43 protein-coding genes (2 of these 43 running past the window's edge) are annotated in these 57671 nt (G+C 71.8%); 22 read left to right on the forward strand and 21 right to left on the reverse strand.

Going from position 1 to position 57671, the window contains the following annotated elements:
* The 3 genes in view from BMY07_RS23470 to BMY07_RS23480 are tightly spaced (at most 56 nt apart) and all read left to right on the forward strand, a layout consistent with a single transcriptional unit that may run on beyond the window.
* On the forward strand, positions 1–5915 hold the 3' end of the coding sequence (locus tag BMY07_RS23470) for a non-ribosomal peptide synthase/polyketide synthase (protein WP_245782597.1). Its footprint begins 13015 nt before the window's first position; only the last 5915 of its 18930 coding nucleotides appear in the window; the start codon falls outside the window, past its left edge; it ends in the stop codon at positions 5913–5915.
* Positions 5916–5971: 56 nt separating this feature from the next.
* Positions 5972–7213: an MFS transporter gene (locus tag BMY07_RS23475; RefSeq protein ID WP_245782598.1), complete on the forward strand. Its 1242-nt coding sequence runs from the start codon at positions 5972–5974 to the stop codon at positions 7211–7213.
* Entirely contained in the window at positions 7210–7407 is a 198-nt protein-coding gene (locus tag BMY07_RS23480; protein WP_092782700.1) for an MbtH family protein, read from the forward strand. The genes BMY07_RS23475 and BMY07_RS23480 overlap by 4 nt, the downstream gene beginning before the upstream one ends.
* Positions 7408–8376: 969 nt before the next feature.
* Here the strand turns inward: BMY07_RS23480 and BMY07_RS23485 are convergent.
* The 4 genes from BMY07_RS23485 to BMY07_RS23500 are packed head-to-tail and all read right to left on the reverse strand — an operon-like array spanning position 8377 to position 12270.
* Entirely contained in the window at positions 8377–9312 is a 936-nt protein-coding gene (locus tag BMY07_RS23485; protein ID WP_245782599.1) for a LacI family DNA-binding transcriptional regulator, read from the reverse strand.
* Entirely contained in the window at positions 9309–10097 is a 789-nt protein-coding gene (locus BMY07_RS35540; protein ID WP_092782705.1) for a carbohydrate ABC transporter permease, read from the reverse strand. The genes BMY07_RS23485 and BMY07_RS35540 overlap by 4 nt, the downstream gene beginning before the upstream one ends.
* Positions 10094–10981 carry a carbohydrate ABC transporter permease gene (locus BMY07_RS23495; RefSeq protein ID WP_245782600.1) on the reverse strand — a complete coding sequence of 296 codons (888 nt, stop codon included), beginning with the start codon at positions 10979–10981 and terminating at the stop codon, positions 10094–10096. Before BMY07_RS23495 ends, BMY07_RS35540 begins: the two co-directional genes overlap by 4 nt.
* Entirely contained in the window at positions 10978–12270 is a 1293-nt protein-coding gene (locus BMY07_RS23500; RefSeq protein ID WP_092782711.1) for an ABC transporter substrate-binding protein, read from the reverse strand. The genes BMY07_RS23495 and BMY07_RS23500 overlap by 4 nt, the downstream gene beginning before the upstream one ends.
* Before the next feature lie 283 nt (positions 12271–12553).
* Here BMY07_RS23500 and BMY07_RS23505 point away from each other — a divergent pair, with 283 nt between their 5' ends.
* From BMY07_RS23505 to BMY07_RS23520, 4 genes are all read left to right on the forward strand, one after another.
* Positions 12554–14041, forward strand: coding sequence for a hypothetical protein (locus tag BMY07_RS23505; RefSeq protein WP_092782714.1), 1488 nt, complete (start codon positions 12554–12556; stop codon positions 14039–14041).
* Positions 14042–14142: 101 nt separating this feature from the next.
* Positions 14143–15234 carry a carboxylate-amine ligase gene (locus BMY07_RS23510; RefSeq protein ID WP_092782717.1) on the forward strand — a complete coding sequence of 364 codons (1092 nt, stop codon included), beginning with the start codon at positions 14143–14145 and terminating at the stop codon, positions 15232–15234.
* Between the two features lie 30 nt (positions 15235–15264).
* A complete protein-coding gene (locus BMY07_RS23515; RefSeq protein WP_092782720.1) occupies positions 15265–16236 on the forward strand; it encodes an iron-containing redox enzyme family protein in 972 nt (323 codons plus the stop codon).
* Positions 16233–16463: a CDGSH iron-sulfur domain-containing protein gene (locus tag BMY07_RS23520; protein WP_092782723.1), complete on the forward strand. Its 231-nt coding sequence runs from the start codon at positions 16233–16235 to the stop codon at positions 16461–16463. The genes BMY07_RS23515 and BMY07_RS23520 overlap by 4 nt, the downstream gene beginning before the upstream one ends.
* A gap of 31 nt (positions 16464–16494) precedes the next feature.
* Here BMY07_RS23520 and BMY07_RS23525 read toward each other — a convergent pair whose 3' ends face one another.
* The gene (locus BMY07_RS23525; RefSeq protein WP_092782726.1) at positions 16495–18021 is read right to left on the reverse strand and encodes an alpha/beta hydrolase; all 1527 of its coding nucleotides are present in this window, start codon (positions 18019–18021) and stop codon (positions 16495–16497) included.
* 112 nt (positions 18022–18133) lie between these two features.
* On the opposite strand from BMY07_RS23525, the gene BMY07_RS34495 reads away from it, so the two are divergent.
* Together BMY07_RS34495 and BMY07_RS23530 are read left to right on the forward strand one after the other, a co-directional pair.
* Positions 18134–18511: a YchJ family protein gene (locus BMY07_RS34495; protein ID WP_177215733.1), complete on the forward strand. Its 378-nt coding sequence runs from the start codon at positions 18134–18136 to the stop codon at positions 18509–18511.
* A 77-nt stretch (positions 18512–18588) separates the two neighbouring features.
* Positions 18589–20631, forward strand: a complete 2043-nt coding sequence (locus tag BMY07_RS23530; protein WP_177215734.1) for a toll/interleukin-1 receptor domain-containing protein — start codon at positions 18589–18591, stop codon at positions 20629–20631.
* A gap of 4 nt (positions 20632–20635) precedes the next feature.
* Here BMY07_RS23530 and BMY07_RS23535 read toward each other — a convergent pair whose 3' ends face one another.
* Positions 20636–21595, reverse strand: a complete 960-nt coding sequence (locus tag BMY07_RS23535; protein WP_092782732.1) for a hypothetical protein — start codon at positions 21593–21595, stop codon at positions 20636–20638.
* Between the two features lie 358 nt (positions 21596–21953).
* Between BMY07_RS23535 and BMY07_RS23540 the strand changes: the two genes are divergently transcribed.
* Complete coding sequence (locus tag BMY07_RS23540) at positions 21954–24143, forward strand: helix-turn-helix domain-containing protein (RefSeq protein ID WP_092782735.1); 2190 nt, start codon at positions 21954–21956, stop codon at positions 24141–24143.
* A 28-nt stretch (positions 24144–24171) separates the two neighbouring features.
* On the opposite strand, the gene BMY07_RS23545 is transcribed toward BMY07_RS23540, so the two are convergent.
* Together BMY07_RS23545 and BMY07_RS23550 are read right to left on the reverse strand one after the other, a co-directional pair.
* Entirely contained in the window at positions 24172–24798 is a 627-nt protein-coding gene (locus BMY07_RS23545; protein WP_092782738.1) for an SEFIR domain-containing protein, read from the reverse strand.
* Positions 24799–24864: 66 nt separating this feature from the next.
* The gene (locus tag BMY07_RS23550) at positions 24865–25746 is read right to left on the reverse strand and encodes a hypothetical protein (RefSeq protein ID WP_092782740.1); all 882 of its coding nucleotides are present in this window, start codon (positions 25744–25746) and stop codon (positions 24865–24867) included.
* Between the two features lie 415 nt (positions 25747–26161).
* On the opposite strand from BMY07_RS23550, the gene BMY07_RS23555 reads away from it, so the two are divergent.
* The gene (locus BMY07_RS23555; protein WP_092782743.1) at positions 26162–27607 is read left to right on the forward strand and encodes a GMC family oxidoreductase; all 1446 of its coding nucleotides are present in this window, start codon (positions 26162–26164) and stop codon (positions 27605–27607) included.
* Between the two features lie 43 nt (positions 27608–27650).
* Positions 27651–29210, forward strand: coding sequence for an ABC-F family ATP-binding cassette domain-containing protein (locus tag BMY07_RS23560; RefSeq protein WP_092782746.1), 1560 nt, complete (start codon positions 27651–27653; stop codon positions 29208–29210).
* 245 nt (positions 29211–29455) lie between these two features.
* Here BMY07_RS23560 and BMY07_RS23565 read toward each other — a convergent pair whose 3' ends face one another.
* Positions 29456–30343 carry a LysR family transcriptional regulator gene (locus BMY07_RS23565; RefSeq protein WP_092782749.1) on the reverse strand — a complete coding sequence of 296 codons (888 nt, stop codon included), beginning with the start codon at positions 30341–30343 and terminating at the stop codon, positions 29456–29458.
* Positions 30344–30468: 125 nt separating this feature from the next.
* Here BMY07_RS23565 and BMY07_RS23570 point away from each other — a divergent pair, with 125 nt between their 5' ends.
* Both BMY07_RS23570 and BMY07_RS23575 read left to right on the forward strand, forming a co-directional pair.
* Entirely contained in the window at positions 30469–32223 is a 1755-nt protein-coding gene (locus BMY07_RS23570) for an FAD-dependent oxidoreductase (RefSeq protein ID WP_092782752.1), read from the forward strand.
* Between the two features lie 18 nt (positions 32224–32241).
* The gene (locus BMY07_RS23575) at positions 32242–34152 is read left to right on the forward strand and encodes a maleylacetate reductase and hydroxyquinol 1,2-dioxygenase domain-containing protein (protein ID WP_092782755.1); all 1911 of its coding nucleotides are present in this window, start codon (positions 32242–32244) and stop codon (positions 34150–34152) included.
* Positions 34153–34159: 7 nt separating this feature from the next.
* Here the strand turns inward: BMY07_RS23575 and BMY07_RS23580 are convergent, their stop codons facing one another.
* Positions 34160–34939: a molybdenum cofactor biosynthesis F family protein gene (locus BMY07_RS23580; RefSeq protein ID WP_092782758.1), complete on the reverse strand. Its 780-nt coding sequence runs from the start codon at positions 34937–34939 to the stop codon at positions 34160–34162.
* A gap of 146 nt (positions 34940–35085) precedes the next feature.
* On the opposite strand from BMY07_RS23580, the gene BMY07_RS23585 reads away from it, so the two are divergent.
* On the forward strand, positions 35086–35784 hold the full coding sequence (locus BMY07_RS23585; RefSeq protein ID WP_092782761.1) for an SDR family NAD(P)-dependent oxidoreductase: 699 nt from the start codon (positions 35086–35088) through the stop codon (positions 35782–35784).
* 442 nt (positions 35785–36226) lie between these two features.
* Here the strand turns inward: BMY07_RS23585 and BMY07_RS23590 are convergent, their stop codons facing one another.
* The 6 genes from BMY07_RS23590 to BMY07_RS23615 all read right to left on the reverse strand — a co-directional run bounded on the left by BMY07_RS23590 (position 36227) and on the right by BMY07_RS23615 (position 42270).
* Positions 36227–36919, reverse strand: a complete 693-nt coding sequence (locus tag BMY07_RS23590) for an ABC transporter ATP-binding protein (protein ID WP_092782764.1) — start codon at positions 36917–36919, stop codon at positions 36227–36229.
* Positions 36916–38637, reverse strand: a complete 1722-nt coding sequence (locus tag BMY07_RS23595; RefSeq protein ID WP_092782767.1) for a branched-chain amino acid ABC transporter ATP-binding protein/permease — start codon at positions 38635–38637, stop codon at positions 36916–36918. The genes BMY07_RS23590 and BMY07_RS23595 overlap by 4 nt, the downstream gene beginning before the upstream one ends.
* Positions 38624–39484, reverse strand: a complete 861-nt coding sequence (locus BMY07_RS23600; protein WP_092782770.1) for a branched-chain amino acid ABC transporter permease — start codon at positions 39482–39484, stop codon at positions 38624–38626. Before BMY07_RS23600 ends, BMY07_RS23595 begins: the two co-directional genes overlap by 14 nt.
* 54 nt (positions 39485–39538) lie before the next feature.
* Entirely contained in the window at positions 39539–40714 is a 1176-nt protein-coding gene (locus BMY07_RS23605) for an ABC transporter substrate-binding protein (protein WP_245782601.1), read from the reverse strand.
* A gap of 369 nt (positions 40715–41083) precedes the next feature.
* On the reverse strand, positions 41084–41461 hold the full coding sequence (locus BMY07_RS23610; protein ID WP_425426346.1) for a nuclear transport factor 2 family protein: 378 nt from the start codon (positions 41459–41461) through the stop codon (positions 41084–41086).
* A gap of 41 nt (positions 41462–41502) precedes the next feature.
* Positions 41503–42270: a MoaF C-terminal domain-containing protein gene (locus BMY07_RS23615; protein ID WP_092782779.1), complete on the reverse strand. Its 768-nt coding sequence runs from the start codon at positions 42268–42270 to the stop codon at positions 41503–41505.
* Between the two features lie 103 nt (positions 42271–42373).
* On the opposite strand from BMY07_RS23615, the gene BMY07_RS23620 reads away from it, so the two are divergent.
* Entirely contained in the window at positions 42374–42703 is a 330-nt protein-coding gene (locus tag BMY07_RS23620; RefSeq protein WP_143073608.1) for a hypothetical protein, read from the forward strand.
* Between the two features lie 139 nt (positions 42704–42842).
* Here the strand turns inward: BMY07_RS23620 and BMY07_RS23625 are convergent, their stop codons facing one another.
* Positions 42843–44927 (reverse strand): M4 family metallopeptidase, encoded by a 2085-nt coding sequence (locus BMY07_RS23625; protein WP_092782785.1) that lies wholly within the window; start codon positions 44925–44927, stop codon positions 42843–42845.
* A 389-nt stretch (positions 44928–45316) separates the two neighbouring features.
* On the opposite strand from BMY07_RS23625, the gene BMY07_RS23630 reads away from it, so the two are divergent.
* Positions 45317–47959 carry a SpoIIE family protein phosphatase gene (locus BMY07_RS23630; protein WP_092782788.1) on the forward strand — a complete coding sequence of 881 codons (2643 nt, stop codon included), beginning with the start codon at positions 45317–45319 and terminating at the stop codon, positions 47957–47959.
* A gap of 763 nt (positions 47960–48722) precedes the next feature.
* On the opposite strand, the gene BMY07_RS23635 is transcribed toward BMY07_RS23630, so the two are convergent.
* Positions 48723–49847, reverse strand: a complete 1125-nt coding sequence (locus BMY07_RS23635; RefSeq protein WP_092782791.1) for an MFS transporter — start codon at positions 49845–49847, stop codon at positions 48723–48725.
* Positions 49848–49919: 72 nt separating this feature from the next.
* Here BMY07_RS23635 and BMY07_RS23640 point away from each other — a divergent pair, with 72 nt between their 5' ends.
* The 3 genes from BMY07_RS23640 to BMY07_RS23650 all read left to right on the forward strand — a co-directional run bounded on the left by BMY07_RS23640 (position 49920) and on the right by BMY07_RS23650 (position 51578).
* The gene (locus BMY07_RS23640) at positions 49920–51017 is read left to right on the forward strand and encodes an ROK family protein (protein WP_143073609.1); all 1098 of its coding nucleotides are present in this window, start codon (positions 49920–49922) and stop codon (positions 51015–51017) included.
* Positions 51018–51108: 91 nt separating this feature from the next.
* Positions 51109–51369, forward strand: coding sequence for a hypothetical protein (locus BMY07_RS23645; RefSeq protein ID WP_092782797.1), 261 nt, complete (start codon positions 51109–51111; stop codon positions 51367–51369).
* The gene (locus BMY07_RS23650; protein WP_143073610.1) at positions 51366–51578 is read left to right on the forward strand and encodes a hypothetical protein; all 213 of its coding nucleotides are present in this window, start codon (positions 51366–51368) and stop codon (positions 51576–51578) included. The genes BMY07_RS23645 and BMY07_RS23650 overlap by 4 nt, the downstream gene beginning before the upstream one ends.
* A 461-nt stretch (positions 51579–52039) precedes the next feature.
* Here BMY07_RS23650 and BMY07_RS23655 read toward each other — a convergent pair whose 3' ends face one another.
* The 3 genes from BMY07_RS23655 to BMY07_RS23665 form a co-directional block, all read right to left on the reverse strand.
* Complete coding sequence (locus tag BMY07_RS23655) at positions 52040–52780, reverse strand: sulfite exporter TauE/SafE family protein (RefSeq protein WP_218150738.1); 741 nt, start codon at positions 52778–52780, stop codon at positions 52040–52042.
* 127 nt (positions 52781–52907) lie between these two features.
* Positions 52908–54257, reverse strand: a complete 1350-nt coding sequence (locus BMY07_RS23660) for an MBL fold metallo-hydrolase (RefSeq protein ID WP_245782602.1) — start codon at positions 54255–54257, stop codon at positions 52908–52910.
* Entirely contained in the window at positions 54254–55402 is a 1149-nt protein-coding gene (locus tag BMY07_RS23665) for an NAD(P)/FAD-dependent oxidoreductase (RefSeq protein ID WP_092782807.1), read from the reverse strand. The genes BMY07_RS23660 and BMY07_RS23665 overlap by 4 nt, the downstream gene beginning before the upstream one ends.
* A gap of 93 nt (positions 55403–55495) precedes the next feature.
* Here BMY07_RS23665 and BMY07_RS23670 point away from each other — a divergent pair, with 93 nt between their 5' ends.
* Together BMY07_RS23670 and BMY07_RS23675 are read left to right on the forward strand one after the other, a co-directional pair.
* Complete coding sequence (locus BMY07_RS23670) at positions 55496–56182, forward strand: GntR family transcriptional regulator (RefSeq protein ID WP_245782603.1); 687 nt, start codon at positions 55496–55498, stop codon at positions 56180–56182.
* Between the two features lie 125 nt (positions 56183–56307).
* Positions 56308–57671: the 5' portion of an aldehyde dehydrogenase family protein gene (locus BMY07_RS23675; protein ID WP_092782813.1), read on the forward strand. It continues 97 nt past the right edge of the window; the window shows 1364 of its 1461 coding nt (coding positions 1–1364); it begins with the start codon at positions 56308–56310; its stop codon lies off the right edge, out of view.

Consider the following 57671-nt stretch of genomic DNA (forward strand, 5'->3'; position numbering starts at 1 on the left):
CGGGGACCATCGCGGTCGAGCAGGGGGACCGGGCGCTCACGTACGCCGAGCTGGACGCCGCCGCGAACCGGGTGGCGAACCTGCTGCGAACCCTCGGTGCCAAGGCCGAGCAGATCGTCGCGCTGCAGATGCCCCGGTCGATCGACCTGGTGGTCGCGCAACTGGCGGTGCTCAAGACCGGGGCCGCCTACCTGCCGATCGACCCGGGCTACCCGGCCGAGCGCATCGCGTACATGCTCGACGACGCGCAGCCGGTGATCACCCTCGACGCGCTGCCGGTCGCCACCGGGTTCCCGGACACCGCGCCGGAGGTGGACATCGCGGTCGACTCGCCCGCGTACGTCATCTACACCTCGGGATCCACCGGGCGGCCCAAGGGCGTCGTGGTGACGCACCGGGGGCTGGCGAACTTCGCCGCCGCCGAGGCCGACCGGTTCGACGTGCGCGCCGGGGACCGGGTGCTGGCGTTCTCGTCGCCGAGCTTCGACGCGTCAGTGCTGGAGCTGTGCATGGCGCTGCCCTCGGGGGCGACGCTCGTCGTACCGCCCGCCGGGCCGCTGGTGGGGGAGCCGCTGGGAATCGCGTTGCGGGACCTGCGGATCACGCACACGCTGATCCCGCCGGTAGCGCTGGCGACCGTGCCGGAGGTGGAGCTTCCGGACCTGCGGACGCTGATCGTCGGCGGAGACGCGTCGTCGGCCGAGCTGGTGCGGCGGTGGGCGCCGCGCACTGGGCTGATCAACGCGTACGGGCCGACCGAGGTGACCGTGGTGGCGACGTGGACGGCGCCGCTGTCCGCTGGTGACGGGGCGCCGCCGATCGGGCGTCCGCTGCCGAACACCCGGGCGTACGTGCTGGATGACGACCTGCGGCCGGTTCCGCCCGGGGTTCCGGGGGAGCTGTACGTGGCCGGGGTCGGGTTGGCTCGGGGGTATCTGGGTCGGCCTGGGTTGACGGCGTCGCGGTTCCTGGCGAATCCGTTTGACGGTGGGCGGATGTACCGCACGGGCGATGTGGTGCGGTGGACTGCGGATGGCTCGCTGGTGTTCGTGGGGCGCGCTGATGACCAGGTGAAGGTGCGCGGGTTCCGGATCGAGCTCGGCGAGATCGAGTCCGTGATCGGCGCCCAGCCCGGAGTGTCCTCTGTGGCCGTTGTGGTGCGGGAGGACGAGCCCGGGGTCAAGCGGCTCGTCGCGTACGTGGTCGGGTTCTCCGTCGGGCTGCGGGAGGCACTGCTGCGGTCGTTGCCTGAGCACATGGTCCCGGCGGCGTTCGTCGAGCTGGAGTCGCTTCCGCTGACCGCCAACGGCAAGCTGGACCGGCGTGCGCTGCCCGTTCCCGAGTGGACGGACAGTGGCGACTTCGTGGCGCCGCGCACCGAGGCCGAGCGAGTCGTCGCCGCTGCTTGGGTCGATGTGCTCGGGGTCGGTCGGGTTGGGGCGCAGGACAACTTCTTCGCGCTGGGTGGTGACTCCATCCTCAGCATCCGCGTTGTCGCCCGGCTGCGGGACGCGCTCGGGACCGATGTCTCGCCTCGGGTGCTGTTCGACAACCCGACCGTCGAGTCGCTGGCTCTCGCGCTTGGTGGTGCGCCCGCTGCCGAGACGATCCCGGTGCTGTCGGACTCCGCCTCGTCGCCGCTGTCGTTCGCGCAGCAGCGGTTGTGGTTCCTCCAGGAGTTCGAGCCGAACAGCACCGAGTACGTGACGCCGCTGGCCGTGCGGTTGCGCGGGCCGCTGGACCTGGGTGCGCTTGAGGCCGCGATGACGGCGCTGTCGGCGCGGCACGAGTCGCTGCGGACCACGTTCCACGGCGAGGACGGGCAGGGCACGCAGGTGGTGCACCCGGCTTCCTCGGTCGCGGTGCCGGTCGTGGACATCACCGAGGCTGGGCTGGCCGCTGCTCTGGACCGGGTAGCCGGGGAGCCGTTCGACCTGGTGACCGGGCCGTTGGTGCGGCCGGTGGTGTTCCGGATCGGCGCGCTCGACCACGTGCTGGCGCTGACCATGCACCACATCGTCACGGACGGCTGGTCCGCTGGTGTGCTGATGGCCGACCTCGCCGAGCTGTACCGGGCCGAGGTGGAGGGTGGCGAGGCTGACCTTCCCGCGCTGCCGGTGCGGTACCGGGACTTCGCGGCCTGGCAACGCGGCCGGACCGACGTGCTCGCGGAGCAGTTGGAGTACTGGAAGTCCGAGCTGGCCGGGGTTCCCGCGCTGGAGCTGCCGACCGACCGGCCGCGACCGGCGGTGCACACGACGTCGGGCGCGCAGGTGCCGTTCACGGTGTCCCGTGAGGTCGCCGACCAGTTGCGGGCGGTGGCGCGGGAGCAGGACGCGACGCTGTTCATGGTGCTGGTGGCGGCGACGCAGACGTTGCTGCACCGGTTCACCGGGCAGGACGACATCGCCGTGGGCACGGTCGCCGCGGGTCGGGACCACCCGGATCTGCACAACCTGATCGGGTTCTTCGTCAACACGCTGGTGCTGCGCTCCACTGTGGACTCCTCGGTGCCGTTCGCGGAGTTCGTCGGCCGGGTCAGGTCGACCGTGCTCGACGCGTTCGGCAACCAGGACGTGCCGTTCGAGCGGGTCGTCGACGCGGTGGCGCCGGAGCGCGACACCAGCCGGACGCCGCTGTTCCAGGCGATGGTCGTGCTGCAGAACGCCGTGGGCCGCGCGTCGGGGCTGGCCGGGCTGGACGCCTCCGATGTCTCGTTCCCGGTGGTGACGGCCGCCTACGATGTGACGGTCGAGTTCCACGAGGTCGAGGACGGCGGGCTGCACGCGACGCTGGACTACAACACCGACCTGTTCGACTCCTCGACCGCGCACCGGCTCGTCGCGGGCCTGGATGTTCTGCTGGGCGCGGCTTCGAGCGCTCCGACGGCACGGCTGGGTTCGCTGCCGGTGCTGACCGCGCAGGACCGGCAGCAGGTGCTGGTCGACTGGAACGACACTGCTGTGGCGACCGAGCCGCGGACCGTGCCGGAGCTGGTGCGGGCACAGGCGTTGGCGCGGCCGGGCGCGCCTGCGATCATCAGCGGCGACACCGTGGTGAGCTGGGGCGAGCTGGACGCGCGGACCGACCGGGTGGCGCGGGCGTTGGTCGCGCACGGCGCCGGGCCGGAGAAGGTCGTGGCTGTCCGGTTGGGACGGTCGGTGTCCTTGATCGTCGCCGAGCTGGCGGTGACCAAGGCCGGGGCGGCGTTCCTGCCGATCGACCCGAACTACCCGGACGACCGCATCGCGTACATGCTCGACGACGCGCGGCCGGTGCTCGTGCTCGACGGTGAGCTGCCGGAAGCCGACTCGGGTGACCTGCCGGTGCCCGCGCTGGCGAACCCGGCGTACGTGATCTACACCTCGGGGTCCACCGGGCAGCCCAAGGGCGTCGTGGTGACCCACGCGGGTCTGGCCAGTTTCGCGGCGGCCGAGGTGGCGCGGTTCGACGTGCGGCCGGATGACCGGGTGCTGGCGTTCTCGTCGCCGAGCTTCGACGCGTCGGTGCTTGAGCTGTGCATGGCGTTGGGTGGGGGAGCCGCTGTCGTGGTGCCGCCACCGGGGCCGCTGCTGGGCGAGCAGCTCGGTGAGGTGTTGGCCTCGCAGCGCATCTCGCACACGCTGATCCCGCCGGTGGCGCTGGCCACTGTGCCGGAGATGGACTTGCCCGCGTTGCGGACCCTGATCGTCGGGGGTGACGCGTGTTCCGCCGAGCTGGTGCGGCGGTGGGCTCCTGGGCGTCGGATGATCAACGCCTACGGGCCGACCGAGTCCACTGTGGTCTCCACGTGGAGTTCGCCGCTGGAGCCGGGTGGGGTGCCACCGATCGGGCGGCCGATCGACAACACGCGGGCCTATGTGCTGGACGCGGACCTGTCGCCGGTGCCGGTTGGGGTTCCGGGGGAGCTGTACGTGGCCGGGGTCGGGTTGGCTCGGGGGTACCTGGGTCGGCCTGGGTTGACGGCGTCGCGGTTCATCGCCAACCCTTTCGATGGTGGGCGGATGTACCGCACGGGCGATGTGGTGCGGTGGACGGTCGACGGTTCGCTGGTGTTCGTCGGCCGGGCTGATGACCAGGTCAAGGTGCGTGGGTTCCGGATCGAGCTCGGTGAGGTCGAGTCGGCGCTGCGCGCGCACCCGGATGTGGTCGACGCGGCTGCCGCCGTGCACACGGACCCCGCCGGGCACAAGCGGCTCGTCGGCTACGTCGCCGGGCCCGCGTTGCCGGATGGTGCCGCCTTGCGCGAGTTCCTGACTGCGACGCAGCCGGACCACCTGGTGCCGACCGCGTTCGTGCCGCTCGCAACGTTGCCGGTGTCGCCGAACGGGAAGGTCGACCGCAAGGCCTTGCCCGCACCTGACCTGACTGTCAGCACCGTTGCGTATGTGCCGCCGTCGACTCCGGTGGAGGAGGCGCTGGCGAAGGTGTGGGCCGACGTCCTCGGTGTCGACCGGGTCGGATTGGCGGACAACTTCTTCGCCCTCGGCGGTGACTCGATCCTGAGCATCCAGGTGGCGGCGCGGGCCAGGCAGGCGGGCCTGAAGGTCGCCACGAAGGACCTCTTCCTGCACCAGACGATCGCCGACCTGGCGCCGGTGGTGACCTTTGTGGACACTGCGGCCGACCGCGCGGTGGTGACGGGGCCGGTCCCGCTGACCCCGATCCAGCGCTGGTTCCTCGACACGCCGCGGGCCGGGTACCACCACTTCAACCAGGCGCACTACGTCGAGCTGGCCGCGGAACCGGACATCGCCGCGCTGCGTGCCGCGCTGTCGGCGCTGACCGCGCACCACGACGCGCTGCGGCTGCGGTTCGCCCGGGATGATGACGGGTGGCGGCAGTGGAACGCGGACGTGGCCGACGAGTCCCTTGTGGACCTGGTGTCGGTGGCGTCCGACGCGGAGGCCGAGCAGGTCGCCGACACGGTGCACGCCGGGTTCGACCTGGAGTCCGGTCCGCTGCTGCGCGCCGTGCTGTTCCGCTTCCCGGACCGCTTCCGGCTGCTGCTGGTCGCCCACCACCTGGTGGTCGACGGCGTGTCGTGGCGCATCCTGCTCGACGACCTGGACACCGCGTACCACCAGGCACGCCGCGGCGAGCCCATCGACCTGGGCGCCAAGACGACGTCGTTCCAGGAGTGGTCGCGCAAGCTGACCGAGTTCGTGTCCACGGGCGGCCTCGACGACGAGCTCCCGTACTGGAACTCGGTGACCGGCGTCGCACCGTTGCCCGTCGACCACCCCGCGGGCGCACCGGCAGTGGACGCGGTGTCGGTGTCGCTGAGCCCCGAGGCCACCGACGCACTGTTGCGCGGCGCCCCGACGGCGTACCGCACCCGGGTCAACGACGTCCTGCTGGCCGCCCTGGCCTGGTCCGTGGGCCGCTGGACCGACGACCCCCGCGTCGCCATCCACCTCGAGGGCCACGGCCGCGAGGACGTCCTGTCCGATGTGGACATCTCGCGCACGGTCGGCTGGTTCACCACCATGTTCCCGGTGGGCCTCGACGTCCCCCAGGGCAACTGGCGCACCATCGTGAAGGACATCCGCAAGCAGTTGCGCAAACTCCCCGGCAACGGCTTCGGCTACAGCGCGCTGCGCCACCTGGGAACTCTCCGGGACGACACCGACCCCCAGATCTCCTTCAACTACCTGGGCCAGTTCGACTCCCGCTCCGCCGAGGAATCCACCTCCCTCTTCGCGGAGACCCTGGGCGCCATCGGCTCCGACCACCACGCTGCCGACCGCACCGGCCACCTCATCGACATCGTCGGCGACGTCACCAACGGCCGCCTGGAGTTCGCCTGGTACTTCGCCGCCGACCGCTTCGACCGCTCTACTGTCGAGGCAGTGGCGGGCGAGTTCGAGGCTGCCCTGTTGGCGATCGCCGAAGACTGCGCGGGTGGCCGATGAGCGATCCACGGGTTGAGGCGGCCCCAGTGGGGGAACCAGGGACTGGGGAGGGTGCGGTGACGGCTGTGGAGCGGGTTGAGGTGCCGTTGTCGCGGAACCGCAACTACACGCTGCTGTGGTTGGGGCAGGCTTGCGCTGAGATCGGGTTCAGCGCGTCGATGATCGCGTTTCCGCTGCTGGTCCTCGCGCTCACCGGGTCGGCGGCGGCTTCGGGGTTGGTGCTCGCGGCGGACGCGGTGGCGCAGTTGGTCGTGGGTTTGCCCGCCGGGGCGTTGGTCGACCGGTGGGATCGCAGGCGGGTGATGCTTGTTTGCGAAGCGGCCAATGTTGTTGCGTTGGGGTCGTTGGTGGCGGTCATCGTTGCTGGTGCGGCGACTGTGCCGCACATGGTCGCGGTGGCTGTGGTGCTCGGTGTGTGCCGCGCGCTGTTCGAGCCGGCGGAGGACGCGAGCCTGCCGTCGTTGGTGCCGGACTCGCAGCTCGCGACCGCCATCTCGCTCAACGCCGCCCGGTCGTCCATCGGGCAGATGGCGGGCAACGCCCTCGGGGGCGCGCTGTTCGCGGTCGGCCGGTGGGTGCCGTTCCTGCTCGACCTCGTCACCCACTTCATCTCGTTCGTCGCCCTGGCGTTCATCCGGATGCCGAAGCGCGCGCCGCGGACCGAGGACAGCCACCTCGGGCGGGAGATCATCGAGGGCATGCGGTGGGTGTTGGCGCACCGGGAGGTCCGGGTCACCGCCGTGTGCGCGCTCGCGTTGAACTTCTTCTTCAGCGCGTACTACCTGGTCGTCATCGTCCTCGCCGAGCGCGGCGGGGTCTCGGCGGCCGAGATCGGCATCATGGCGGCGATGCTCGGGGTCGGTGGCATCGTCGGCTCGCTCATCGCACCGTTCCTGCACCGGGTGCTCAGCCCGTATGTTTCCATCGTCGGCGTGTTCTGGGTGCTCACCGCGCTCGCCCCGCTCGCAACGTTGACCGACCAGGGGCTGGTGCTCGGCGCCCTGTTCGCCGGGATGGCCCTGCTCGCGCCGACCGCGAACACCACCATCACCACCCACCAGCTCCTGCTCACCCCCGACGAACTGCGCGGCAGGCTCAGCGGCGTCATGAGCGTCGTCGTCGGCGGCGCGGCCGCGCTGGGACCGGCCCTGGGCGGTGTGCTCGTCGAGGCCGTCTCGCCGGACACCGCCGTCCTGGTGGCCGCCGCGGGCATGGCGGTGGTCACCCTGCTCGTCACGATCAACCCGACGCTGCGTCGGTACCCGGGAAAGTCCGAGAGAGAGGAAGCAACACCGTGAGGGACGACATCGCCTTCCAGGTCCTGGTCAACGACGAGGACCAGTACTCCCTGTGGCCCGCCGACCGCGAGGTCCCCGCGGGCTGGCGCCCCGACGGCTTCACCGGCACCAAGGACGAATGCTCCACCCACGTCGACGAGGTGTGGACCGACATGCGCCCCCGCTCCCTCCGCGAGGCCATGAACCCCTCCTGACCCCACCGGCGGCGGCCACCCCGGCCGCCGCCAAAGGGCTCGGGCGCGGCTGCCGGGATGTGCGATCACCGCAGCGCTACGCGCCCGGACGTGCCAACGGCCACGATTGCTGCCTGACCCGCTTCAGCGGTGGTCACTCCGGCTACCGCCCGAGGGGTTCGGGTGCGCAAGGCCGGGCCGCAGCGCGATCACCGGCGAGCGTCGGCGCCCCGTGCGCACGCACCCGCGCGCTCGGGGCGTGCCAGGGCCACGATTGTTGTCTGGCTCCTGCGCGAGGCCACGGGTCCTGCCTGACCTCATCGGTGGCGGCCACCTGGACGTTGCTGAGGGGTTCGGGTGTGCAGGGTTGTCGGGTCGGTGCGGGAGTTGTGATCACCGCTCCACCGCAGTGCACCGTCCCCGCGGGGCCGCGATTGTTGCCTAGCTCCTGCGCGAGGCCGCGAGTCCTGCCTGACCTCACCGGTGGCGGCCACCTGGACGTTGCTGAGGGGTTCGGGTGTGCACGGTTGTCGGGTCGGTGCGGGAGTTGTGATCACCGCTCCACCGCAGTGCACCGTGCCCGCGTGGCCACGATTGTTGCCTAGCTCCTGCGCGAGGCCGCGAGTCCTGCCTGACCCCACCGGTGGCGGCCACCTGGACGTTGCCGAGGGGTTCGGGTGCGCAGGGTTGTCGGGTCGGAGCCGGAGTTGCGATCATCGTCCACCGCAGTGCACCGTGCTCGGGCGCTCCAGGGCCAGGATTGTTGCGTGGCTCCTGCGCGAGGCCATAGGCCCGGACTCCCACGGGTGGCGGCCACTCCGGCCGCCGCCGGGGGCTCGGGCTCGGCAATCACCGTTGCGCTGCCGAGCTGGACGTTGCGATTGCTGGCGACCCTGGCCGCGCACAAGCAGCGATCGGCGGCAATCGTGGCCAAGCCGGGCCCTCCGGCGTCCGCGTGACCACCTCCTCAGCCGCCACGGGTGCCCGACCTCAGCTCGACTCGCGGATCACCAGTTCCGTGGCGAGCACGATCGACTGCGGTAAGTCCTGTTCCCCGGTCAGCTCCGCCACCAGTCGCCAGGCAGCCGTGTTGCCCAGGTCCTCCGCCGACTGCCGTACCGTCGTCAGCGCAGGTGTGCACACCGTTGCCGCGACCGAGTCGTCGAAGCCCACCACCGATACGTCCTCCGGCACCCGTGCCCCCACCGACCGCAGGTACCGCACCGCGCCGATGGCGATCGCATCGGTTGCGCAGAATACGCCGTCGATGTCCGGGGTCGAGGCCAGCAGTCCGGCCAATGCCGCTGCTCCCGAGTCCGGTGTCAGCGCGCACGGCACCACCCCGGCGGGCGGCGACCCGCCCAGGGCACGCCGAAACCCGGCCACCCGGTCGACGCACGCCGCCACGTCGGGTGGTCCAGCCAGTACCCCCACCCGGGCCCGTCCGCGCGCCACCAGATGCCGACCGGCAAGCACCCCGCCGCCCAGGTTGTCCGAGTCCACATAGGCCAGTCCGCCGCTCAGTGGCCTGCCGACGAGCACCACCGGGACCGACAACCCCCGCGGCAACGGGTCGTGCCCGTCCATGCTCACCACCAGGCAACCGTCCACATCGGACACCGAGGGCGGGTTCACCGCCACCACCGCCCGCCGCCCATCGAGCCCCGACGTCACGCCCCGCAACACCCCCGTCAGGAACGCGTCGTCGAAGACTCGGTCGTGCACCTCGGACACGACCACCGCCACCGTGTCCGTGCGCGTCCCGGCCAGTGATCGTGCGGCCTGGTTCGGCAGGTATCGCATCGATGCGACGGCCGACTCCACCGCTGCCCGCGTCGCCGGGCTCACCCCGGAGGAGCCGTTGAGGACGCGCGAGACCGTCGACCGGGACACCCCGGCGAGCCGCGCCACCTCTTCCAGGTTCACCCCAGTGCTGCCCCGTCGAGGCCGCGGCGGCCGAACGCGGCGAACACCAGCAGGACCGGCACGGTGGCCAGGGTGGTGCCCGCGAGGACGAGCGGGTAGTCCACATAGTGTCCGGACTGCAACCGTTCCAGTGCAAGTTGCACCGTCGGGTGGTCCGCGTCGAGCGCGACCAGCGGCCACAGGAAGTCGTTCCAGCTGGCCATGAACGTGAACATACCCAGTGCCGCCAGTGCCGGGCGGACCGACGGCAGGCAGACGTGCCAGTAGGCGCGCGCCAGCGAGCAGCCGTCCACCCGCGCGGCGTCCACGAGTTCCGCCGGGACGGCCGAGAGCGTGTACTGGCGCATCCAGAACACCCCGAGCGCGGTCACCAGGTTCGGCACGATCACCGCCTGCAGCCCTCCAGCCCAGCCCAGCTCCGCCATCGCCAGGTACAGCGGGATGATCCCCAATTGCGTCGGCAGCGCCATCGTCGCCACCACGAACCGGAACATCCGGTCCCGGCCGGGGAAGCGCGCCCGCGCGAACGCGAACCCGGCCAGGCTGGCGAACACCACCGTCGAGACGGTCACGGTGCCCGCGACGACCACGCTATTGCCCAGTGCCCGCCAGAAGGGCACCGTGTCGAAAACCCGCCGGGCGTTGTCCAGGAAGTGCCCACCGGGCACCAGCGTCGCGCCGGTCATCGACACCGCGTCCTGGCTGCCGACCAGGAACGCCCAGTAGTACGGGAACAGCGAGCCCGCCACGAACGCCAGCAGCAGCAGGCAGGTCGGCGCCCTCACCCGTCGACGCCCGCCATCCGCCTGGTCAGCCGGTAGTTCACCCAGGCGAGCAAGGCGACCAGCAGCACCAGCACCCAGGCCACCGCCGAGGCGTAGCCGAGCCGCCGGGTCTCGAAGGCCGACTGGTACACGTACAGCGCGACGGTCTGGAACTGCCCGGACGCGCCGCCGTTGGCCGATCCCGGTTGCGCGTCGAGCAGCTTGGGCTCGGTGAACACCTGCAGCCCGCCGATGGTCGAGGTGACCACCACGAACAGCAGCGTCGGGCGCAGCAGCGGCAGCGTCACGTGCCGGAACCGGCGCCACCGACCCGCACCGTCCACAATGGCCGCCTCGTACAGCGTCGGCGGGATGGCCCGCATCGCCGCCAGCACGACCAGCGCGTTGTAGCCGGTCCAGCGCCAGTTCACCATCACCGCGATCGCCACGTGCCCGGCGAGCCGGTCGGCCTGCCAGTCGACCGGGTCGAGCCCGAGCCCGGCCAGCGCGGCGTTGACCAACCCGTAGCGGGGTCCGAACAGGTTGGCGAACACGATCCCCACCGCCACCACGCTCATCGCCGTCGGCGCCAGCACCGCGACCCGCCAGCCGGTGCTCGGCCGCGGCGCCGCGTCCAGCAGCGCCGCGACCCCGACCGCCACCACCAGCTGCGGGCCGGTGGCGAGCAGGAAGATGCTCAGCGTGTTGACCAGCGCGGTGCCGAACCGGTCGTCGCCGAGCAGTTCGGCGTAGTTGGCCAGTCCGACGAAACCGGGGGAGTCGCCGACCAGGTCCCAGGAGAACAGCGAGACGTACCCGGTGTAGAGCAACGGGAACAGGCCGGTGACGGTGAACAGGACGAAGAACGGCGCGACCAGCAGGTAGGGCGCGAGCCTGGTTCTCACCGGGCGATCTTCTCCGCGCCCTGGACCAGCCGCCGCCACCCCTCCTCCGGCGTGGTGCCCTGCTCGACCGCGCGCAACGCGGGCGTCACCACGGCCTCCTGGATGCGCCCGTCGCCCGGCCCCTTGTACTGCGGCGCGGACACCTTGCGGGCCTGCGCGGCGAACAGCTCCCCGGTGCGCGCCCCGCCGAAGTACTCGTCGACGGTGCCCAGCAGCCGCGGCGAGGTGAGCGCCTCGACCTGGCTGGGGAAGTTCCCGGTGCGCGCGAACGCCCGGATCTGCTGCTCCGGCGCGGTGAGCCAGGCGGCCAGCTCCGCGGCCTCCCTGGGGTGTGCGCTCTGCTTGGGCACCGCCAGGTACGAGCCTCCCCAGTTGCCGCCGCCACCGGGGAACGCGCCGGTGACCGCCCAGCGGCCCGCGTTCGCCGGACCCGCCTGCGCCTTGATCACGCCCAACATCCAGGACGGGCAGGTCTTCGTGGCGAACGCGCCCGCCCGGAACCCGGCCTCCCACTCGGCGGAGAACGCGGTCAGCCCGGCGGACTGGCCGCGGCGGGTCGCGGCGGTCACCGCGTCCCAGTTCTGCCTGATGGCCGGGTTGGTGGCCACCACCAGGGTGTCGTCGGTGTCGAAGTACCCGGTCGCCAGCTGGTTGTGCATGGCGTTGAAGATCTGCGCCGCCGAGTCGAACCACGGCTTGCCGGTGCGGGCGGCGTAGTCGTCACCGGCGGCGAAGTAGCTGTCCCACGAGGAGAACAGCGGCTTGACCAGCTCCGGGTCGGTCGGCAGGCCCGCGGCGGCGAACAGGTCGACCCGGTAGCACATGGCGAGCGGGCCGATGTCGGTCCCGTAGCCGATGAGCGAGCCGTCCCTGGCCTTGGCCGCGGCGTACTTCCAGTCCAGCCAGCGGTTCCCGGTGACGTCCCTGGGGCCGATCACCGCCAGGTCCTGGAACAGCCGGGACGCGGCGAGGGCATCGGACAGGTGCCCCTCCTCGATCGCGACCACGTCGGTGAGCCCGGAACCAGCGCCCAAGCGGGTGAACAGCTGCTGGTGGTAGGTGCCGCCCTGGCCGGTCCGCTGGTGCCGGACCTTGATCCCGGGGTGCTTCTGCTGGTACTCGATGAGCAGGTCCTCGTAACCGAACTCGGTGAACGTGGCGATGCTCAGTTCCAGTGGCGCACCGGGTTCGCGCGCGGCGATCCCGGTGCCACAGGCGGACGGTGTGGTGATGAGGGCGGTTGCGGTGGCGATGGCGAGGGCGCGGACCCTCCACGGTTGACGGCGCACGGGACCCCTCAGAAGTCGAGTCGGGGGTTGGGAGCGCTCCCACGGCGGAGCTGATCATCAGTGTGGCCTGGATTACACTACGGTGTCAAGATCCCGGGAAAACGGGGTCTGACAAGGGAAATCCCCTGGGAACGCTCCCGGCGGCGCCCGGCCGGTGCTCTAGACCACTCGTTTACAGTTCGCCCGCCGGAGGTTGCTCGCCGTGAGGTCGGCACCCACCATGGAGTCCCTCCGCTCAACCCACCACCCAGCGCGGCCCCGCCCGCGGTCGAAGGGGGACCAGGTGGACGACACCGGCGAGCACGCGGCGTTCCGCCGAGCCCAGCGGCGCGTGCCGGACCTGTTCACCCCCACCGGCGCCCCGCGCACCGTGGTCGTGGTGCCCAGCCTGAGCATGGACAGCACCAGCCTCGGCAAGATCCCCGGCATCGGCCACTACGAGGAACGACTGCTGTTCCTGCTGCAGCTGCTCAGGGACCCGCACACGCGCGTGGTGTACGTGACCAGCACCGCCGTGGCGCCGGAGGTCCTCGACTACGCGCTGGACCTGGTGCCGTCGCTGCCCCGCGCGCACGCCAGGGCGCGCCTCACCATGCTCGACTGCGCCAGCACCGAGCCCATCCCGCTCACCGCGAAGATCCTGCGCCGCCCCGGTCTGCTCGCCCGGTTGCGCGGACTCGCCCGCCAGGACGCGGTCCTGGTGCCGTTCACCAGCTCCGGCCTCGAACGCACGCTGGCCGTGCGGCTGGGGTTGCCGCTCTACGCGCCCGACCCGGACCTGGCCGAGCTGGGGTCGAAAACCGGGTCCCGCAGGCTGTTCCAGGCCGCGGGCGTGCCGGTCGCCGACGGTGCCGAGGGTCTGCGCGACGTCGGTGACCTCGTGGACGCGTTGGCGCAGCTGCGCGGCCGCGATCCCGCCACGGCCCGGGCGATCATCAAGCTCAACCACAGCTTCGGCGCGGGCGGCAACGTCCTGTTCTCCTTCGCGGGCGCCCCCGCCTCCGGCCTGCAACCCTGGCTGCGCCGGGAACTACCGCGCCGAGCGGTGTTCGCGACACCGCCGGACGAGTGGGAGCGGTACGCCGGTGAGGTGGAGGTGATGGGAGCCGTGGTGGAGCGGCTCATGGAGGGCGACGAGGTGACCTCGCCGTCCGCCCAGATGATGATGAGCACCTCCGGCGAGGTGGGGGTCTTCACCACGCACGACCAGGTGCTCGACGGGCAGATCTTCGCGGGCTGCGCGTTCCCGGCGCGCGCGGAGTACCGGCTGGAGATCCAGGCCCTGGCACTGCGGGCCGCCCACGCGCTCGCGGCCCGGTCGGTGGTCGGGATCGCCAGCATCGACTTCGTCTCGGTGCGGACCGGCGGCACGTGGCGGCACTGCGCGCTGGAGCTGAACCTGCGGATGGGCGGCGGCACGGCACCGTACTTCCTGCTGCACGGGCTGGTCGAGGGCGCCTACGACCCCGCGACCGGGCGGTACCTCACCCCGGACGGCACCCCGCGCTCGTACTTCGCCACGGATCGCCTGTACCGCACCGAGTACAGCGCACTGTCCCCTTCGGACGTCATCGACACCCTTGTCGGCGAACGCTTCCACTACCGCTCCGGCACCCGCACCGGGACCGTGGCGTACATGCTGGGCGCCCTGGAGATCGGCCGCTTCGGTGTGGTGTCCATCGCCCACGACACCCCCGCCGCCGAGGCCAGGCACCACGAACTGGTCCGCGCCTTCGACACCCGGGTGGCCGAGGTCGCCCAGACCGGCTGAGCGCGGGCTCACCCGAACAGGGCCCGTGTGGACTGCCCGCGGTTGACCCCGGGCGGCCGCGGGTATCCCGGGTCAACCGACCTCACTCCAGGGAGACCGCCATGGCCCTTCTCGACGGCGTCACCTCGGGGGTGGAGGAGGAGTTCCTCCTGGTCGACCCCCTGCACGGCGCTCCCCGCCCGGTAGCCCCGGATGTCCTGGCCGACCTGCCGCGGGCGCCGTGGCTGGGTCAGGCCGAGCTCTTCCCCACCCAGGTGGAGATCGCCACCGGTGTCTGCGCCGACCTCGACGCACTCGCCTGTCAACTCGACGAGGCGAGGCAGGCGGTGCGGAAAGCCGCCGAGACATATGGTGTCGTGCCCATGGCCTCCGGTGTCCCGGTAATGGACGGGCCCCTGTTGGAAAGGCCGGCGGGGGAGAGGTTCGCGGCGATTCACGAACGGTTCAGCGCCGTTGTCGAGGATTATCAGGCTTGTGGTTGTCATGTCCATATCGGCGTCACGGACCCGGATCTCGCCGTCGCGGTGATCAACCACGTCACGCCGTGGATTCCGACTCTGGCGGCATTGGCCGTCAATTCGCCGATCAGGAGCGGGCGCGACCGGGGGCACAACAGCCTCAGGCAACTGGATCAGGCCGGGTTCCCCGGCTCGGGGCTCCCGCCCTGGTTCAGCTCCGCCGCCGACCACCACGAACAGGTCGCCCGCCTGGTCGACTGCGGGACCATCCTCGACGACCGGATGACCTTCTGGCTGGTGCGCCGGTCACCGCACCTGCCGACCATCGAGGTGCGCGCGGCCGACACCGTGCAGCAACCCTGGGAGGCCGTCCTGCAAGCCGCGCTGGTCCGCGGACTGGCGCGCACCGCGCTCAAGGAACTTGAGCTGGGTCGAGAAGGGCCACGGCTCGACCCGCAGCTCGGCGCGGCGAGCCTGTGGGCCGCGGCACGGTACGGCATCGGGAAAGCGATCGACCCGGTACGCGGCGTGGCGACCACCGCCGAGGAACGGGTGCGGGCGATGGTGGAGTGGATCGGGCCCGAGCTGCGCGAGGTCGGGGACTGGGAGTACACCCAGACCGCGGTCCGCCGCCTGTTCACCGACGGCACCGGCGCCACCAGGCAGCGGGACGCCCTGGCGAGGGGTGACCTGGTCGCCTCCGTCACACGTGTGGGGATCACGGAGTTGGGGTAACCGCGCCGCAGGTTACGGAAAGGACCTGCGATGACCCTGCCCTCCCCGCGTGGTGAACTCTCGGCGGCTGTCCACTCCGCACTCAGCGGCCACCGCGGTCCTCTCCCGACCGCCGACCGCGCCGACCCCCACGGCGACGACCTGACGCTCGCCCTGCACCTGCTCTACGAAATGCACTACCGGGGCTTTCCCGGCGTGCCCGCGGAACTGGAATGGGACCTTGACCTGCTTCGCATGCGGGCAAGCATGGAACGAGGATTCCTCGACGCCCTGCGGTCCGAGGTGGAGGGTGGGACGGACATCACCGGAGAGCTCGACGAGCTGTCCGTCGAGGTCGTACCCGGCGCCGGGGTGTCGCACTTCCTGCGCGACCGCGGGCAGTGGTCGCAGGTCCAGGAGTTCTTCATCCACCGCTCGATCTACCACCTCAAGGAAGGCGACCCGCACGCCTGGGTCATCCCGAGGCTGAGCGGCCGGGCGAAAGCGGCGCTCGTCGCGGTGGAGTACGACGAGTTCGGCGCGGGGAAGGCCGATCAAGCGCACGCGCGGCTGTTCGCGGACCTGCTGGAGGCCGCCGGGTTGTCGAGCGGGTACCTGCACTACCTCGACGTCGTCCCCGCGCCCGCGATCGCGACGGTGAACCTGATGTCGATGTTCGGGCTGCACCGGTCGTTGCGCGGGGCCCTGGTCGGGCACTTCGCCGCCGCCGAGATCACGACCGCGCCCAGCGCCCGCCGCACGGTTTCCGCGCTGCGCAGGCTGTCCGCGCCCGAGGCCTGCGTCCGGTTCTACACCGAACACATCGAGGCGGACGCGGTCCACGAGCAGGTGATGCGGCACGACGTGGTCGACGGGCTGCTGGCGGACGAGCCGGACCTGGCCGCCGATCTCGTGTTCGGCGTGCAGGCGACCGAGCTGCTCGAAGGGCGGCTGGCCGACTGGTTGCTCGGCTCGTGGCAGGGCGGGCGCTCGTCGCTGCGCGAGTCCCTGGTGGCGGCGTGACCGCGCGCGACACCACGGTCCGGATCACCAGCGGGCCGGTGCTCGTGGACGGACCGGTGGTCGTGCACGGAGTGGACGGTTCGGTGGTCCGCTCGGAGCGGTTCGTGACGGCGGTCTGCACGTGTCGGCGCAGCAAGATCTACCCGCTGTGCGACGCCAGCCACCGCGAGGTCCGGCGCGCCACCGGCTCCTGCGCCCCGGCGGACCGGGACGCAGGAGCCGAGTGAGCTACGGGGACAGCTTCTGGGGGAACAGCTTCTAGGGGAACAGCGGAGTGTCTGCCTCGCAGCTACCCGATGGCAGGGCGCCGTCGAGCAGGTAGCGCTCGTATGCCTTGCCCACACAGGAGATCCCCACGGCGCCGTGGCCGTAGTTGGCGACGGGCAACAGGGCGGAGTTGGGCATCAGGCGGTGCAACGCCCGGGCGCCGCTGATCGGCGTGGACGGGTCGTGCGTGTTGTTGACGATCAGCAGCGGTGCCGAGGTCCACTTCTGCCACGGCCCCTGGTACGCCCCGGCCGAGCGGACCGGCCACGCCCGGCACGCCGACCCGACCCAGCTCCACATCGGACCGAAGTCCGGTGCGGTCCGGCCCGCCCACGCGGCCGACCGCACAGCGGCGTCGCGGTCGGTCGGGTTGTCGGTCTCCCCGCAGGCCACACCCTCGAAGCCGGGCGAGATCTGGCGGGTCTTGTCCTTGAGCAACGACCATGCCGAACTCGCTCGTACGCCGCGGTTGCTCGTCGCCTGGTAGGCCTCCTCGATGGCGTTCATGAGGATGGGGTAGGTCTCGGCGGAGAGCATCGCGGTGTGGGCGGTGCCGATGAGCAGCGGGTAGCTCACCGGTCCGGCCGGGGTCTGCAACGGGGCTTCCTTGGCCCGCCGCACGATGGTGTCCCACTTCTCCCGCGCCGAACCCGCCGCCACGCAGCGCGTCGGGCCGACTCGGTCGCATTCGGACAAAGCGCTCGTGAGCGCCTCCCAGGCGCCGTCACCGCTGTTGACGCGGGCGGTGACGAGGTACTGGGAGTCCTTGCCCCTGCCGGTGCTCCACTGGACCGGGTCCACGACACCGTCGACGATCATGTTGCGGACGCGGTCGGGGTAGAGAGCGGCGTACGTGGCACCGACGACCGATCCGTAGGACAGGCCGTAGAAGCTGAACGCCCGGTCACCCACCGCCCGGCGCACCAGCTCCAGGTCGCGGACGGTGTCGGCGGTCGACATGTGCCGGATGATCGGGTTGGCACCCCGCGCGCACAGGGTGCGCAGGTAGTCGTCGTACGCCAGTCGCGCCCGCAGGTCGTCGGCGGTGTGCGGGAACGGCTCCTCGGGCTTGGCCACCTCGGCAGGCGCGCCCCGGCCCGCGGTGCAGGTGACCGGTTCGCTGCCGCAGCCCTTCGTCACGCAGTTGCGGGTCCCGCCGATGCCGCGCGGGTCCAGCCCCGCGATGTCGTAGCGGGCCGTGACCCGCTTGCCCAGCAAGTCCCCGGCGACCAGGGTGAAGTCCGCCACCGCGCCGCCGGGTCCACCGTTGTTGACGAACAGGGTGCCGATCTTGTGCCGCTGGTCGGTCGCGGGCAGCTTCGTCGCCCGCAGCGCGATGGTCGGACCACCCGGTCGCGAGTGGTCGAGCGGGACCGCGATCGCCGCGCACTGGAGCACCGTGTCATCCGGACACCGCTGCCACCGCACCCGCACCCCGTCCTGCGCCGCGGCGGCGCCGGGTAACGCCACCGCCGCGACCGTGACCGCCGCCAAGGCGGCCACCGATCTGTTGAACATCGTCGTGTCTTCCCCTCTGTCTGGCCTGCCCCACTTCTACGGAACGACCACGTAGCCGGAACTCACACCGCGGGCTTGTCCTGCCGTCATTCCCCGGGTGGATACTGGCGCCATGCCCCCACGCTGCCCCTGCGGAACCGGCCACCCCTACGCCGACTGCTGCGGCCGAGCCCACCGCGGCACCCCGGCCCCCACCGCCGAAGCCCTCATGCGCTCCCGCTACACCGCCTTCACCCGCGCCGACACCGCGTACCTCACCCGCACCTGGCACCCCGACACCCGCCCGGCCCACCTCACCCTCGACCCCGACCAGCACTGGACCCACCTGGAGATCCTGTCCACAGAGGCCGGAACCCCCACCGACACCACCGGCACCGTCGAGTTCCGAGCCCACTACCACCACCAGGGCCACCCCGACTCCCTCCACGAACTGAGCCGCTTCACCCGCCTCGACAACCACTGGCTCTACCTCGACGGCGACATCCGCTGACGCTTTCGCGTGACTGTCGTCTTTCTGTCGTGCCTTCACCGATCCCTGATCCGCCGACATCCGGCATCGTTGTCGGGGTGACCACCGCCCGGGTATTCCTCAGCCACGCCCCAGAAGACGAACCGCAGGCCGAACTCGTCGAGATCGCCTTGCGCGCCCGGGGGATCCCGGTGGCCAGGGGCCGGGACCTCACCCTCTTCGACGGCATCACCGACAAGTTGCGGCAGGCGGTCGACGAGGCGTCGGTGTTCGTCGCGGTCTGCTCGCCCCATTACCTCGTGCGGCACGCGTGCCAGTGGGAGTTCACCCGTGCGGTGCTCGCGGCCCAGCGGTCGGGTGACCCCGCGGACCGGATCGTCGCGGTGGGTTGCCCCGACCCCACCGGGTTGGCCGAATGGGCGCGGGCGAACGAGATCGCGGACGTGGTGGCGGCGAAGGTCGACAAGGCGGGCCGGGTCCCGTTGTGCGGCACCCGCGACCCGCAGCCGGAGCGGCTGGCCCGGCCCCGCCGCTTCGTCGGCCGGTACGCCACGTTGTGGGAGCTGCACCGCGCGACCGGACCCGTCGTGCTCACCGGCAAGGCCGCCAGCGGCAAGACGACGCTGGCCGAGCAGTACGGCGCGTTGTTCCGCACCGCGTACCCGGGCGGCGTGGAGTGGGCGGAGCTCGACGAGCACGACCCGCTCGACTGGTACACCGCGGACCTGCGCCGGGTCGCGGCGGAGCGCTTCGGCGTGGACCTGGCCGGGCTCGGGCTGGACCAGGCCAGGGACGCCCTCGCCGAGTTGCTGACCGTCGCGGGGGCGGACATCTGCTGGTTCGTCGACGGTGTGCCGCCGGGCTGCGACGCCAAGCGGTTCGTCCTACCGTCGCCGCGCGTGCGAACGGTGCTGACCGCGCGCGCCGCCGACCGCGGCTGGGGTTTCACCGAGATCGCCGTACCGCCGTTCACGCCGGAGGAGGCGCGGCAACCCGACCACCGCACCGGCGGCGACCACGTCCGGGCCGTGCTGGCGTTCGCCTCCGTGCTCGACTCCGTGCCGATCTCCGGCGACGTGCTCGTCGACGGCGTCACGCCGGTCTACGGGTCCGCCGCCCCCATGGTCGTGGCCAGGGTGCTCGACGACCTCGACGGCGTCCTGCACCCGGTGGACCTCCCCGACTGCGCCGGGCGCCAGACCTGGCGGCTGCACCCGCTGGTGGCCGCCGAGGTCCGCCGCACCACCGACGCCGCCGCCATGGTCGACCGCGCCGCCACGGTGCTCGACCGGGTGCTCGCCGACCCCAGGGCGGGGCTGCACACCCTGCGCCACGCCACCCGGGTCGCCCGGGACGGGGCACTGGCCCCGGAGACCCGGCAGGCGCTGCTGCGAGCCGTGGCCGTGCGGCTGGAGGCACGCGGGGACAACGCCGCCGCCTTCTCGGTCCGCGTGGCCGCGGGCGACCACCTGGCCGCCGCGTGGCTCGCGCTCACCGCGGGCGCCGCCCCGGAGGCCCTCCGCGAGGCCGCGCAGCTCAAGGGCGACCCCATCAACGACTACCGCGGGCGGTTCCTCACCGCGGCCGCGTACGACCTGCTCGGCGCGCACGACCGCGCCGACGCCGTCCTCCCCGGTCTGGCGACCGACCCGATCCCGGTGTGGGCCACGGAGCCGGAACGCGGGCGGATGGCCCTGTTCCGGGTACGGGCGCTGCGGGCGCGCGGTCACCACGAGACGGCGCGAACACTGCTCGAGGAACTCCTACCGCGGATCCACCGCACCGACCCCGGCCCGAGTCACCGCGGCGAGTGGGCGGCCGCCGCGGTCGAACACGCCCACCTGCTGCTGCTGACGGGCGACCGGGAAGCCGCGCGGGAGAAGGCGGCCGAGGTCGAACTCGTGTTCCGGGCCGCGGGACTCGCCCGGCACCGGCTCGCGCAAGAGGCGGGCGCCATCGTCGTCGAGGTCACCGCGGACGTCGCCGCCGCGTGCCGTGCCGTGCGGCAGGCCGAGACCTGGTACGGCCCGGCCGACTCGCTCACCACCCGCCTGCGCGACGTCCACGGCAGGCTGACCGTCCCCGAACGGGCCGCACCGAGGTCGCGGCTGTCGCGGTTGCTGCGCGCCGTGTTCGACTGAGCCCTCAGAACACCCAGCCGATGCCGTAGGACCGGGCGGGCCGCAGGTCCTCGAACTCGGCCCGCGCCTCACCGGTGTCGTCGACGTGCGCGGACGGCCTGCTCGGTGTCGGGTCGGCGGCCTCCTTGGAGAACTCGCCGTCGATCCGCCACACCCGCGCGGGCAGCCGGTGCGACTCGAAGCGCACGTTGAGGTCGAACCGCTCGCAGTCGAACTCGGGGGTGCAGCAGTAGAACGGCGCGATGGCCCGCGCGCGGACCCGGAAGAAGAAGTCGTGCTCGTCGCCGGGGCCCAGGGCCCTCGGCGGGCGCAGGGTGAACGCGACCCGGTCCGCGGAAACCTGTTCGAGGGCGCGCACCTCGCCGCCGGAGATCTCGTCGATGCCCAGCGCCGCCAGGTCCACCGGACCCCCGGCCTGCCCGGACGGGCCGACCGACAGCGAGTGCCGCACGTCGACCAGGTCGGGCTCGTGGCTGACGATGCGGCGCGTCTCGAACACCTCGACGTCGTCGCCGCGCAGCACCAGCCGCACCTGCAACCGCTTGGTGTGCCAGGGGACGCCGTCCGCGGCCCGCGCCACCTCGCGCGTGGGGCGCGCGCAGGCCAGCTCCGCCAGCAGGTAGACGACCTCGTCCGCGCGCCGCTGCACGGTCCGCAGGTCCCGGTCCACGACGCGCCCGTGCGCGGCCAGCCTGCCGGTGTAGGTCTCGTTCGCCGGGTTGTCCACCCCGAACACCGCCCGCGCCAGGTCCCGCCTGCCCTCGGGCAGCAGGCCGACCAGGCCGCGCACCAGGGCGACCAGCTTGTCGCGCACCGCCCCCGGCGGTTCCGCCGGTGTGACCCCCGCCAGCTCGCGCAGCACCGGTCCGGCCACGGCGGGCAACGAGACCTGGTGCAGGCCCAGTCCCTTGCGGACGTCCTTGAGCTCCTGGCTGAGGATCTTGAGCCGAGTGTCGGCGTCCACTCCACACCCCCATCTCACCGGCGGGCACCCGAGTCTACCCAGTGCGCCGTCGCCTGCGAATCCCGCATCCCCTTTCACGTTCCGCTTCCCCGCTGTTCCCCGGTGTTTCCCGCAGGAGGAAAAACCTGGAAACAGGAAACCCCTGTCGTCCCCCGCCGCCCGGCACAACCATTCGAGGTGTCGGAATCGCCCACAGCGGCGCACGGGATCCACCCACCGAAGGAGAACACGATGCACACCCACTACGCCCTCACCATTGTGCTGCTGGCCGTCGGTCTGCTCGGATGACCGCGTTCACCCGGGGGCGGCCGACTCCCGTCCCCGGGTGACCCATCCGACGCGACGAGAACCAGGAGCCATGACCGAGTTCGGAACCCTGTTGCGCGACCGCAGGAAGGCCAAGGGCATGTCGCTGGACGCGCTGGCCGAGAAGGTCTTCACCAGTCGCGGGCAACTGAGCAAGATCGAGAACGGCAAGGCGAACGCCAACCCCGCCACCGTCGCCGCCTGCGACGACGTGCTCGAGGCGGGCGGCGAGTTGGTGGCGGCGTTCGGCAAGCACGAGGTCGACCGCGCCGGTGGCGGGTTGCGGGGCCTGCCCGACGCGACGGGGCACTTCGTCGGCAGGGCCGAGGCGCTCGACGTGCTCGCGTCCGTGCTGCGCGGCGAGTCCGCCCGGATGTGCGTCGTGCACGGTCTCGCCGGGGTCGGCAAGACGACCGTCGCGATCACCGCCGCTCGCGCGGCCGAGGACGCGTTCCCGGACGGCCGGGTCTTCCTGGACCTGCGCGGCCACACCCCGCGCACCACCCCCGGCACCGGCCCGGTGGAGCCGCTCGAGGCGCTGCACACCCTGCTGAGCCTGCTCGGGGTCAGCCGCGAACGGCTCCCGCCCGATGTCGACGGTCGGTCGAACCTGTTGCGGGACCTGGTGCGCGACCGGCGGATGCTGCTGGTGTTCGACAACGTCGCCACCGTCGCCCAGGTGCGCCCGCTGCTGCCCGCGGGCGGCACTTGCCGGGTCCTGATCACCAGCCGCGGCAGGCTGCCCGCGCTCGACGAGGCGTGGCCGCTGGCGCTGGGCACCCTCGCCACCGACGACGCCGTCACCCTGCTGCGCTCGGTCGCCGGGGACCGGGCGCCGACCGGCGCGCAGGCGCGGGAGATCGTCTCGTTGTGCGGCAACCTGCCGCTGGCGATCCGCATCGCGGCCGCCAGGCTGGTGGCCGGTTCCGGCACCCGGCTGCGCGACCGCCTCGCCGACGAGCGGACAAGGCTGCTGGTGCTCGACGACGGTGAGCGCGGTGTGGCCGCGGCGTTCGCCGTCTCCCACGACGCCCTCACCCCCGCCGAACGCGCGCTGTTCGGGCTGCTGGCCGTGCACCCCGGCCCGGTGCTGGAGATCCCCGCGGTCGAGGCCATGTCGGCGTTGCCCTTCGGTGAGGCCGAGGCGCTGCTCGACCGCCTGCACGACGCAGGCCTGATCACCCTCGACGCCGCCGGGCACATCGGCATGCACGACCTGGTGCGCACTTTCGCCCTGCGCCACGCCCTGCCGCCCGACCCCGAGGTGCGCGCGGCCGCGGTGGTCAACCTGGTCGACTACGCGCTGGCCAGGGTCACCGCCGCCGACGAGGTGCTCGAACCGTCGCGCTACCGACCCGACATCGGCCGTCCCACCTCGTGCACGCCCTTCGCCGACACCAGCAGCGCGCTGACCTGGTTGCGCGCGCAGTGGCCGACGCTGGAGCGGGTGGTGGACCTCGCCGCCGACCACGGCCTGCACCGGTCCTGCTGGCAGTTGGCGTTCGTGCTGCGCGCGTTCTTCTTCCGCGACAAGCTCTACGAACCCTGGCTCGCGACGCACCAGCGCGCGCTCAAGTCCACCGCGGCCCTGGACGACCTGTCGGCCACCGGCATGATCCTCAACAACCTGGGCATGGCCTACATCGACGCGGGCCGCATCAGCGACGCGGTCGACGCCCACGAACGCGCGCTGGCCGCCTTCACCTCCGCGGGCGACGAGCGCGGCCGCACCGACGCGCTCTCCAGCCTCGCGTGGGCCCGGCTCTACCACGGCGAGGCCGCGACCTCGGTGCGCGACCTGACCACCGCGCTCGAGGCCTACCGGGCCGCGGGCCGGGTCCGCAACATGGCCATCGCCCGGCGCGGGATCGCGCTGGGGCTGACCAGGCTGGGCCGCCACGCCGAGGCCGTCGAGCACGCCGAGGCCGCGCTCGCGCAGGCCGAGGCCGAGCTGCAGCCGGTCGACGCGCTGATGGCGATCAACTGCCTGGCCTGGATCCACTTCTGCGCGGGCAGGCTCGACCTGGCGGTGGAGCTCTACACCAAGGCCTGCGGTCTCGGTGAGCTGGCGGGCAGCGCCTACGAGCGGGCCCGCGCGCTGACCGGCCTCGGCAACGTCGCCGCGCTGCGCGGGGACCGGGTGGCGGCCAAGCGGCACTGGGGCGAGGCCGACCGGCAGGAGACCAGGCTGCTCTCGGCGGTGCTGGAGGAGGCCAGGGTGCGCGCGGAACTGGGACCGTGACGCACCCCGGCCCGGTCCGGGGTGCGGGCTAGCCCTGGGTCACGTTCCCGCCCGACTGGATGATGTTGCCGTGCACCACGGCGCCGGTGATCGAGTTGACCACCCCCGGTTTCCCGTTGTGCGCCGGGGGCCGCTGTTCAGGCGCGACCACGGTGCGCCGGGGCAGGTGCGGTTCCTGACCGGGCGGCGGCGCGACGTAGGCGGGCTTGTCGAGCATGACCCGCAGCAGCTCCTCCATCCCCGCCGTGGTGAAGTCGGTGATCTTGTAGTAGTTCGCGCCGTAGGGCTGGAACACGATCGGGATCTCCTCGACCTCGTGCCCGGGCAGCAGCACCGGCAGGATCTTCTTCGTCCACAGTGGACGATTGCCCTGCAACCGGTCGCGCAGGATCGCCGCCTCGCACTGCATCCCGAGGTTCGCCGCCGCCGTCGCGTACCCGTCGGCCACCCCCCGGTACACCTCGCTGGCGACCACGATGACGAAGTCGGCCGCGTTCATCTCCCGGACCGCCCACGTGTACCAGTCCTGGCGCTCGAGGTGCCAGCGGTCCAGGCAGACGTCGATGCTGTTGTCGACCAGTGCGGTGGCCAGCAGCAGCACCAGGTCCTTGTGTTCCTCGGAATCGTGCGTGTAGGAAACGAACGCCCGCGGCATCGCTTCCCCCCTTTCCTGGAGCGACGTGAGGGTCTTGTGGCGGGTTGTCGTGGTCTCGCCGGAGAGCTACCAGCGGACGCCGTAGGACAGGTGCGGGGTCAGGTTCGTGAACGTGGTGGCGAGCTGGCCGGTCGCGTCGGTGGGGATCGGCGGGTGGGTGGTGAAGTCGTCGTCCACCTCGGCCGGGGGGACGCCGTCGAGCAGCAGGGCGTGGGTCGGGAAGTGGGTCGGCGGGAACACGACCCGCAGCGAGAAGGTGGTGCACGGGGTGTGCGGGGTGCAGACGTAGAGCGGGTGCATGGGGTCGGGGTGCAGCCGGACCGAGATGGTGTGCGGCTGGCCCGCCCGCAGCGGGGCCGGGAGGCGCACCGTCGCCGCCACCCGGTTGCGGGACTTCCTGGTGCGCTCGACCAGGGTCCCGCCGTGCACCACGGAGATCGCCAGGTCCTCCACGCCGGTCTTGGCCGACCAGCCGAGGGTGATCTCGGTGAGGTCGGTGTCGGCGACCACGCGGCGGAACTCGAAGACCTCCGGCGTGCCCGCCAGGGACACCACGGCGTGCAGCTCGTCGGTGTGCCAGGACTGGCGCGGCCGGGTGGTCGCGAGTTGCGCGACGCTGGTGATGCCCTCGTCGACGCGGCGGCGGATCGTCCGGCTCTCCCGCTTGAGCTCGGAGCCCGCCCAGTTCAGCCGGTCGGCGTAGAACGGCTGGCGGGTCTGCTCGCTGAGCGCGAACGCGGCGGTGAAGCACAGCCGCAGGTCGTCCGGGAGCCTGCCTGCCAGCTCGGTGAGCTTGGCGATGACCTTGTCCCGCGCGGTGACGTCGTCGTCGGTGTCGGTGACCGCGCACAGCGCGCGCAGGGCGGGACCCAGGCGGGGTGGCAGCGGTGTCGTGTGCACGGCCCGGCCCCGGCGCAGCGCCTTGAGGTCGGTGGTGAGCGGATGCATGGGCCTCCTCTGTCGAGCAGAGTGAAGCGGCCCGCCGCGGCCGTGTGTCCGGTTGACCCGCTGTTGTCCAGGGTCTGTCCGGCATTTGTCATGTCGGTGGGGGTTTCCCGGACCGGAACCGGGTTGGCGACAGGAAACCCCGGGCGGGCGGCCCCGGGCCGGTCACCATGGTGGGCAGGCACTGCGACGAGGAGGACGTCATGGCGATGTTGGTGGCACCGGGTCGGGTGGTCAAGCTGGGGTTCTGGTTGCTGGTCATCGGGTTCACCGTGGGGTGGTTGGTCGGTGTCAGCTCGTGACCGGGTTGACGCGGGCGGCACTGTCGTTGTCGGGGAGTGCCGGGATGGGGGGTGGAGGGGGGTGGTGACGGGCGGGCGTTGCGAAGCTGTGGGCAGGCACACAGGGAGGCGGGTTGATGGACGTCATCGTGGTGGGCGCCGGGTCGGCGGGGGCGGTCGTGGCGCGCAGGCTGGTGGACGCGGGGGTCACCGTGCGGCTGCTGGAGGCCGGGGGGCGCGACACCAACCCGGCCATCCACGACCCGGCGCGGGCGGGGGAGCTGTGGCACGGGCCCGAGGACTGGGGCCACCACACGGTTCCCCAGACGCACGCGGCCGGTCGGCGGCTGCACCTGCCGCGCGGCAAGGTCCTCGGTGGCTCGCACGCGCTCAACGCGATGATCTGGGTGCGCGGCGCGGCGTCCGACTACGACGGCTGGGGACTGCCCGGGTGGGCGTGGTCGGACGTGCGGCCGGTGTTCGAGCGGGTCGAGCGGGACCTGTTGCCGATCACGGTGAACGAGCCGCTGCACCCGGTCCAGCAGTCCATCGTGGACGCCGCGGTGCAGATCGGGATCGGCTTCAACCCCGACTACAACGCAGGCACCCTCGACGGCGTCTCGGTCGAGCGGATCACCGCGCGCGACGGGCGCCGGGTCAACACCTGGATCGCCTACGGGGAGCCGATCGTCGGCAAGCCCGGGTTCACCGTCCACACCGGAGCGCTGGTGCACCGGGTGCTGTTCGAGGGCACCCGCGCGGTCGGCGTGCTCGCCGACATCGACGGTGTCGCAACGGAGCTGCGTGCTGACCACGTGGTGCTCGCCGCGGGCGCCCTTGCCTCGCCCGCGATCCTGTTGCGCAGCGGGGTCGGCCCGGCCGACGAGTTGCGCGCGCTGGGCATCGACGTCGTCGCCGACCGGCCCGGCGTCGGCAAGAACCTGCACGACCACCTGCTCGCCCCGGTGATCTTCGCGACCGACCGGCGCGAGGTCGAGCCGCCGGTCGCCGGGCGGTCGGTGACCCAGACGCACCTGTTCTGGCGCAGCAGGCCGGGGCTGCCGGTGCCCGACACCCAGCCCATCCACTTCAGCGTCCCGATGTACGAGCCGTGGATGACCGGTCCCCCGACCGGGTTCTCCCTGATGGCGGGCATGGTCACGCCGCGTAGCCGCGGATCGCTGCGGCTGTCCGGGCCCTCGGCCGCCGACGAGCCGCTGATCGACCTGGCCGCGCTGGAGCACCCGGACGACCTGGCCAGCCTGGTCGCCTCGGTCGAGCAGTGCCGCCGCCTGGGGGCCGCCCCCGCGCTCGCCGAGTGGGGTGCGCGCGAGCTCTACCCCGGGCCGGTCGACGACGTCGTGGAGTACGTGCGGCGGACCGCGATCACCTACCACCACCAGGTCGGCACCTGCAAGATGGGCACCGACGAGCTGTCCGTGGTCGGCCCCGACCTGACCGCGCACGGGCTGACCGGCCTCACCGTCGCCGACGCGTCGGTCATGCCCACCGTCCCCACCGGCAACACCAACGCCCCGGCGGTCATGATCGGCGAGCAGGCGGCCGCGTTCCTGCTCCGATAACCGGTTGGTGGACGGCACCGCCTCTGCTTACGGTGGTGGCCTGATGGCTATCTCGTGCACCGATCTCGCGTTCTCCTGGCCGGATGACACCCCCGTGTTCGAGGGGCTGTCCTTCACTGTCGGCGCAGGCAGAACCGGGCTCGTTGGGGTTAACGGCTCCGGGAAGAGCACTCTGCTGAAGCTGCTCGCCGGGGCGTACCGGCCGAGCGCGGGCAGCGTGGTGGTCGACGGGCTGGTCGGGTACCTCCCGCAGACCCTCCCGCTCGGCGACGACCTGAGCGTCGCCGAGGTGCTGGGCATCGACCGGGTCCTGGCCGCGCTCCTGGCGGTCGAGTCCGGCGACGTCCGCGACGAGCACTTCACCACCATCGGCGTCGACTGGGACGTCGAGGAGCGGACCAGGGCGCAGTTGGCCCGCCTCGGCCTCGCGGACGTCGACTTCGACCGGCGGCTCGGGACGCTCAGCGGCGGCCAGGTGGTGTCGCTGGGGCTGGCGGCGCAGTTGGTCAAGCAGCCCGACGTGCTGCTGCTGGACGAGCCGACCAACAACCTCGACGCGGACGCGCGGGCCCGGCTGTACGCGGTGCTGGAGGAGTGGAGCGGCTGCCTGCTGGTGGTCAGCCACGACCGTGAGTTGCTCGACCGGGTGGACCGCATCGCCGAGGTCACCCACGGTGAGGTCCGCCTCTTCGGCGGCAACTTCACCGAGTGGGACGCGGCGTCCCGCGCGGCACGCGAAGCGGCGGAACGGACGGTGCGCGACGCCGAACAGGAGGTCAAGCGCGAGAAGCGGGAGCTGCAACAGGCCCGTGAGCGCGCCGCCCGGCGGGCGAGCAACGCGGCGCGGACGTTGGACAGCGCCGGGCTGCCGCGGATCTTCGCCGGGAACATGAAGCGGCGCGCGCAGGAGTCGGCCGGGCGGGCGGACGGGACGCACTCGGCGCGGGTGAGCGGGGCCAGGGCTCGGCTCGACTCGGCGAGCCGCGCGGTTCGGGACGACGATCAGCTGGTGCTGGAGCTGCCGGACACGACCGTCCCGGCTGGACGAACGTTGTTCCACGGGACCGGTTTGCAGGCACGGGGACTGTTCGCCGCGCCGGGGTTGACCTTGGACATCCGGGGGCCGGAGCGGATCGCGCTGACCGGCCCCAACGGCTCCGGCAAGTCAACGTTGCTCCGCCTGATCAGAGACGCGGTACCCGCCGCCTACCTATCGCAACGCCTGGACGTCCTGGACCCCACGCTGTCGGTCTCCGACAACCTCGCACTAGCCGCCCCGTCGATGCCCCGCCCCGACCGCATGAACCTCCTGGCCCGCTTCCTCTTCCGCAGCGACCGAGCCCACCTCCCGGTGTCCGTTCTATCGGGCGGCGAACTACTCCGCGCCACCCTGGCCTGCGTCCTGTTCGCCGAACCCGCCCCGCACCTGCTGCTGCTCGACGAACCCACCAACAACCTGGACCTGTCCAGCGTGACCCAACTCGAATCCGCCCTCGCCGCCTATAAAGGCGCCTTCGTGGTAGTCAGCCACGACCCCCGCTTCCTGGCATCGCTTTCCACAACCCGCCACCTAACCCTCACCAACGGCACCCTCACCGGCTGACGCGCCCGCTTGTTCCGTGCCCCGTGAGCAACTCGCGTCTCACTTCGTTCTCGGACACCCGCCTGACCAGCCACTTCGCGGACCTGTCCACAACGCCTCGATCTGTCCACAGCCAATCCGCGCCCCTATTGACAACGCGCCAAGTTCGATAGATTCAGAGATGGGCCCCCGGGCCCCGGGAGGGTGGGCCCCGGGAGCGGAGTGGATCTTGGTCGGCGGCGGCCGCAGGCGGGGCGTGGGGTGGCTCAGGCGTCGTCTGGGGTGGGGGTTCGGGCGAAGGGGTGGCCGAGGACGTCGGGTTCTGGGGTGGAGAGGGCGGTGCGGAGGAAGCGGCGCATGACGGGGGAGTGTTCGTCGGGGCGCCAGCAGACGGCGGATTCGGTGATGGCGGTGTGTTGGCGCAGGGGGCGGGCGACGAGGCCGGGCCAGACCTGGGGGATGTGGTCGGTGGTGAGCAGGGCGACGCCCGCACCGGACTCGACCAGGGCCAGCGCGTGCGGGACGGAGTCGGCGCGGTGGCGCGGTGGGTTCGGAGAAGGCGCGAAGTCGGTGTCGGACAAAGCGATGCGGTCGTCGAGCAAGGTCGTCAGGTCCACCCGCTCCGCGCCGGCGAACGGGTGCGACTCCGGCAGCACCACCACCAGCGGCGCCCGGCTGACCACCGCCACCTCCAGCCCGCCCGCCCGCCGCGGCGACGACCGGTGCAGCAGACCCGCGTGCGCCTCCCGGTGGTGCACCCGGTCCAGCACCTCCGCGTCCGACACCTCCACCAGCGCCAGGTCCACATCGGACCCCAGCGCGCCGACCAGCCGGGTCACCAGGCGCGGCGCGATGGAGTGGCCGATGGCCAGGGCGAGCTTGCCGTGCGTCCCCAGCCCGACCGCGCGCACGGTCTCCGCGGTCGCGGACAGGTCGGCCAGCAGCCTGCGCGCGTGCTCGGCCAACAACCGGCCCGCCGCGGTGACCGTCACGCCCCGCCCGTGCCGCACCAGCAGTTCGACGCCCAGTTCGCGCTCCAGGGTCCGCAGCCGCACGGTCAGCGGGGGCTGGGTCATGTGCAGCCGTTCGGCGGCCCGGCTGATGGTGCCCTCCTCGGCCACCGCCAGGAAGCACTCCAGGTCCCGCACATCCATACGCGCAGAATATAGGACGGGTCCGCAAAGTGTATTGGACGTATGGCCCCGCGCTTCGCACACTCATCGGATGTGAGCCGGGGCACCAGCGGCCCACCCGGTCCCCACCGACAGAGCGAGGCGTTGTGAGCACCCTGACCACCGATGTGCTGGTGATCGGCAGCGGACCGGCAGGCGCGTCGGCGGCGCTGTTCCTGGCCGGCCACGGCGTCGACCACATCGTGATCACCAAGTACCGGTGGACCGCCAACACCCCGCGCGCCCACATCACCAACCAGCGCACCGTCGAGATCCTGCGCGACCTGGGCATCGAGGACGACGTCCGCGCCCAGGGCACCCCGCAGGACCTGATGGGCGACACCGTCTTCTGCACCAGCCTCACCGGCGACGAGATCGGCCGCGTGCGCACCTGGGGCACCCACCCGGCCCGCCGCGCCGACTACACGCTGGCCAGCCCGTCGAGCAACTGCGACCTCCCGCAGACCCTGCTCGAGCCCATCCTCATCGGCCACGCCGCCGAGCGCGGCAGCCGCGTCCGGTTCGACACCGAGTACCTGGGCCTCGAACAGGACGACGACGGCGTCACGGTCACCGTGCGGGACCGCCTCTCCGGGCACACCTACCCGATCCGGGCCAAGTACGTCATCGGCGCGGACGGCGGTCGCAGCCAGGTCGCCAAGGACGTCGGCCTGCCGTTCGAGGGCCGGATGGACCTCGCGGGCAGCATGAACATCGTCTTCCACGCCGACCTGTCCCGCCTGGTCGAGCACCGGCCCAGCGTCCTGTACTGGGTGCTGCAGCCCGGCTCCGACATCGGCGGCATCGGCATGGGCCTGGTGCGGATGGTGCGCCCGTGGGACGAGTGGCTGATCGTGTGGGGCTACGACATCGCAGGCCCGCCGCCCGCGGTGGACGACGCGATGGCCACCAAGATCGTGCACGACCTCATCGGCGACGACACGATCCCGGTCACCATCCGCTCGACCTCGTTGTGGGGCAACAACAAGATGTACGCCACCCGCTACCGCGCGGGCCGCGTCTTCTGCGCCGGTGACGCCGTGCACCGGCACCCGCCGTCGAACGGCCTCGGCTCGAACACCTCCATCCAGGACTCGTACAACCTGGCCTGGAAGCTGGCCATGGTGCTCAAGGGCCAGGCGGGCCCGGCGCTGCTCGACAGCTACGACGCCGAGCGCGCGCCGGTCGGCAAGCAGATCGTGTTGCGCGCCAACAAGTCCATCGACGAGTTCGGCCCGATCTTCGAGGCGCTCGGGTTCACCGAGTCCGACGACCCGGCCGAGAAGATCGCCAACATGCGGGCCAGGACCGAGAACACGCCCAAGGCCGCCGAGCAGCGCGTCGCGTTGCGCAAGGCGTTGGAGCTCAAGGACTACGAGTTCAACGCGCACGGTGTCGAGTTGGGACAGCGCTACAGCTCCGGCGCCGTCGTCGCCGATGGCACCCCGGAACCGGAGTACACCCGCGACCCCGAGCTGTTCTACCACCCGACCACCTGGCCGGGCGCGCGCCTGCCGCACTGCTGGCTCGGCCGCGACGGGCAGAAGGTCAGCACCCACGACCTGGCAGGCAAGGGCCGGTTCGCCCTGCTCACCGGCATCGCCGGGCAGGAGTGGGTGGCGGCGGCGGAGCTGGCGGCCAAGCAGCTGGACGTCGAGATCGCCACCTTCGTCATCGGCGCGGGCCGCGAGCACATCGACCTCTACGACGACTGGTCGCGGTTGCGCGAGGTCGAGGAGTCCGGTTGTGTGCTGGTCCGACCGGACGCGCACGTCGGCTGGCGGTCCTGGGCGCTGCCCGCGGACCCGGCAGGTGACCTGGCCGCGGCCCTCGCCCGGCTGCTCGACCGCGCCGCGAACTGATCGAGCAGGAGGCCATGGGTGTCCGATTTCCGCTACACCGCCGGGCCGACCCGGGTCGTGTTCGGCTCGCACACGCTGGCCGACGTGCGGCCCGAGGTGGAGCGGCTCGGGCGCACCCGGGTGCTGGTGCTGGCCGACCCCGGCCTCGGCACGCTCGGCGACCGGGTGCGGGAAGCGCTCGGCGCGCTGGCCGTGGGCCGGTTCGACGGCGCGGCGATGCACACGCCGGTAGCGGTGACCGAGCAGGCGTTGGCGCTACTGCGTGAGGTCGGAGCTGACTGCGTTGTCGCTGTCGGCGGAGGCTCCACGACAGGTCTAGCGAAGGCGTTGGCGGTAAGGACCGGCGTCGACCAGGTAATCCTGCCGACGACGTATGCCGGGTCCGAGGTCACGCCCGTGTTGGGTGAGACCGATGGCGGCATCAAGACGACCAGGTCATCACCGGACATCCTCCCCGAGACGGTCATCTACGACGTAGAGCTGTCGAGGGGCCTACCGCTGGGAATTACCGCTACCAGCGCGATCAACGCCATGGCGCACGCCGTCGAGGCCCTCTACGCCCCCGACAGCAATCCCGTGACCGACCGGCTCGCGCTGGAGGCCATCGAGCGGATCGCCCGCGCGCTGAGCCGGGTCCGGGTCGACCCGACCGACGCCGACGTCCGCGCCGACCTGCTGACCGGCGCCTGGCTCGCAGGCACCTGCCTCGGCGCGGTCGGCATGGGCCTGCACCACAAGCTCTGCCACACCCTCGGCGGCGCGTTCGGCCTCCCGCACTCGCCGACGCACGCCGTCGTCCTCCCGCACGCCCTCGCCTACAACGCGCCGCACGCCCAGGACGCCGTCCGCCGCATCGGCGAGGCACTGGGCACCACCGACGCGCCCGCCGCGATCCACGACCTGCTCGTCGAGACCGGCGCCCCGACATCGTTGCGCGAACTCGGGCTGGCCGAGAGCGACCTGGCCCGCGCCGCTGAACTGGCCGCCGCGAAGCCGTACCCGAACCCGGCGCCGCTGACCGAGGACGGCCTCGCCGGTCTCCTGCGCGCGGCGTGGGCGGGGGAGCGGCCCACCCTCGGCGGCCCGCCCAGGCTGGACTGGCTCACCGACCAGGTCGTGTCCACCATCGCGGGCCCGCCGCGGCTGCGGCACCTGCTCGGCGACCTGGTCCGCAGGCTGCACGGGTTCGCCGTCGACAACGACCTCACCCAGGCCGAGTGGCAGACCGGCATCGAGTTCCTCACCCGCACCGGGCAGCTGTGCGACGACAAGCGGCAGGAGTTCGTGCTGCTGTCGGACACCCTCGGTGTGTCCAGTGTGGTCGACGCGCTGACCAACTCGCGCACGCCGGACACCACGCCGTCCGCGGTGCTCGGACCGTTCTACGTGGAGGGTCCGCCGGAGCTGGCGCACGGCAGCGACGTCGCCGAAGGGTTGCCCGGCGTCCCGCTGCACGTCGAGGTCACCATCACCTCGACGGACGGGAAACCCCTACCGGGCGCGGTCGTCGACATCTGGCAGTCCAATGAGGACGGCTTCTACGACGTGCAGCTGCCCGAGCTGGAGGGCCCGGTGCTGCGCGGCCGGTTCCTGGCCGACGACGCGGGCCGGGTGCGGTTCTGGTCGATCCTGCCCTCGGAGTACCCGATCCCGGCCGACGGCACGGTCGGCGACATGCTCACCGCCACCGGCCGCCACCCGTACCGGGCCCCGCACCTGCACTTCATGCTCGCCGCCGAGGGCCACCAGCGGCTGATCACCCAGCTGTTCGTCGCGGGCGGCAAGTACCTGGACTCCGACGCGGTCTTCGGCGTCAAGCAGGACCTGGTCGTGGACTTCCCGGTGGGGGCTGGCACGCCCCCACCGGGAAGGTCGGTCACCGGCGAGTGGCGCGACCTGCGCTTCACCTTCCGGATCGCCCCGGCCTGATGAGGGGTCAGGCCAGGGCGGGGTCGTACTCCTCGGGGTGCACGGTGTTGCTGAGCAGGCGGCCGTGCGCCCCGAAGGTGAAGTGGGTCGGCTGCTCGCCGGTCTCGTCGAGTCCGAACAGGACGCCGTGGGACCGCAACCGGTGGGTGTCGCGGTGGTCGGCGACGGTCACCGAGGCGCACGGGATGACCTTCTCCCGCCAGGTGAACACGTAGATGCCGGGGCGCAGCCGGTACACGGAGTTCTCGTCGGTGTCGGCAAGGCCCTTCTCGGGGCCGGACAGGCACTGCCAGGTGTACCAGTGCTCGCTGAGGTAGACGTGCTCGTAGGCGTGCTGCTCGCTGTAGACCCACATGGCGCGGCGGCCGATGAGCGCCCGGGTCGGGGCGGGCGCCTCGCCGGTGACGTCCGCGCCCTCGATGACGGCGGGGGTGAACACCTGGGTGACCCGGGGGACGCCCTCGCCGTTGATGGTCGTGGTGACCACCAGGGCGCGGCCCGCGCGCAGGTCCAGGAACAGCGAGATCGCCTCGTTGGGGCGCGCCTGGGGGTGGAACTGGGTGTAGTAGAGGTCCTCGTCGACCAGGAACGTCTCGCACTGGTCGACCCCGTGGTCCCACTCGATCCGCGACCCGGCGAACGACGCGGCCAGCACCGGCCCGTCCGCCCCGCGCAGCACCACCGCCCGCCCGTGCAGGTCCCCCACCGTCGGCGCCTTGTTCTCGTCGAACCCGGGCGCCAACCCGTCGAGCGGCAACCAGGTCGAGGTGTCGGACAACGCGGTCATCGGCGTTCCTTTCTCCGGGTACCCGGAAGTCTCGACCCCGCACCCCCGCGCGCGGAACCGCGTCTACCCTCCCCGTGCGGCACCGGACAAGGACGGTGCGCCGCAGACCAACCACCGCCCCCGGCGACAACCGCAGGATGTGCCCCATGGACCTCGGCCTGAACGGCAGAAAAGCACTGGTCACCGGCGGTGTCTCCGGCATCGGCCACGCCTGCGCCCAAGCCCTGGAGGCCGAGGGCGCCCGAGTCGCGGTCCTCGACCGAGCCCCCGGCGCCCGCTTCCGAGCCGACGTCACGGACTCGGATTCTCTTGCCGCTGCGGTGGGGGCGGCCGTCGAGTGGCTCGGGGGGCTGGACATCGTGGTGGGGTGCGCGGGCATCTCGGGGCCGGTGGGGAACCTGCTGGTGGACACGTCGGCCGAGGACATCGCCGGGGTGTTGGCGGTGAATGTGCTGGGGCAGCTGCTGCTGGCCAAGCACGTGTACCCGCACATGGGGTATGACGGGTCGATCGTGCTGCTGGGGAGCGACTCGGCGTTTGTTTCCGTGCCGGGGATGGTGCCCTATAGCGCGTCCAAGGGGGCGGTGGTGTCCATGACGCGGGCGTTGGCGGTGGAGTTCTCACCGGTGCGGGTGAATTGCGTGTGTCCGTCTATTGTGGATACGCCGATGGCTCGGGGGGATCTGGGGGATCGGGCTATTGATGAGGCCGAGTTTCCGGTGCAGGCGGCGGGGGATGTGGCCAATCAGGTGCTGTACTTGGCTTCTGAGCGGTCTCGGACGGTGAATGGGCAGGCTATCTTGACGGATTTCGGGTATTCGGCTCGGTCGGGGTTTCCTGCTTGAGGGGGGCGGCTCTCGGTCTCGCCTGCGGCGTCGACGGTTGACGGCTCGCCTTCGGCATTGCGGTGGGGCGCGATTGACGAACTAGCTCGATGGGGCGAACTTGTTTTGCGTGGGGCCCCTACGGCACCCGGGCAGAACCGCAAAGCAGGGGCCGAAAGGCAGGCCCTGCCACGGTGAGCGACGCTACGGGTGCCGTTCCCCCACACAAAACAAGTCCACCCCATCGAGCCGGCTTGGCACCAGCGACTCCGAGGAGCGTTGTTCGGCCAACGTTGTTTGGGGGCGTGTTGTTGGCCAACGCCTGAGAGGGGCACCTGCGGGCTGGCGCCTGGGAGGGGCGCGTTGGACCAGCGCCTGGTAGGGGCGCGGTGGACCGATGCCTGGGAGGGGCATGTTGGGCCAACGCCTGGGAGGGGCGGCGCGTTTGGGGCGGGGGTGGGTGTTATTCGCCTAGGTAGGCGGAGTGGAGGGTTTGGGGGGTGGCTAGGAGGTCTTGGGCGGAGCCTTGGTAGGTGACTCGGCCGGAGGAGACGACGATGGCGTCTTGGGAGACGCCTAGGGCTAGGTGAGTGAATTGTTCTACCAGGAGGATGGCGGCTCCTTCCGTGGCGAAGCGGGTGACCATGGGGAGGAGGCGGGTGAAGACGACCGGGGCGAGGCCTAGGGACATCTCGTCGATGAGGAGGAACTTGGGGCGGGCGGCGAAGGCGCGGGCCAGGACGACCATCTGCTGTTCGCCGCCGCTGAGCAGGGCTGTCGGGGAGTTTCGGCGCTTGTCCAGTTCGGGGAACAGGGCGAGGACCTCGTCGACCCGGGGCCAGGTGCGGGCGGTGAGTTTGAGGTTCTCCAGCACCGTCAGGCCGGGGAACACCGCGCGGCCCTGTTCGATGTGCGAGAGGCCGAGTTTGGCGCGCGCCACCCTGGAGTGCTTCGTGACCTCGACGTCTCCGATGTGGACGGAGCCGCGGGCGGCGGGGACGACGCCGGAGATGGCTTCCAGCAACGATGTCTTGCCCGCGCCGTTGGGGCCGACCAGGGCCGTGATGCGGCCCGGCTCCAGGGTGAAGCCGACCTCGCGGATGACCGGTCCGGCGCCTCGGGTGACGGTGATGTCTCGCACCTGCAACGCGTTCACAGCAGCTCCGTTTCGCCCATGTACGCCTTGAGGACCTCGGGGTTGGCCAGCACCTCGGCCTGCGGGCCGCTGGCCAGCACCTGGCCGAAGTCGAGCACCGTGATCGTGTCGCACACCGAGCGGACCAGGTCCAGGTCGTGCTCGATGAGCAGGACCGACACGCCGAAGCGGGCCGGGACCTGGCGCAGCCGCGCGCCGAGGGCGACGTGCTCCTCGTGCGGCAGACCGGCGGCGGGCTCGTCGAGCAGCAGCACCTTCGGCTTGGCCAGCAGGTGCCCGACGACCTCCACCAACCGGCGCGCACCGACGTCGACGCGGCGCAGGGGAGTCCGCGCCGGGGGGCACCCGAAGAACTCCAGCGCCTCCGTGATCTCCGACGACGACAACCGGCGCCGGGCGACGAATCGCACGTAAGCGCCCACGGTCAACCCGGCGGGCACACGGTCCTGTTGGAACGTTCGACGCAGACCGGCCCGAGCCCGCCGGGTCGGCGACAACCCGTTGAGCGAACGCCCGTCCAGCTCGACCGCCCCGGTCGCCTGCGGCAGGAACCCGCTGATGATGTCGACCAAAGTGGACTTACCGGCACCGTTGGGTCCGATCACGCCCAGCACCCCGTTCGACGGGACCGCCAGGTGCACACCGGAAAGCGCCTTCACCTCACCGAAGTTCACGCTCAGGTCGCGCACCACCAGCACCGGCTCACCCGGCGGCGGCACGTCGACCTCGGCGGGCGGTGCCGTCAGCTCGACCCCGGCCGCCTCCTTGCTCCTGCGCCGCCACAGCTCGCGCACGGCGGTGCCCAGGTTGCCGCCGGTGGTCAGCGCGTGCGTGCCCAGCAGGCCGAACACCACGAAACCCCAGTCCTGCGGCACACCCCAGCGCTTGAGCAGCTCCGGCACCGCGACCCACAGGACCGCGCCGAACACCGCCATGTCGATCAGGTGCGCGCCGGACATGATCGCCAGCACGTACAGCGCGAGCGACTGCATGGCCGTGAAGCTCGCCGGGAACGCCAACCCGACCTGCCCGGTCAGCAGTCCACCCGCGACACCGCCGAGCGCCGCGCTGACGGCGAACGCGCTCAGCTTGGACGTCCGCACGCTCGCCCCGGCCGCCGCGGTGCCGCGCTCGGAGAACGCCACCGCCTGCCAGCCGCTGCCCCAGCGGGTGCGGCGCAGGAAGTGCACCAGCAGGCAGCACAGCGCTAGAACGATGGTGCCGAGCCAGAAGTAGCCGCGGTCGTCGGAGAACGACTCCGGTCGCTCGACCGAGACCCCGTCCACCGTCCCGGGGAACTGGATCTGCACCAGCGTCAGGTCGGCCGCCGCGGCGAGACCGAGGGTGACGACCGCGAGGTTGATGCCGCGCAAGCGCAACGCGGGCAGGCCGACCAGCACGCCGACCAGCCCCGCCGCGATCCCGCCGCACACCAACCAGACCAGGAAGCCGCCGGGGGCGCCGATCCGGTTGAGCCCGGACACCACCCACGCGCCGACCGCGGCGAAGGTCAACTGGCACAACGACACCATGCCCGCGCTGCCGGTGACCACACCCAGCCCCAGCAGCGCGATACCCGCCACGATCGCGCTCATGCCCAGGTACACGAAGTACCCGTCGAGCCCGACGCTGAACAGGTAGCCCACCACGATGGCCGCGCCCGTGACCACCAACGGGACCCCGAACCGGGTCAGCGGCCCGGATTCAGCGCGCGACATCCCACACCTCCTTGCGCTGCGACCACAGCAAGAGCCCGACGATGACGAGGAACGGCAGGAAGTAGCGGACCACCGAGAGGCTGTCGACCTGCGCGACGGCGCCCTGGGCCATGCCGAGCACGAGCCCGCCGACCACCGCGAGGTCGAGCCTGCGGAACCCGCCGAGCAGCGCGGCCGCCGCGGCGGGCACCACGAGCATCGACAGCGACGTCGCGTCGTTGGACTGCGACGGTGCCACGATCGAGATCACCAGGGTGCTGAGCAACCCGGTCACCGCCCACACCGCGACCGCGAGCGGCTTGGCCGGGATGCCCATCAGCTCCGCGGTCGTCGGCCGCTCGGACAGCGCCCGCAGCTCCAACCCGAACGAGGTCCTGCCCAGCAGCGCCCGGCACCCCACCGCGATGGCCACCGAGAGCACCACCGTCACCACCGTCACCTGGCTGACCACCACGCCGTTCACCGAGAACGCGGGGCCGTCGAGGATCGGGTGGAACGGCTGCGGCTTGTTGCCGAACAGGATGAACGACAGCGAGATCAGCAGCAGCAGCACCGCGACGGTGACCGCGGAGCGGGTGCCGATGTCGGCCTCGGCCAGCCAGGTGGAGATGATCCAGCCCAGCAGCGCGCTCAGCGCGCCGCCGAGCAGGATCCCGACCACCGTGGCAGCCCAGGTCGGGAGTCCGGCGTGGACGGACAGGTACACCGCGACGTAGCAGCCGAACATCCCGGTCGCCGACTGGGCGAAGTTGACCACCCGCACCAGCCGCGACATGAGCGTCAGGCACACGGCGAGCACGGCGTAGAGCCCGCCCGCTGCCAGACCGGCCAGCGCTCCTTGCAGCATCGAGACTCCCCTTGCCGGTGGACTTCCTCGCCCTGGTTGGTTCTTGCGCGCTTGCTAGTTCTTCGGGATGCGCAGCCAGTCGTCGGCGGCCAGTTCCCACTTGTTGCTGCCGGTGGTCAGCTTGATCGGCCAGCCCGCGGTGTTGTCGTGGTGGGTCTTGCCCTTGCCGAACACGTACGGGGTGCCGACCATCGGGTCGGTGATGGGCTGCATCTCCTGCAGCGCCTTGGTCACCGACTCGCGGTTGATGTCACCCTGGATGCCCTTGATCACCTGCAGGAAGTACTTCGCCGCCAGGTAGCCGCCCTGGCTGAACGAGGTCAGCGGGATGTTGTTCTTGGTCATCAGCTCCCGCCACTCCTTGTTCTGCGAGCTGGCGGCGTCGGTGAACGGGTAGAACTCGGCCGGTACGTAGACGCCCGCGCCCGCGTTGCTCACGGCCTTGGCGTAGTTCTCGCTGTAGACGCTGGTCAGCAGCAGCCAGGTGACGTCGTTCCAGCCCTGCGCCGCGGCGGCCTTGAGCTGGCCGATGGAGTCCGGCTCGACCGGGTTGACGGTGATGGCCTTGCAGCCCGCCGAGCGCGCCTTGACGATGTAGGAGGTGTAGTCGGAGCCGCCGTAGGGCACGGTGGCGTCCAAGTAGGTCAGCTTCTTGCCGGTGATCTTCGTCCACTCGTCGATCGCGGCCTGGTACGAGGGCAGCGTGTTGCCCGCGATCTCCAGCAGCGCGCAGATGTTGTCGAGCTTGAGCACCTCGGAGCCGTAGAGCAGCGTCAGCGTCATGTCGTGGTACGGGCCGACGTTGGCCGGGGAGATGTTGGGGCTGTTGAAGCAGGCCGGGTCCACGCCGATACCGGAGATCGACAGGATCTTCTGCTGCTCGTAGTACTTGTTGTTGATCTCGCACTCGATCAGGCTCGACGAGCCGACCAGCGCGACGGCGTTGTCCGCGCCGACGACCTCGCGCGCGGCGGTCGCGGCGGCGGCCGGGTCGCCCTTGTCGTCGAGGGCCTTGTACTGGATCTGGCGGCCGTTCACCCCGCCCGAGGCGTTGGCGGCGTCGAAGACGGCCTTGGCCGCGGCCGAGGCCTCCGGGAAGGTCGCCGCACCGCTGAGCGCGTTGACCGAGCCGACGACGATCGGCCCGCTGCCGGAGCCGCTGCCGCCACCGCTGTCGGCGCACCCCGCGGCGACGAGTGTGACCGCGGCGGCAACCGCCACGCTGCGCATGATCTTTCTCATAGCGGTCCCTGTCTGTGTTCTCGGCTGCGTTCGCTTGCGCTCGCAGGGGGCACGGGATCTGGAGGGGCGATCTGAAGGTGGAACGGACCTTACGAGTGGCCCGGCCCACGTTCCTTGACTTTGCGGGCACGCGTGTTGTCGTGCGCGGCACGGGGTGCGACCCAGGTCACGAACCGATCTCCCGGTGGAGACTTTCCGCAGCTCACAGCCCTGGACGACAGAAAGCCGCCCTCGAGCAAGGAGGTGCTCGGAGGGCGGCTTCCTGCCGCGCGAGTCGTCTCATCGGGTGACGGTCGACTCGATCGCCGGTGCTTTCCGACCGGCGCGGCTGCCGGTCGGGGGTGCACCTGTGGGGCCCTAATCGATGGCGGCTGCGACGGGGACGGAGTCGACGATCTGCTCGAAGCTGGCCACGGTGTCGCCGTCGAACTTCCAGACGTGCGCGACCCGCGCGGTGAACGACCGGCCGGTTTTCTTGTTGGTGGCGTGGTAGTGGCCGAGCCCGATGACGGTCTGCCCGCCGTCGACCAGCTCCGCGAGGGTGAAGGTGTAGCCGTCCCAGTCCTTGCCGATGGCGAAGAACACGTTCTCCCGCACCTCGTCCGGCCCGGTGTAGGTGCCCGCGTAGGGGAAGCCCTCCGCCTCGGTCCAGGTGGTGGTGGCGGTGATCGGGGCGAGCATGCCGTCGAGGTCACCGCGGTCGCTTGCCGCGTAGTGCGCGGCGACGACGTCCACAGTAGACAATGGAGTCTCCTTGGGGTTGAACGTTTCGGAAATCAGACCGGCTGGATATCGGGGTAGACGACGGCGCCCAGGGGGTAGATGTGGCCGCCGCCGGTGGAGTGCTCGGAGCGGCCCTCGCCGTTGAGGCCGAGGAACACGCCGGTGGTGCGCAGCGCGATGCTCAGGTCGTGCAGCCACACGCTGGCCACGGCGATGCGGAACTCCCGGAAGCAGAACAGGTACAGGCCGTCGGCGAACTTCCAGACCGTGGACAGGTCGGTGTCGCCGTGCCCGCGCTGGATGCCCTCCAGGCACTGCCACGTGTAGCGCTGCGAGGACACGTAGACGTGCTCGTAGAGGTGGTTCGGGCTGTACCGGTAGAGGTTGCGCTTGCCGATGAGGTCGCGCGACGGGCCGGGGGCCTCGCCGGTCGGCTCGCCGCCGTTGGTGGTGCCGGTCCAGAACGTCTGCTGGACCCGCGGCTGCCCCTCCACGTCCTCGCCGCCGATCACCGACAGCACGCCGAGCGCGCGGTGGCTGGTGGTGGAGAAGACCAGGGTCAGCGACTCGCCCTCGACGCTGGTCAGCGGCAGGTTGACGAAGTAGACGTCGTCGCGCACCGCCACCGCGTCATAGGGGTCGCGCACCCCGTTGCACGTCACGTGCTGGGCGTCCTCGAACCTCAGGTCGAGAACGGGGCCGTCCGCCAGCGCGATGACGATCTCGCGCCCGGTCAGGTCGGCGTTGGGCAGGCGGTAGGTGGCGATACCGTCGGCGAACTCGTCGTAGGTGCGCCACTCGTCCTCGGCAGGGGTCGACATGGCCCCATCGTGCGAGCCGGGTGGCCGACTCGGCCAGCGCGCGCACCCGCACCGAGCACTGGCCGGCAAGAGTAGGGCGCTGGGGGTCAACTACCCTGGACCGATGCGTCAGGTGGGGGCTTGGCTGTTCGGTGGGCTGGTGAACCTCGGGCTGGGGTACGCGTTCGTGATCCCGGCGCAGATGGTGGCGATCGCGCTGATCGCCTACGACGAGGAGGTCAGGCCGGAGTTGGGGTTCGGGACGTTCCTGCTGCTCGTGTCGGCGATGGCGGCCTTCGTGCTCGGCCTGTTCGCCGCCACCACCACCATCGCGACCTCGGTGACGCCGGTGCCCAAGCGGCTGTACTGGTCGGTGTCGACCGGCCTGCTCCTCGCCCCGGCGGCGGTCTCGATCGCCTGGCCGTGGGCGTGGGACCGCGTCGGCTTCTGGTGACCCGGCCGGCCTCCGTCCCTGCGTCAGGTGGGGGCTCGGCGCGCGACGGCGAGCATGCGCCGGCTGCCGCACCGGTGACACGCGGCGGGGCGGGCATCTCCTGCTGAGGTGCCCGCCCCGGTTCCGGTGAATGCTCAACTCAGCCCAGGGTGAGGGCCAGGTCGTCGAGGACGAAGGACGTCTGCAGCGAGGCGTCCTCGGTGCCGGTGAACTTCAGGGTGAAGGTCTGGCCGGCCAGGCTCGACAGGTCGACCGTGCGCTGGGTGTAGCCCGCGGCCTTGTTGGCGTTGGAGTACGAGGCCACAGTGGACGAACCGGCCTGCACGGTGAGCTTGTCGTAGACCGTGGTGCCGGTCTCGGCGGTGTCGATGTGCAGGTAGTACGTCAGCGTCGCCTTGCAGCCCGCCGGGATGGTGACCGACTGCGACAGCGAGTCGGTGTGCGTCGCGCCGTAGCCGTTCAGCCACGCCGAGTAGGTGCCGCCGTGCGCGGGCTCGTTCTGGCTCGCGAACTGGCCGATGACGCCGGAGGTCTGGGTCCAGCCGGTGGCGCCGGACTCGAAGCCCGCGTTGGTGAGCTTCTGGCCGGAGCAGCCGCCGGGGGGCTGGGTGGTCGTGGTGGGCGGGGTGGTGGTGGTCGGGCTGGTCGGCGGCGTGGTGGTGCCGCCGGTGCAGGTCGGGTCGGCGGACTGCGCCGGGACGCTCACCGCGTCCCACGCGGCCTTGACGGTGTTGAACTCGGTGCAGCTGCCCTGGTACAGGTTCTTGGCCGCCTGCAGTGTCCAGGTCCGGTACTTGAGGTAGGAGCTGGACGAGGTCTTCATCAGCATCGCGTTGTACATGATCTTGATGGCGGCCTGGATGCCCAGCCCGGAGATCGAGCTGTTGTTGCAGGTCGGGCTGGTCGGCTTGCCGCCGCCGGGGTTGTTGCCCTCGGCGAGCAGGTAGAACCAGTGGTTGCCGGGACCGGCCGCGGCGTGCACCTCGCCGCCGGGGACGCTGCTGGAGTAGCAGTTGGCGTTGTTGTTGACCAGCGACGGGTTGTACATGTTGCGGATCGGGCCGCTGCCGACCAGGTTGATCTCCTCGCCGACCAGGTAGTCCGGCGGGTCGTACTGGCTGGCCTCGTTGGCGAAGGCCTCGGTGGCCGCGCCGAAGGTGTCGGCGACGAACTCCTGGGTGCCCGCCTGCGAGATGCCGCCGGGGGTGTGGTCGTCCACGCCGTGGCCCATCTCGTGGCCGACCACGTCGAGCGAGCTGATCCAGCCGTTGGACTGGTTGTGCCCGATCTGGACCTGGGTGCCGTCGTAGAAGGCGTTGAGGTCGTCGAGGCCGACCTTGATCGGCCACGCGCCGCCGCTGCCGTCCATGCCGTCGCGGCCCAGCCACTGGGTGAGCATCTTGCGCTCGGTCTCGGCGGCGAACAGCGCGTCCACGCAGCCGGTCTCCCGGTTGGTGGCCTGGCCGTTGCCCCAGCTGTCCGAGGTCTTGCTGAACGGGCTGGAGGCGCTGATGTCCTGGCAGGACAGGTTGGTGGTGTTCGGGTCGCGCATCACGTAGTTGCTGCCCGAGTGCGTGGTGTCGATGGTGACCGGGCCGCTGTAGGCGGAGTTGCCGCTGCCGTGCGCGACGTGCTCCTGGGTGCGCAGGACCTTGCCGTCGGTGGCGTCGACGTACACGCTCAGCCTGCTCGGCTCGCCCGCGGCGGTGGTGCCGGTGACGGTCGACTCCCAGGCCAGCTTCGCGGTGCCCAGCGACACCACGACCAGCCTGCTCGCCTCGGTGCCGGTCACGGTCTTGAGCTGACCGCGCGCGGTGGTCTCCGCCTGCTCCTTGGTGAGCTTCGCGGTGGTGCCGACGCCCTGGATGGTCTGCTCCTGGGCGACGGAGGTGTACTTCACCGACCCGGCGTTGTCGGTCACGACCACGAAGTCGCCGCCGACGACCGGCAGGCCCTTGTAGGTGCGGTCGTAGGAGACGTACTGGTTGCTGCCCGCCGAGTACACCTTGCGCTGGACGAACGTGTCGTCGGCCGAGGCGTGCAGTGCCGCGGGCCGGGAGTCGACGAGCGAGGCGGCCGCTTGGGCAGCGGTGTCCTGAGCGACCTGGGCGGACTGCGCGGTGGTGGCCTGGGTGTTCGACGTCGCCGCGACGGCGCTGCCGATCACCACCAGACCCGACACCAACGCGCCGCCCACGGCGAGCAGGCGATGACTGGGCTTCATGAGGGTGTGGCTCCTTTCCCGGCCGCGTCCACGCGAGCCGGAAAATGCAGGGAATGCGCCAGTGGAAAGCGCACCGGAATCCGGTGTCGGCACTTCGGTCGAGTGTGGCCCCTCGCCGCTCTCCCGCTGCCTTTTCCGGACGGACTGACGTTAACTCCGGCGCACTTCACGGGGAACGCCAAGATATTCACACAGGGCAAGTGTTAACACGTCAATCCGGACGTCAGCGGCCACAAGGGGCAATGGCTTCGTCCGATTCCTCCGAAAGAGGCGCGAAAGGGTTTTCACCGGAAATGGCGGGTAACGGAGCTCTGGCGCGCCTGGTCTGATTGCGGGTGGCCGCCTGCCCGGGTTGTGCGCGCGCGGGCGAGCGGGAAGGCTCTGCGGCCATGGGCACCACGACACCCGACGCGGCCGCGTTGCTCGGCGGGTTGCCGGTGGTCGTCTGGGCGGCGGAGGTGGGCACCGGTCGGCTCACCTACGTCTCCGAGCAGGCCGAGGCGCTGCTGGGGCACCCCCGTGCGGCGTGGTTGGCCGACCCCGGGTTCTGGGCCGCGGTCGTGCACCCCGAGGACCGCGCGGCCGCGTTGTCGGCCCGCCGCGAACTGGCCCCCGACGCCGACGGGTACGAGTCGGACTACCGGGTGGTCGCCGCCGACGGATCGGTGCTGTGGCTGCACGACGTGGTGCACGTGGAGCGGGACGCGGACGGCGTCGCGACAGGGCTGCGCGGGGTGTCTTTCGACATCACCGACCGCAGGACCGCCTACGAGCGCGACCGGTTCCTCAGCGCGCTGGAACTGGCGTTGCAGCCGCTCGACGAGGCCGAGGAGGTCGTGGCCACCGCGGTCCGGGTGCTCGGCGAGCACCTCGGCGCCGACCGGTGCGCCTACGCCCGCGCCGAGTCCGACGAGGACCACTTCGTGATGAGCGGCGACCACGCGACCGGCCTGCCGCCGCTACCTGGCCGCTTCGCCATTTCCGCGTTCGGCGCGGGCGCGCTGACGGCCATGCGCGCCGGGGCGCCGTGGGTGGTCGTCGACAGCGCCGCCGACGACCGGCTCGTGCCCGCCGACGCCGACGCGTACCGGGTGACCGGGATCCGCGCGGTCATCTGCTTCCCGTTGCACAAAGCAGGCCGGTTCGTCGCGGCGATGGCGGTGCACCAGGCGACGCCGAGGGTGTGGACGGCCGAGGAAATCGACACGGTCGGCGTTGTCGTCTCCCGCTGTTGGGAATCCCTGCAACGCGTCCACGCCGGACAGGCGCTGCGAGAAGGCGAACAGCGCTATCGGATGCTGTTCGAACGCGCGACCGATGGCGTCTGGGTCGTCGACCACCAGTTGCGCTATGTGGAGGTCAACCCGGCGGGGTGTGCGTTGTTCGGCGCCACCCGCGCGGAGATCCTCGGCCGGACCGTCCACGATTTCCTGGCCCCTTATGAGAGCGACCGCCTGGCCGGATTGCTGCGCAGGCTGGGCGCGGGCGAGGTCACCACCGAAGTGTGGGACGTGCGGCGCGGCGACGGCGAGGTGATCGCGCTGGAACTCGCCGCGCAGGCCACGCCGACCGGGATGCAGGCCATCGGGCGTGACGTCACCGCGCGTAGACGGGCGGAGGCGGAGCGTGAACTCCTGCTGCGCCGCGAGCACGAGATCGCCGAGGCGTTGCAGCGCAGCCTGTTGCCCCGCGAACTGCCGAGCCTGGCGCGGTTGGCGACGTCGGCCCGGTACCTGCCCGCGGCGAGGTACGCGCAGGCCGGGGGCGACTGGTACGAGGTGCTGCCGCTGACGGACACGGTGGTGGCGCTGTCGGTCGGCGACGTCGTCGGGAAGGGACCCACCGCGGCTGCCGTGATGGGGCAGTTGCGCAGCGCGTTGGCCGGGTACCTGCTCGACGGGCACACCCCCGCGGCGGCCCTGGAGCGGTTGGACGCGTTCGTGGCGCGGACGCCAGGGGCCATGGGGTCGACCTGCGCCTGCCTGACCTTCGACCACGCGACCGGGCGGCTGTGCTGGTCGCTGGCCGGGCACCCGCCGCCGCTGGTGCTCGACTCCCGGCCGCGGTTCCTGACCGGTGCCGCGGGGCCGGTGCTAGGGGTCGCCGGGCGTGCGCCGTATGTGGAGGAGGAGACGGTGCTGGCGCCGGGCACGTCGGTGCTGCTCTACACCGACGGGCTGGTGGAGCGGCCCGGGGTGGTCATCGACGAGGGGCTGAGCAGGCTGTTCGACGTCGCGGCGGCTGGTGCCGAGTCCGGTCCGGACGACCTGGCCACCCGGGTGACCAGCACGCTGCTGGAGGACGGCCACGGCGACGACGTCGCCCTGGTCGTGGCCCGGTTCATCCCCCCACCCCTGCGCGAGCGCGACGTGCCCGCCACCACCGCCCGCCTCGGCTGGCTCCGCGTCGCGGTCGACGAGTGGGCCCGCGCGGCGGGCCTGTCCCAGGGCCTGCGCAACGACCTCCACCTGGCCCTGGGCGAGGCCGCCGCCAACGCCGTCGAACACGCCTACCCCGACGGCCCCGGCACCTTCGACCTCGCCGTCGCCCGCACCCCGGACGGCTCCGTCGCCGTCGAGGTCCGCGACCGGGGCCGCTGGCGCCCCGAACCCGCCGACAACACCCACCGCGGCCGCGGCGTCGACATGATCCACGAACTCGCGGACGGCGTGAAGTACACGCAGGGCCCCGCCGGGACGACGGTGGGCTTCCGAATCGCGGGCACCGACTCACGTCCCGACTTGCCGGTGGGGCCGTCGATCGCTTCCGCGGTCCGGTTGAGGGGGGCGATCGACTTGGCCGCGGTGGGGGAGCTGCGGGAGTCGTTGCTGGCCGAGGCCGCTCGGGGGCCGGTGGCGCTGGACATGTCCGATGTGGACTATCTGAGCAGCTCGGGCGTGGCCCTGCTGCTGGAAGTCGCCGCCGCGTGTACGGGCACGGTGACTGTGCTGGTGACGGGGGACGGTGCCGTGGCCCGGATCTTGGCGCTGTCGGGGCTTTCGGCCGCACTGTCGATTCGGGTCGTGTCCTAAGTGGCACTGGTGAATCAGTCGACCGCTGAGAGTCGGCTGCGGACCCATCGGGCAGGTGGCGGGCGCGGCGGCGGGAGGGTACGGCGACGAGGGTTGCCCACGCCGATGGTGCTTGGCCGGGTGTGGTGGCGGGCGCAGCGCTGGTGGTCCATGTCGTGCGGCTGTCCGGATCGCTCCTGCGCGGCAGGAGTTGATCAGTGCCGGGGCGGCGGCGTCGAGACGCGTCGCGGATCTTGGTGCTATCGGCCGCGCTGGCGATTGGTTTGTGTCCCAGGTGGTGCTGGGGAGTCAGTTGATCGCTGCCGGGCCTATCAGTACTGGCGGGCATTACGGGGACATGGTGGCGGACCGTGTGGCGATGATGGGCCAGCCGCGCTGATGGTGACTCTTGGCTGGATGTGTGGCCACCGAGTGGAGCCGGACTCGGCGTTGGCAGCGCTGATGGTTCGTGTCGTAGGTCCGGCTAGGACCTGGTGCTGCGCGGCGAGAGTAGATCAGTGCCGCGGCGGCGGGTGTCAGCCGCGTCGCGGATGTGGTGCTGCCGGCCGCACTGTCGATTCGGGTTGTGTCCTGGGCGCTGGTCGGGAGTTGGTCGACTGTCCGGGGCTGGCTGCGGGGCCTGTCGAGCACTGCCTCGCGGTATTGGTGGGCACCCGGGGCCGCAGTGGCGATGGTTCGGCCGGGCGCTTCTCGGATCAGTGTGGCGACCGAGTGCGGTGGCGGGGGCAGGCGCTGCCGGCCGCGCTGGTGGTCGGGTTGTGTCCTAAGTGGTGCTGAGTGCCACCGGGATGCGGCGGTGGCGGGAGGTCCAGAGGGCGGCCAGAACGCCCAGGGTGGCGTAGGTGGTGATGGCCAGGGGGATGGTGGCGGGGTGGTCGCGGGTGGTGACGGTGCCGACCAGGACCGGGTGGATGACGTTGCCGAGCATGCTGCTGGTCAGGAGGGCGGAACCCGCCAGGTGGGCGTGCGGAGTGATGCGGGCGAGCCAGACCAGGGCGGTGGGGATGATCGGCGCCAGGCCCAGGCCGGTGAGGGTGTAGCCGATCGGGGCCAGGGCGGGGTTCACGGCGGTGACCAGGCCCGCGGTGGCGAGCAGGAAGGACGCCGGGACGATCACCTCCGGGCTGCGCGCCACCAGCGAGATCACCACCCGGCCGACCGCGAGACCCGCCCAGAACAGGGCCGTCATCCTGGCCGCCGCGTCCGGGTCGGTGCCGGTCCAGGTCAGGTGGGTGCTCACCCACGCGCCAGCCGACGTCTCCACGCCCGCGTACAGGAACCCGATCACCGCGAACGGCGCGATCGCCACCACCGTCGCCCGGTCCACCGGCGGCGTCGGCGTGTGCGCCCCCACCGGACCCGCGACCACCGGCAGCGCCACGACCGCCGCGCACGCGATCGCCACCAGCACCGCGGGCAGGTCCCACTCGGCCACCAGCAGCGGTGCCGCGATCGCGCCGACGCCGAACACCGCGTTGACCAGGTTGACCATCACCACACCGCGCGGGCCCGCCGCGTACCCGGTGTTGAGCACCAGCACCGCGCCGCCGAAACCCACACCCCCGACCACCGCGCCGACCAGCAGGAACGCCCACGTCGGCGCCAGCGCGGCCGCGGTGAGACCCCCGCCGAGCGCGACCAGCGACCCCGCCAGCACCGGCCGCGGCCGCAGCCGCCGCGACAGCAGCCCGCAGGCCAGGATCGCGACGAGGGCGCCGAGGTTGTACGCGCTGATCACCTCCTCGCCGCCGCCGGTGCCCAGGTCGTACCGCACGCGCAGCCACGGAAGCGCCGCGCCCCACGCCGCGGCCGAGGCGCCGAGGGCGAGGAAGGCCGCGAACCCGGACGGCAGGGTCGCGCCCGACCTGGTCCACAGTGGTCGGCGCACCGGCTCACTTCCCTTTTTGTCTCACCGCTGGATAAAATCGGACACGCTCCACCGTAGGCGAAGGAGGCCCGGTTGCCCAGACCCACGGCTGTGGCGCGGCTCGCGCGGCTGCTGCACGACGAGGGCCCGATGAACCGCGCCGAGGCCACCACCCGCCTCGGCCTGACCCGCACCGCCGTCGGCGAGGCCGCCGCCTGGCTGACCACCGCGGGCGTCATCGCGGCCACGACCGCGCCACCGTCCGGCCGCGGCCGCCCGTCACCGCTGCTCGGGTTCGACGACCGGGGGCCCGTGGTCGCCGCCGTGCACCTGCGGCCCCGGCGCGCGGACGTCGCGATCATCGGGCTCGGCGCGACCGTCGTCGACCACGCGGGCGTCGCGGTGACCGGCTCGACCCCGCAGGCGGTCCTCAAGTCACTCGCGGCCCGGATCCGCGCGGCGGCCGAACGGTCCGGACGCCCGCTGGTCGGGGTCGGCGTCGGTCTGGCCGGGATGGTCCGGCCGGGCGGGGTGGTGCGCACCGCGGTGCACTTCGAGTGGGCGGACGTCCCCGCGCGTGACCTGCTCCAACGGCACCTGCCCGACGACGTCGCGGTGGAGGTCGGCACCGATTCCGGGCTCATCGCCCTCGCCGAACGCCGCCGGGGCGCGGGCCGCGGTCCCGGACCGGTCCTGGTGCTGAGCTGCGAGCACACCGGCATCGGCGGCGCGCTCGTCGGCACCGAGACCCGCGTGCTGGAACCGGGCCACCTGTCCATCGACCGCAAGGGCCTGCCCTGCCCGTGCGGCCAACGCGGCTGCCTGGAGCTCTACGCCGACGGCCGCGCCATCACCCGCACCACCGGCGTCCCACCCGACCACCTGGCCCACGTCATCGCCCGCGCCGAGTCCGGTGCCGCCCGCGAGCGCAGGGCTGTGCTGACCGCGGCCGACCACCTGGGGACCGGGCTGGCGAACCTGGTGAACGTGCTGGTGCCCGCGAAGGTCGTGCTGACCGGCGTGCTCGCCGACCTGCACCGGGTCGGCGGTGACCGGATCCGGGAGCAGTTGGGCCGTTCGGTGGTCGCTTCGGCGGACGGGGTCGAGGTCGTGGTGGGCCGGGTGCCGCGGTCGGTGTTGGTCGGGGCGGCGGAATCGGCCTTCGAGCACTTCCTGGCACGGCCGTGCTGACGGTTGGTCCACAGTGGAATCAGTGGTGGGGGGCGTAACGATCTCCGGTGCGCGCCGAGTGGTCAGGTGACCCGACCACAGAGAGCGCGCGATGCCCAAGTGCGCCAAAGCCGCGGCCAAGCCGAGGAACTTCGCCATCGTCCTGGCCGGTCACGTCACCGCGGACAGGATCGTCAAGATCATCAGGGCGCTGCGGGCGATCGGGCCTGGGCCGGTCACCCAGCAGCCGGACCACATCCTGGCCAAGATCACCTGGAACGCCGGGCTCGCCGACCTGTCCAACCTCAAGCTGAAACTGGAGGACGCCGCCGAGGAGCCGGACGCGGTGGACGAGATCGAGCTGCTCGGTTGAGAACCCGCAGCTCGTGGTACGTCTTGGATAACCCGCTCGCCGCCGACTCCCCGGAGTTCGCCATGTCTGCCTTCCGCACCGCCACCGCCGCCATCACCCCGCCGCGGCCCTCCCGGCCCGTCGACGAAGCCGAGTACAACGACCTCTGCGCCTGCCGCTGCGGTCGCCTGCCCGGCACGCACACCGCCGGGCAGTGCACGCAGCGCTGAGCTCGACCGCCGCACGGCCATGACAGCGATAGTCTCGGCCACAGCGCCGCCGCAGCCAAGATGTTCGCGGGTGCCGCATAGCCGATCTCTGCGCCATTGCGCGCGGTGGCGCGCCGCACGGTCACCGCACCGCCACGGTGGCGGTGGTGGCGGCCGCGGCACCGCGGCAGCCAAGATGTTCGCGGTTGCCGCATAGGCGATGTCTGCGCCACTGCGCGTGGTTGTCGCCGCTCGGTCACCGCACTGCACGACAGTGAGGTTTGCGGCCATGGCACCACCGCACGCGAGATGTTCGCGACTGCCGTGAAGGCGATGTCTGCACCACTGCGCGCGGTTGGGCGCCGCTCGGTCACCGCATCGCTGCGGCAGCGGTGGTCGCGGCTACGGCATTGCCGCAGGCGAGATGTTCACGTCTGTCGCGGAGGCGATGTCTGGGGCCACTGCACCTGCGCGCCGCCCGGTCAGCGCACCGCTGCGAGGGTGACGTCGGTGAGCATTCCGGCTGACACCACCGCCAGTACCACCCCGAATGCCCGGCGCAGCACCACGGGGGACAGTGCCGCCGATACCCGCCTGCCGTCCCAGGCCGCCAGTACCGCTGTCGCGGCGAAGGGGCCGACCACCGCCCAGTTCACGGCGGTCGGTCCGGTCGCCAGTCGGGCACCCAGCGCCACCAGTGAGTTCACCGCGATCACCAGCAGGCTCGTGCCGATCGCCACCCGCATCCGCAGGCTCAGCGCCGTCACCAGCGTCGGTACGGCCAGGAACCCGCCCCCGACGCCGAGCAACCCGGTCACCGCGCCGAGCCCCGCGCCCGCCCCGACCACCCGCGCCGCCCGCACCGGAACGTCCACACCGGACTCCTCGGGTGCCGTCCCCAGCAGGACGACCGCCGCTACCCCGGCCAACAGGGCGAACGCGGCCGTCAGCGACCACGCGGGCAAGTGCCCGGACAACACGGCCGCCCCAGCCGACACCGGTACCCCGGACCCCGCGAACAACACCCCGGTGCGCCAACAGATGTCGCCCCCGCGCGCGTGCCGCACCAGCGCGACCACAGAGGTCACACTCACGATCAACAAACTCGCCGTAGCCGCCACCGACGGCGTCATCCCCAGCAGGTACACCAGCGCGGGCACCGCCAGCACACCCCCGCCCCCACCGAGCGCCCCCATCGCGAACCCGACCACACCCCCGGCCACCAACGCCGCCACCATCATCGGCGTCCCGCCCCGGGATCCATGCCGAGGTCGCGCGTCGAGCCCGCACACGCCTGAAGTGCGGCTAGTGGACCGCGACACCTATCACGTGCTCCCACCGATGTCATGGTCATGCTGGGCTCGGTTGGTCGGTGGGTAGGCCTGCGGCCGCCCAAGCGGTGAAGCCGCCCAAGAGGTCCGTGGTGTCGAGGAAGCCGTGGGTTCGGAGGGTGGAGGCGGCGACCGAGGAGCGGTAGCCGCCGGCGCAGAACAGGACGGTGGGGCGGTCCGTGCCCAGTTCGCAGAGGCGGGACACCAGTTCGGGCAAGGGGATCAGGAGTGCGCCGGGGATGGTTCCGTGGGTGGCTACCTCGGCGGGGGTGCGGACGTCGACCACCTGGCGGTCGGGTAGCAGGTGGGACAGCTCGGTCGGCGTCAGGCGGGTGGCGGTGACGACCGGTCGCGGTCGCGTGAACCCCCGTACCCGGTCGAAACCGATGCGGGCCAACCGATTGCGTGACTCCACCGCGTTCTCCGGCTCGCACACCAGCACGATGTCGTGCTCCGCGTCCAGCACCGTTCCCGCGATCTCGGCATACCGCCCGTCCAGGCCGACGTTGATCGACTCGGGCAGGTGGCCCGCCGCGAACGCCGCCGGGTCGCGGGTGTCGAGCAGCACCGCGCCGTCCGCGACGGGTACCTCGGGCACCGGGTCGTTTTCGTCGAACACGGGTCGGGCCTCGCGGTTTCGCCCAGCGGCGTAAGCGAAGTAGTTCGGCGCGGTCGGCTGGCCCGCGCACACCGCGCGCACGAACTGGCGCTCGGTCATCGGCGCCAGCGCGTAGTTCGTCCGCCGCTGCTCACCGAGGGTGCCCGAAGTGGCCGTCGACAGGTTCTTGCCGCACGCCGATCCCGCGCCGTGGCCGGGGAAGACCCTGGTCGAGTCCGGCAACTCCAACAACCGGCGCGTCGACCGGTACAGCGAGATCGCCAGCTCCCGGGCCGTCCACCCGGTGGCGGACAACAGATCCGGCCGTCCGACGTCGCCGAGGAACAGCGTGTCGCCGGTGAGCACGCCGTAGGGCTCCGGGTCCTCGGCGTGCTCCCGCACCACCAGGCAGATCGACTCCGGCGTGTGCCCGGGGGTGTGCAGCACCTCCAGGTCGACCTCGCCGAGCGAGATCCGGCGCCGGTCGGCCAGGCGGTGGACCGGGAAGTCGACCTCGGCCGCGCTGCCGTACCCGATCACCGCGCCGGTCGCCTCGGCCAGTTCCAGGTGCCCGGACAGGAAGTCCGCGTGCACGTGCGTCTCCAGCACCCACTCGATCCGCAGCCCCAGCGCCTCGGCGTCGGCCAGGTACGCCCCGATGTCGCGGCGCGGGTCGACCACGGCGGCCAGGCCGCTCGCCCGGTCGCCGATCAGGTAGGACGCCTGCGACAGGCACGCGGTGTAGTACTGGGTGAAGACCAGGTTCGTCACGCCCGCCCCCGCAGCATCAGGTTCCAGTAGAGGAACGGCAGGCCGTGGCGCTTGAGGTACCACATGTCCGCGCGCTCCCGGATCGTGTTGATCATCGGTATCGACGGTGTCGGCCGCATCGTGTAGTCGAACTCGGCGAGCAGCATCCGGCGCCGCGCCGTCGTCAGCGGGCAGGACGCGTACCCGCCGTAGCGAGCGGTCGGCTCCGCGCCGCGCCTGGCGGCCAGCAGGTTCGCCACCAGCACCGGGGCCTGCTCGCGGATGGCCGCGCCGGTCTTGGAGTTCGGCGTGGAACCGGCGTCGCCGAGCGCGAACACCTCGGGGTACCGGACGTGGCGCAGGGTGTGCTTGTCGACGTCCACGTACCCGGACGCGGCGGCCAGCGGTCCCGACTTGATCCAGTCCGGCGCGCTCTGCGGCGGCACGAGGTGCGCCATCGTGTAGGGCAGCGTCGTGGTCCCGTTGATGACCACCTCGTCGCCGCGCACCTCGGTGACCTCGCTGGAGAAGTGCGCCGTGATCCCGTACCGCCGCACCACCCCGGCCAGCACCTCGGCGAACTCCGGCACCCCGAACAGCGTCGGCGTCGGCAGTACCAAGTGGACATCGATGTCGCGCAGAACGCCTTGCTCGCGCCAGTGGTCGGCGGCCAGGTAAGCGATCTTCTGCGGCGCCCCCGCGCACTTGATCGGGCCGGACGGCATCGCGAACACCGCCGTCCCGCGCCGGGTGCCGCGGATCAGCTCCCACGTCCGGGGCGCCAGGTCGGGGCTGTAGTTGCTGGACGCCGTGCCCGCGAACGACTCCGTCATGCCCGGGACCGCGTCCCAGTCCAGCTGGATGCCCGGGCACACGACCACCTGGTCGTAGTGCAGGTCGGTGCCGTCGTCGAGGCGCACGTGCCGGGCCTCGGGGTCGATCGAGACCGCCGCGCGCCGCACCCAGGTGACGCCCTTGGGCATGACCGAGGCCTGCGGCCGCGCGCTCTCCCGCATCGGTGCCCGCCCGCCGCCCACCAACGTCCACAGTGGCTGGTAGTGGTGGGTGTCGGCCGGGTCGACCACGGTGACCTCGCGCAGGCCCGCTCGCAGCAGCCGCGCCGCCACGGTGATGCCCGCGGTGCCCCCGCCCACGATCACGACCATGCCGCCTCCTCCGTCCAGACACTCACTTGTCCAGACATTCACCGTAAAGGGTGACCCCTAGGCGACGAGAGCAAAGGTAGGTACATTTGGCCGGTGGACACTCGGTGGCAGCGCGTGCAGGACGACCTCCTGCGGCGGATCCGGGCGGGCGAGTTCGCCGCGCACTTCCCCAGCGAGGCCGAGGTGGTCGCGGAGTACGAGGTCAGCCGCACCACGGCCCGGCGCGCGTTGCAGCGGCTGCGGGCCGAGGGCGTGGTCACCGCCGAGCGCGGCAAGCGGCCCCGGCTGCGCGTCGAGCAGGGCGTCGAGCAGCCGCTCGGCACCCTCTACAGCCTCAACGCCTCGGTCAGGACCGCCGGCCTCACCCAGCGCAGCGTCGTGCGGCGGCTGGAGGTCCACGCCGACGGGGTCGTCGCCGACCACCTCGGCCTCGACGGGTCCACCCCGCTGGTCCACCTCGAACGGCTCCGCCTGGCGGGCGACGAACCGCTGGCCCTCGACCGCGTGTGGCTGCCCGCCGACCACGGCCGCGCCCTGCTGACCGCCGACCTGACCGCCATCGGCGTCTACGCCGTCCTCGAACGCACCGGCCTGCACCTGGACCGGGCCCGCGAGAACATCCGCGCCGTCGCCTTCTCCTCACTGGAGCGGACTCTCCTCACCTGCCCCGTAGGCCTGTCCATCCACCGCCTCAGCCACGCCCAAGGCCAACCCATGGAATGGCGCCACACCCTCGTCCGCGGCGACCGCTTCACCCTCACCGCGGCCTTCGGCGGCTGACCACCGCTCGACCGTCCCCGGCCGTAGACGGACGCCGCCGGGCGTGTCGACCGCGCCCGCGGGATCAAGTTGTCTCAGCTTCAACAATGCAGCAGGCTGGGCGGCACCGGAGGACGGGAGAGGCGATGGGACTGCTCGAGGACGGCGCGTGGCAGGGGAAGGTCTGGACCGGGGCGTGGACGGCGGGTGGTGGGGGGACCTACACCGCGGTCGAGCCCGCCACCGGGGAGGCGCTCGGCGCGGTCGGCAAGGCCACCCCGGCGGACGTGAGCGCCGCGGCGGCCAGGGCGGTCTCCGCGCAGCGGGCCTGGGCCGCGGCACCGTACGAGCTGCGCGCCGCCGTCCTGCGGGGGGCCGGGGACCTGCTGACCCTGCACGCCGAGGAGATCAAGGACTGGCTCTCGCGCGAGTCCGGCGCCATCCGCCCGTTCGGCGAGTTCCAGGTGCACACCAGCGCCCAGGAGTGCTACGAGGCCGCCGCGCTGCCCTCGCACCCGTACGGCGAACTCCTGCGCACCGGCGCGCCGCGGCTCTCCTTCGCCCGCAGGCTCCCGGCCGGGGTCGTCGGCGTGATCGCCCCGTTCAACGTGCCCACCATCCTGGCCATCCGCGCGGTCGCCCCCGCGCTGGCGCTGGGCAACGCCGTCATCCTCAAACCCGACCCGCGCACCGCGATCTCCGGCGGCGCCGTCTTCGCCAGGATCTTCGCCGAGGCCGGACTCCCCGAGGGCCTGCTCCAGGTCCTGCCCGGCGGCGCGGACGTCGGCGAGGCGCTGGTCACCGAGCCCGCGGTCCGGGTCATCGCGTTCACCGGGTCGACCAGGGCGGGCCGCGCGGTCGGCGCCCTGGCCGGTCAGCACCTCAAGCGGGCGCACCTGGAACTGGGCGGCAACTCGGCGCTGATCGTGCTGCCCGACGTCGACGTCACCGCGGCCGCCTCGGTCGGCGCCTGGGGGACCTTCACCCACTCCGGGCAGATCTGCATGGCCACCAGCAGGCACCTGGTGCACGAGTCGATCGCCGAGGAGTACACCGCGCTGCTGGCCGAGAAGGTCTCCGGGCTGCCGGTCGGCGACCCCTACCGCGACCAGGTGGCGCTCGGCCCGTTGATCGACGCGGGCCAGCGCGACCGGGTGCACGGCCTGGTCACCGCCAGCACCGAGGGCGGCGCCACGGTCCGCACCGGCGGCACCTTCGACGGCCTGTTCTACCGCCCCACCGTGCTCGGCGACGTCCCGGTCGACGTGCCCGCCTACCAGGAGGAGATCTTCGGCCCGGTCGCGCCGGTCACCCCGTTCTCCTCCGTCGACCAGGTCGCCGCCCTGGCCGCCGACTCCGCCTACGGGCTCTCCCTGGGCATCCTCACCCGCGACGTCACCGCCGGGCTCGCCCTCGCCGAGCGCATCCCGTCCGGCCTGGTCCACATCAACGACCAGACCGTCAACGACGAGGCCACCGCGCCCTTCGGCGGCGTCGGGTCGTCCGGCAC

This window comes from Actinokineospora terrae, from assembly GCF_900111175.1.
In the GTDB taxonomy this organism is placed as follows: Bacteria; Actinomycetota; Actinomycetes; order Mycobacteriales; family Pseudonocardiaceae; genus Actinokineospora; species Actinokineospora terrae.

Bases quoted from the DNA above. Each gene is read 5' to 3' on its own strand.
- BMY07_RS23510 (WP_092782717.1), top strand. From the start codon at position 14,143: ATGGCCCTTCTCGACGGCGTCACCTCGGGGGTGGAGGAGGAGTTCCTC.
- BMY07_RS23580 (WP_092782758.1), bottom strand. From the start codon at position 34,939: ATGACCGCGTTGTCCGACACCTCGACCTGGTTGCCGCTCGACGGGTTG.
- BMY07_RS23615 (WP_092782779.1), bottom strand. From the start codon at position 42,270: ATGTCGACCCCTGCCGAGGACGAGTGGCGCACCTACGACGAGTTCGCC.
- BMY07_RS23555 (WP_092782743.1), top strand. From the start codon at position 26,162: ATGGACGTCATCGTGGTGGGCGCCGGGTCGGCGGGGGCGGTCGTGGCG.
- BMY07_RS23585 (WP_092782761.1), top strand. From the start codon at position 35,086: ATGGACCTCGGCCTGAACGGCAGAAAAGCACTGGTCACCGGCGGTGTC.
- BMY07_RS23545 (WP_092782738.1), bottom strand. From the start codon at position 24,798: ATGCCGCGGGCGTTCGTTTCCTACACGCACGATTCCGAGGAACACAAG.
- BMY07_RS23560 (WP_092782746.1), top strand. From the start codon at position 27,651: ATGGCTATCTCGTGCACCGATCTCGCGTTCTCCTGGCCGGATGACACC.
- BMY07_RS23605 (WP_245782601.1), bottom strand. From the start codon at position 40,714: ATGCGCAGCGTGGCGGTTGCCGCCGCGGTCACACTCGTCGCCGCGGGG.
- BMY07_RS23665 (WP_092782807.1), bottom strand. From the start codon at position 55,402: ATGGTCGTGATCGTGGGCGGGGGCACCGCGGGCATCACCGTGGCGGCG.
- BMY07_RS23630 (WP_092782788.1), top strand. From the start codon at position 45,317: ATGGGCACCACGACACCCGACGCGGCCGCGTTGCTCGGCGGGTTGCCG.
- BMY07_RS23515 (WP_092782720.1), top strand. From the start codon at position 15,265: ATGACCCTGCCCTCCCCGCGTGGTGAACTCTCGGCGGCTGTCCACTCC.
- BMY07_RS23620 (WP_143073608.1), top strand. From the start codon at position 42,374: ATGCGTCAGGTGGGGGCTTGGCTGTTCGGTGGGCTGGTGAACCTCGGG.
- BMY07_RS23625 (WP_092782785.1), bottom strand. From the start codon at position 44,927: ATGAAGCCCAGTCATCGCCTGCTCGCCGTGGGCGGCGCGTTGGTGTCG.
- BMY07_RS23525 (WP_092782726.1), bottom strand. From the start codon at position 18,021: ATGTTCAACAGATCGGTGGCCGCCTTGGCGGCGGTCACGGTCGCGGCG.
- BMY07_RS23550 (WP_092782740.1), bottom strand. From the start codon at position 25,746: ATGCATCCGCTCACCACCGACCTCAAGGCGCTGCGCCGGGGCCGGGCC.
- BMY07_RS34495 (WP_177215733.1), top strand. From the start codon at position 18,134: ATGCCCCCACGCTGCCCCTGCGGAACCGGCCACCCCTACGCCGACTGC.
- BMY07_RS23595 (WP_092782767.1), bottom strand. From the start codon at position 38,637: ATGTCGCGCGCTGAATCCGGGCCGCTGACCCGGTTCGGGGTCCCGTTG.
- BMY07_RS23600 (WP_092782770.1), bottom strand. From the start codon at position 39,484: ATGCTGCAAGGAGCGCTGGCCGGTCTGGCAGCGGGCGGGCTCTACGCC.
- BMY07_RS23540 (WP_092782735.1), top strand. From the start codon at position 21,954: ATGACCGAGTTCGGAACCCTGTTGCGCGACCGCAGGAAGGCCAAGGGC.
- BMY07_RS23645 (WP_092782797.1), top strand. From the start codon at position 51,109: ATGCCCAAGTGCGCCAAAGCCGCGGCCAAGCCGAGGAACTTCGCCATC.
- BMY07_RS23565 (WP_092782749.1), bottom strand. From the start codon at position 30,343: ATGGATGTGCGGGACCTGGAGTGCTTCCTGGCGGTGGCCGAGGAGGGC.